Below are 50,509 nucleotides of genomic sequence, written 5' to 3'. Positions count from 1 at the left end.
GATGTGCTGGTCGCCCGGCTTTGGCCGCTGTGCGAAAAAGTATCAAAGCGGCTCAAGGCCTACGGCATGGCGGGAAAAGCCATTACGCTGAAGCTAAAAACAGGAGGTTTCAAGGGCATCACCCGCAGCCATACGCTCGCTCAGCCGACCCAACTGGCGGAGACACTTTACCGCGAGGTCAAGCCGCTCCTCGAAAAGGCGGCCCCCAGCCATAATTTCCGCCTGCTCGGCGTCGGGGTCAGCGGCTTTGGCGTGTTGGAAGATGCTGACAGGCTGGACTTACTGTCGGAAAAGACGGGCCATGACAAGGATGTGGAAACAGCGATCGACCGGTTACGGGCGAAATTCGGCGATGCCGTTATCGGCAAGGGTCGCAGCCTCAACGGCAAGAGATGATCATCCCCGGCCCTTACTTGCAGATGGATTTGAGTGCCGCCCAGCCCTCTGCCGTCATCGCCAGTCCCCCCGAGCTGCCCGCCGCGTCCAGCAGAGCAAGCCGTTCCGCCAGACCCGGATGGCTTTGAAAAAAGGAAAATCCGGAGCCGGAGGATTTGGACTTGCTGGAGTTGGCCTTGGCCGCAAGCTTTTTCATCATCGGAATCATCGGCGAAATATCAAAATTTGCGGCCTGCATGAGCCTCACCCCTGCCCGATCCGCGTCCCGCTCAAAGTCGCGGGTATAGGCTGATCCAACGGTCAACTGCCCCATTGTCGCCAGAAAAGCGCCCCCGGTCACATCGCCGAGCAACAGGCTGAAGACAGTGGCAATCCCTGCATTGGCAACGAACAAACGAGTCGGGTGAAGGAATTCTGCATGACCGATTTCATGGGCGAGGACACCGGCGAGGCTGTTTGGGTCATCGGCAAGATCGATCAGGCCGGAAAAAACCAGCAGATGCCCCCCCGGCAGCGCAAAGGCGTTCGCTGAAGGCGTTCTGATAACCGTGACATCCTTGACCGGCGTATCACCGCCCGCCCCGGCGCCAAGAGTGGCGACAAGTGTCTGTAATGCCTGCTCCCCGGCCTCATTCCGGCAAACCGCCGCCGCCGGCGATACATTTTGCCGTTTAGCGATGGCCTTAATAAACACTCTTTCCGCCTGCAGGCCGACTTCAGCCCGGGATTTTTCAGGAATCAGATAGGCAATTTGCGTTGCCAGCAAGGGCAGGACCACCGTGAAAATGATCACGACGGACAACACCGCCCCGCCGCCCCAATAAAGATACGGCTTCCACCAGCCCGCCTCGGCCGGTCTTTTTTTGCGAAGGTGGGGACAGAGCCGCCGCAATTCCTCAACAAACCCGGCGTCATCAATTTCAATCCGCGCCGGATCATCGGGGGCAACTGAAAGACGAATGCCGTTGCGGTTTGGTGCGGCATTTTCATCGCGGAGATGGTGAAGCGGCCATTCTCCAAGCAGCGCATCCGTCTCACCCGTCAGCTTAAGCACAGAGCCCCCAAGTTTCAGGGTGACATCCTGTGCCCTTGCCGTCTTTCCATCAAAAAGCCGAGCAGGGGTGATCATCCGTTAAAAGGCCCCGACGTCCAGCGCATCGGCAAATCCCTCGCCATATCGGGGCGCTTTTTCGGAGCTCGCCGCCGTCTCCTCGAATATTTCAACATTATATATATGCAACGAGCGGCAAATCGCGCTAACCAGCGGGACGATCAAGTATAACGTCTTGAGAATGTCAAAGCCAAGATAGGCTACAAAAAGGGCCAGGACCAGCACAAAGGCGGTCGCCGATGTCTGAAATTTTATCACCGTAATGACCAGAAGGGCAAAGCCGAGATAGGCAACAAATCCCATAAACAGCAACAGCAGAAAGACTGACAAAACCGAGCGGATGGTCAGCCGGGAGGAGAAAGCGGCACCAAGAAAATGCGTCACCCCGGCAAGGTACCTGAACTCCCAGACCCGGACGGCAAACGACAGGATCGATAACATCAGAAAGAGGAACAGGCCGCCCAGACCAAGGATCAGGATGGCATGATCTCCGCCCGTCAATTTGCTCTTGCTGACGGCGAGCCCGGAGAATGACAGCGAGATCGCATCGGTTTGGTATATGTACATGGCAACCGCCACGATACTGAGCTGCGCGATCAGGATCGCCGGCCAGTAGATGCGAAAGAGACCGCCGACGGTCCCCTGATAGGTAAAGCGGCCATCACCGAAATGGGTATTATTTAACTGATAGTTAAGCCTGAACGCACGCAGCCACGGATAGGCCCAGCCGAGGGTCACGATGGAAAGAACCGTCCAGAGGAGCACTTGTCCCGCGTAGGCCATCGCACTGCCGGAAAGATAAAAGCGGATGCCCCGCCAGGAAGTGCGGGAAAGCCGGTAGCGCCATAACCGATACCGGGCAAACTGCCAGAACATGTAGAGAAAGGCGAAATTGGCCACCTGACTGATCAGGCCCGAGGCCGGACCCGACACTGTCAGTAACTTAACCGCCAGACTCACCACCAACATCAATGGCAACAAAATTATCATCGCCACGAGGAAGCCGAGAAAAAGCTCCTTTGCCGTTCCTGTATATTCCAGACGGTCGTTTTCGATGACGGTTCCCTGCCACAAAAGGCGCCGCACATGGGTTTTTCCCCAGAATCGGTAAATGCCGAAGGTAAGTATCCCAAATATCTTGTTCTTGATCAGCCGGATCAGCAGATGCTTGCGAGAGACGGCAAATGTTATCTGGGAGGCCCCTGCCCCGCCTGTCGTGCTGACGGCAACGGCCTTCTGGTCCACGCCCGCCAAGGATCCGGTGTCTGATGATGTCATCGTCTTCCCCCTTCAGACGTTGAGCATACTTCCTGTCCTATTACGGTTTTCTTAACGTGGAGGAACAGGATATCAGGAACATTTCTCAGTGTTGAAAAACTTCAGTTCCTTCATTTTTCCGCTCAGGGTAAAATCCTGGTATTTTAGAAGTAAATCCGAGGCGACGCCATTTTCAAACATTTTCATGACGATCTCGTAATCGGGCTCGGTTTGCCGCTCGCGGAGATCAAAGAAGGAAATTTGCAACGGCCAGTATTTAAGGCCGTCGAGCTTCTCTGTCACTTTCGCCGGATCGGCAAATGTCTTTTCCTTGCCAATCACCGCCAATGTATCGGATAGCCCGTTGTCACCGTTGCCGTCAAAAATCTTGGTGGACAGCAGGCTTTTGCCCTTGGTAGCAGCGGCTAGCAATTCCCGGGTATGCTCGCCGGGAAAGATAACACTGGCCGGAAGATCCATCTCTTCCTTATCGGGTTCGGAAAAAGTGACCGTTGTCTTGTCTTTCTCATGCTTTGCCACGCCGCGATACTTCTCGACGGTCTTGCCGTTGAGCATATTCGACATATCAAAGCGCATTGTTTTCCCGGAATTATCTTCCCATGTCGACTGCACATAGTCAGAAATGACCGTGCCCCCTTGGACATTGACTAATTCAAGCACCATGCGCTGATTGACGATCAGACCGTCGCAATGCTGCTCTATTTTCAGGACGATCCGGCCGCGTACATCCTCAAGGCCACCTGTTTCGGACAGGCTTTCTAGTTTCAGATCATAGACGGCTTGATGGGAGGCAAGCTGCAACGGGGCCGCAAACGCACCCCCCGGCACCCCTGCCGTGACACAAAAACCTAAAACAAGCGCACGCGTTAATTTCCCAAATATGACCATAAAACCATCTCAATAAAATAAAAAAGCTGAATACCTCTACAGCCGTACCCTCCCTGAATATAGGTCGATGCCCGTCCCTGTGAAGCTATATCTTTGAATTAGAATGCAATAAGTCGCCCGGATATAGAAATTATTTCTACCATACGGGAATAATCTGCCGGGAACAGCGTTCAAACAGTCTGCTCATTTATGAATATTCAGCCTTACCCCATTGTTTTATAACGATTTTTTTATAAATAATTTTTGGCACAAAGTTTGCGTTAATGTTTTTTGTAATCGTATCTGTCTGAATAAAGTTTCTCTGGCATAGCTGCCGAATTGGGCCGACAGGACGATAAGGAGATAGTATTATGTCGTCATCGATGTTCACATTACCAACGGCCGCGGCGGGCATTCCGATCGGGCTTGATCAGGATATAAATTCCCATCTGGAAGACCTTGCCGGAAAGCTGAAGGACAGTCATCGCCCGGAAACGCCCAGCATTCACTGGGAGCTGATAAACCGGGTCTTGGCCTATGCCGCCAGCGCCGAACAGCATATCAGCGAACAACAGGCGCGCATTTGCGAACTTGAGGCGCTGTCCTCGACGGATGAATTGACGGGACTGCACAACCGGCGCGGATTGCATGATTTTATGACGCGGGCCCTTTCTCTTGCCAGGCGGCATGAGGAAAAGGGCGTCCTTGCCTTTCTGGATCTCGATAATTTCAAGCAGATCAACGATACTTATGGCCATAACACCGGCGACCTCGCGTTAAAGACATTTGCCGAAACCATCAAGTCAAACCTGCGCGAGTCCGATTTTGTCGCTCGTGTCGGCGGTGATGAGTTTGTTTTCGTTCTGATCCATACGTCGGAGGAAGATGGCCGCAAGCGCGCCCTCACTATCCAGAAGATCGCCGATTCTACAACACTTACCCTGCGCGATCGTGAGCTTCCGTTAAAGGCCAGCATGGGCATTATTGCCTATAATGGCGACAGCAATTATGGCCAGCTTATGCGGTCCGCTGACCTTGCCATGTATAAAAACAAGCGCGCGAAAAAACGCTGACGGCCTTTCACGCCGGTCCTGAGACCGGCACCGTCTTCCCTGCCCTTACCGCCTGCAGAATAACTCAAGCGGGGCGCTGACGCCCCGCAGTTCATGAAATCCACAGGATTGCAGCCGCGACGCGCAGTGCGGCGCCGCCTTCATCAGGTCGCCGGACGCAATCAGGTCCGTATCCAAAATATCGCAGAGCGCCTCTATGCGGCTGACCTCATTGACGGCGGGGCCTATCACTGTGAAATCGAGACGGGTTTCGGACCCGACATTCCCATACATGACCTCGCCGATATGCAGCGCGATATCGAGGCTCATAGTGGGCTGGCCTGCTTCCTCGCGTTGCCGGTTCAGCGCCTCAACCCCGGCTTTCATTTCATCCGCCGTATCCAGCGCCAATTCGCAAAGTTCACGGGTGTTACCATTGGTGAGTTCGAAAGTCGCGAGCATGCCATCGCCCATAAATTTCAGGATCTCCCCGCCCGCCCGCTCGATCGGGCTTGCCATCTGGTCAAGATACTGATCGAGCATCTCGACGAGATCGCCCTGGTGCAAACTATCGGACAGCCGGGTGAAGCCCCGTAAATCTGCATAAACAAGGACCGCATTTATACTGTCCACCGACCCTCTCAGCACTTGCCCGGACAGCACCTTTCGCGCGGTCTCCTTGCCGATATAGGTTTCAAGGACGGTTCGCGCCGTCCGGAAGGAGGCAATGCTTTTGGCGGCGAGCCCGAACAACGGAATTGCCCGGCTCAAGATCTTGAATTCACGGTCGGTGAAGCCGCCGGGACGGTCGGACGCCCAACTGGTAATCAGTCCGGCACTATGCTCCATCCTCTGGTTTTCAAAACCCCAGCCAAAATCAAATATCTGGCAGAACCAGTCGGTCATGTTCTCGGCACGGAATTCTACGAGAATCGGGAAATCCAATGTCTCCAGCTTTTCGAGCGGGCGGTGAAGAAAACTGATCTTGTTGCTCAGCATGAAGAAGAAAGGACTGGAGAACCACCCCTCGCCCGGCACATCCGAGTGGAGAAAATTCGTGTTGGTAACCAGACCCTCGCCGCGGCGCCAAGTATACATGAAGGCGCTGACCTGCGGGTGGATGGCGCTGAGCGCAATGTTCCCGCGTTTCAATGTCACATCAAGTTCCGCCAGCCGCTCGCAGAAGGCCGTGAATAGGTCGCGGACCGTCGTGCCGGTCATTCCGGCATCAATCAGCCAGGAGAATAATTCCTCCTCCGGATTCTCTGCCAGAAATTGTCCGCAGCGATTATCGGTTGTTGTAATATCCACGCCCATTCGCCCATCTGACAGAAATAATTTGACCGCTCTTCATATAGGCATATTTTATCAGCTATTAAGGTGAAATGGCAAAACTAATCACGGCCCCTTGCGGGCGCTCGTTTCCGGACCGTGATAAAAGCCGCACAAGACCACAAATTGAGGTATCTCCCCGATGACCAAGGTAAAGAAATACTGGCAGAATTATATCAATGGGAACTGGGTTGATGCCCTTGAGGGCGGACGGATCGACATTGAGAACCCTGCCGAAGGCGCGATTATCGCCGAGGTCGCCCGCGCCACATCACAGGATGTCGACAGCGCCGTGACCGCCGCCCGGGCCTGCTTCAACAGTCGGGTTCTCTATGACATGCGGCCAACCAACCGCGGGCAGTTGATGTTCGAGGTTGCCCGGCATCTGACGGAGATGGCCAACGATATCGCCCTCACTGAATGTCTTGATAACGGCAAAACCCTTGCGGGTGGCAAGAACGAGGCGCTGGCAGCGGCCCGGTATTTCACCTATTACGGCGGGCTTGCCGACAAGCTTGAAGGCCGGATGATCCCGCTAGGTGCCGACTATATAGACTATACCATTCCGACCCCGTATGGCGTCTCGGCCCAGATTGTGCCGTGGAACTTTCCCTTGCAGATCGCCGCCCGCTCCGTTGCCTGCGCTCTTGCCACCGCCAATACGCTTGTCCTGAAATCGCCGGAGCTGTCGCCGCTGTCCACCTATTATATTGCCGAGGCCTGCCACCGGGCAGGAGTCCCTGCAGGCGCCGTCAATATTCTCTGTGGCTATGGCCATGACTGTGGCGCAGCGCTCGTCACTCATCCCGACATCGATCATATTGTCTTTACTGGTTCAGTTGCCACGGGGCAATCAATCCTCCGCGCCGCCGCCGACCGGGTGATCCCCTGCGTCATGGAACTCGGCGGCAAATCCGCAGGGGTTTTGTTCGAGGATGCCGATATCGATCAGGCGGTCAATTCTACCGCCAGCGGTATTTTCAGCCATGCGGGCCAGATCTGCTCGGCGCAATCGCGGCTGATCGTGCCCGAACGCCTACATAATGAGGTCATTGACAAGCTGGCGGCGAAAGCGAAATCCCTATCCGTTGGCCCCGGCATCGACGGCCATGACCTGACCCCGGTGATTTCCGCGGCGCAAGCCGACAAGATCGAAGGGATGTGCCTTGCTGCGGTTCAGGCGGGTGCCACCGCAGTCACCGGCGGGCGCAAACGCGAGAACCTCGCCGGCCATTTCATCGACGCAACGATTTTCAACGACGTCACGCCGGACATGTCCATCGCCCGCGAGGAGGTTTTCGGACCCGTTCTTGCGGTGCTCACCTATTCCGACCCGGAAGAGGCCATCGCCCTCGCCAACGGCACAGACTACGGCCTCTGTGCCGGGGTCTACACGAAGGATCTGGCCACCGCCCATTGGGCCGCCGACCGGCTCGTCGCCGGTCAGGTTTTCGTCAACGAATGGTTTGCCGGTGGTATTGAAACCCCCTTCGGTGGTATGAAAAGATCGGGCTATGGCCGTGAAAAAGGTCAGGAGGCCCTTCATAATTATGTCCAGACAAAAAATGTCGGGATCAGGATCACGGGTGGCGGCGGTGGCCGTCCCGGCGGATGACATTTAACCGGAACAGAGGATAGAAAAATCATGGCAGGCAAAATTGAGGCGCGCCTCGCGGAACTCGGAATTGACGTTCCCGCCGCGGCGGCACCGGCGGCGAACTACGTCCCCTACGTCGTTACCGGGAACCTTGTCTTCATTTCCGGGCAGGTCCCGTTCGTTGACGGCAAGATCACCTATCAGGGAAAAGTTGGGACCGACTTCACCACCGAGGAAGGGATCGACTGCGCCCGCGTCTGCGCGCTCAATATCATTGCCCAGGTCAAGGCGGCCTGCGGCGGCGATCTTGACCGCGTCGTCCGCTGCGTGAAACTCGGCGGGTTCGTGAATTGCATTGACGGCTTCGGCGACCAGCCCAAGGTCATCAACGGCGCCTCGGACCTGATGGTCGATGTGTTCGAGGCCAAGGGCCGTCATGCCCGGTTTGCCGTCGGTACCAATGCGCTGCCGCTCAATGTCGCTGTTGAAATCGATGCCGTATTTGAAATCTCCTCCGGGTCACAGATATAAAGGGTAGTCTCCGTGCAGGAGCGACGATCCCAAAGGAATGCTTTCGCGTAATGCCTGATAGCCCGTTGATTAAAACGATCCAGTCGATCTCGGATATTGCCGAGGTCGACTGGAACGCCTGTCTGGAAACAGATCACCCTTTCGTCACCCATCAATTTCTGAAAGCGCTGGAAGTGAGCGGATCCGCCACGGCAGAAAGCGGCTGGATGCCGTACCACCTTCTGCTCGAAATCGACGGAAAGATTGCGGGCGTCGCGCCGATGTATGTGAAAGGCCATAGTCAAGGCGAGTATGTTTTCGATCACAGCTGGGCCCATGCCTATGAGCGGGCCGGCGGCAAATATTATCCGAAATTGCAGCTCTCCGTGCCGTTCTCGCCGGTCACCGGCCCCCGGCTTCTGGTGCCGCACGGACCGCATCAGGCCGCCCGCCAGAAAATGCTGCTCGCCGGGGCGCAGCAGGTCGCCAGCAACCTCGCCCTGTCCTCCGTCCATGCGACGTTCCTCACGGGCGCTGAAAAGACACTGATGGACGACGCCGGATTTCTGGTGCGGACCGGCGAGCAGTTTCACTGGCTGAATAACGGCTACGACAGGTTCGATGATTTCCTCGAGCAGCTCTCCTCGCGCAAGCGTAAGGCCATCCGCAAGGAACGCGAGGGCGCCCAAAATGCGGGACTGGAGTTTGAGACCCTGAGCGGCGGCGATATCACGGAAGCGCATTGGGATGCCTTTTTTAACTTCTACATCGATACCGGCAACCGTAAATGGGGAACCCCCTATCTTACCCGCGCCTTCTTCAGTGAGCTTGGCGAGAGCCTCGGCAAGGCCGTGGTGCTGTTCATGGTCAAGCGCGCGGGCCGTTATATCGCCGGGGCTCTCAATCTGAAAAGCCGGGAATGCCTGTATGGGCGCTATTGGGGCTGCCTTGAAGATCACCGCTTCCTGCATTTCGAGACCTGCTACTATCGGGCGATAGACTACGCCATCGCCCATGGGATCGCCCGCGTCGAGGCGGGCGCGCAAGGTCCGCACAAGCTCGCCCGTGGCTATTTGCCAACCAAAACCTATTCTGCCCATTGGCTCCGGGATCCCGGTTTTCATGATGCGGTGGCGGATTTTCTTGACGCCGAAACCCGCCAGGTGGACGCCGAAATCAACTACCTGTCCCGTCATTCCCCATTTCGCCACGAGACGTCTGACTGACCGTCCTGCCTTCCGTCCGGCTCTTGAAATCACCAGTTGAATATCCCTCGCACTTGCCGTATAATATATTGACGTTTACGTAAAGGTAAACTAAATAGCCGGTCACCAAGAATTGGCCGACGATAAAAGGGACAGGGACGATCATGGCCGAACATATTACGCAGGATCCAATTTACAATACGGTAAACCGCGACGATTTCCCGACAATGCTGGACGTTGACCGCTATGGGACCCGCACGGCCGCCTTCGACGGGATTATCTCAGCGACCCATGATCACTTCTGGGACCCGATGGACGGCGCCTATCTGGATTTTTCAAGCCCCTTCGATCTCAAGAACGAGTATCTGATGCCGCCGGAATCCTGCGCAGAGCTACAAAGCGCCGTCGCCGACAGGCTTGACGAAGGCCAGAAAATCCATCTCGCCAACGAAACCTCGCGCTGGGGTATTTCCAATATCCTCCATGGCGAACAAGGTGCGCTCAGCCTCAGCGCTGGCCTGTGCCATATTCTGGTCGATCCCGGCGCACAGGAATATGCCTCGAACCAGACCCGCGAGGAGGCCCGCCACGTCACCGCGTTCAGCCGGTATAACAGCACCCGCTGGGGACGCCCCTACCCGGTCGGGGAGGCGCTTGGCGGTCTGCTCCAGGAACTGGTGAACGCGGAGGAGGTGTATAAGAAACTTGTCGGCATGCAGATGCTGGTGGAAGGTCTCGCCATGGGCGCCTTCGCCAGTTTTCACGCCAAGTCCAACGACCCACTACTCAAACGCCTGACCCAGTTAGTGATGACGGACGAGGCCTTTCATCATAAGTTCGGCAAGATCTGGGCGGACAAAACCATCCCGACCCTCGGCATCGAAGAGCATAACCGGGTTGAGGACTGGGCCGCACAATGTTTTGAAACTGTGCTATTCAACCTCGTCAATATCCGGCAAAAACAGGTGATCTACGAGCAGTTCGGTCTCGACTGGCAATGGGTACGCGATGCCTGCCGGGAGGTTTTCACCGAGACGGACCGGCGAAATACCCTTAAGGAATCAACCAATATCTTCCGGATACTGGTCAAGACGCTGATGAAATCCGGCATCATCACCGATCGCACCCGTCCGATTTATTCCCATTGGGTCGATATGGCCGAAATGGAGGGTGAGGAAGAGGAGATGATCGGGTACGCCGTTGCCGATGAGGGCATCGAGTTCCTGAAGGACATCAATCGCCGCCGCCGGGTTATCGGCCAGAAATAAGGCGCAGAGACCAGAAATACAGCGCGGACAAAACAAAAAAGGCGGGATCAAAATCCCGCCTTTTCCTGTGACGCATCACATCATTTATCGGCCATCGCCTTGTCCTTGCTGGAGCCTTTTTTCTTCCTGCGCTTATCGACCTGATCCTTGTGGTTCAACTCTTCCGCACTTTCGATCTTGAAGGTAAGTTCGCCGGCCTTCAGCCCGATCGCCACATGACCGCCCTTGGCAAGCTTTCCAAACAGCAGCTCCTCCGACAACGGTTTCTTAATGCTGTCCTGAATGACACGGGACAGCGGCCGCGCCCCGTAATTGGCATCATAGCCCTTCTCGGCAAGCCAAGTTGCGGCGGTATCGGAAAGCGAAATCGTGACATTGCGATCCTCAAGCTGCGTTTCAAGCTGCAGCACGAATTTTTCGACAACGCGGGAAACAACTTCCGGAGACAAGGCGGCAAAGGGGATCACCGAGTCCAGACGGTTACGGAATTCCGGGGTGAACAATCGCTTGATCGCCTCTTCATCCTCGCCTTCACGAACCCCGCTGCCAAAGCCGATAGCCTGCTTGGTCATTTCCTGCGCACCGGCATTCGTGGTCATGATCAACACGTCATTCCGGAAATCCACCTGCTTGCCATTATTATCGGTCAGCTTGCCATGATCCATGACCTGCAGCAGGATATTGAACAAGTCCGGATGAGCCTTCTCGATTTCATCGAGCAGCAATACCGAATGCGGTTGCTGATCAATGGCATCGGTCAGCAGTCCGCCCTGATCAAACCCGACATAGCCGGGAGGGGCGCCGATCAGGCGGCTGACTGTATGACGTTCCATATATTCGGACATGTCAAAACGAACCAGGTTAAGCCCCATGATCGAGGCCAACTGACGAGCCACCTCGGTTTTGCCAACACCGGTCGGTCCCGAGAACAGGTAGGAACCGATCGGCTTTTCGGGCTCGCGCAGTCCGGCGCGGGCGAGTTTGATGGAGCTGGCCAGTGCCTGAATAGCCTCGTTCTGCCCGAAGACCACCCGTTCAAGTTCGACATCGAGCTTACGTAGGCTTTCCGTATCCTCTTTCGAGACGGATTTCGTTGGAATGCGGGCGATCTTGGCAACCACGGCCTCGACATCCTTGACGCCGATGGTTTTCTTGCGCTTGCTTTCCGCTTTCAGCATCTGCGCCGCGCCAACTTCGTCGATGACGTCAATCGCCTTGTCCGGCAGTTTTCGGTCATTGATATAACGGGCCGACAGCTCCACTGCCGAGCGAATGGCCTCGGCGGTGTAGCGGATCTTGTGATATTTCTCAAAGTAGGGTTTCAGGCCCTTCAGGATCTTGATGCTGTCTTCCACGCTTGGTTCGCGCACATCAATTTTCTGGAACCGGCGCAGCAACGCCCGGTCCTTCTCGAAATGACTGCGGAATTCCTTGTAGGTGGTCGAGCCGATGCAACGAATTGCCCCACTTGCAAGCGCTGGCTTAAGCAGGTTAGAGGCATCCATGGCACCGCCACTGGTGGCCCCGGCCCCGACGATGGTGTGAATTTCGTCAATGAACAGGATTGCGTTATCAAGCCCTTCGAGTTCCGAGATAACCCCTTTCAGGCGCTCCTCAAAATCACCGCGATAGCGGGTACCCGCAAGCAGCGATCCCATATCCAGGGAATAGATGACGGCGGGCAGGAGTACGCTGGGAACCTCCCCATGAACAATACGGCGGGCGAGACCCTCGGCAATGGCAGTTTTGCCAACTCCGGGATCGCCAACATAAAGCGGGTTGTTCTTAGACCGGCGGCACAGGATCTGGATTGTCCGGTCAACCTCATCCGCGCGGCCGATCAACGGATCGATTTTACCGGCAGCGGCTTTTTCATTGAGATTGACACAATAGGCGTCCAGCGCCTCCAGGTTCTCTACCTTCTCTTCTTCGTGAGGGCCTGCTTCTTTTTCCGCCTTGTTGAACTCTCCCTCAACGCCGCGAATTGGCCGCGCCGCGTCCTTGCCCGGCGATTTCGCAACGCCGTGGCTGATATAACTGATGGCGTCGAGCCGCGTCATTTCCTGTTTCTGCAGGAAATAGGCCGCATGGCTTTCGCGCTCCGAGAAAATCGCCACGAGAACATTTGCCCCTGTGACTTCCTCACGACCGGAACTCTCGACATTGATCAGCGCCCGCTGGACGACCCGCTGAAAACTCAAAGTCGGGCGGGCCTCTACGAAGCCATCCATGACCAGGTCATCCAGTTCGTCGGCGATGAAAGTATCAAGCTCCCGCCGTAGCTGTTCTATGTCAACATTACAGGCGCGCATCACCGCAGCAGCGTCCTGATCCTCGGTCAGGGAAAAGAGGAGATGCTCCAGCATTGCAAACTCATGACGCCGCGATGTCGCAAGAGCCATGGCGCGATGGGGGGTTTCTTCGAGTGAGTTGGAAAATCCTGGCACTATTCTTTCTCCATTGTACATTGCAGGGGATGTTGGTTCTCCCGTGCATGATCAATAACCTGAGCCACTTTCGTTTCTGCGATCTCATAGGGAAACACGCCGCAGTTCCCAACTCCCTTCTGGTGAACATGTAACATTACCTGAACGGCCGTTTGCTCATCCATACTGAAAAATTTCTGCAACACATACACGACAAATTCCATGGGCGTATAATCATCGTTGAGCAGAAGGACACGCCACATCGATGGTTTCTTGGTTTTTGGCTTGGTCTGGGTGACAACACCTGTCCCCGTTCCGCCCCCACTTTTATCTTTTTTGTCGTCGCCACTCATTTCGCTCAACCATACACTCCTGAAGTTCCTTATTCGGACCATTCCAATGCTTTTGCACCGGACCTGTTATGTAAGTATATATCTTATCAGGAAATTCAAAAAAAATTGTTACCTTCCGCAAAAAATAATAAATAAAGTGATCGGCAACACCGCCAGAAGCAAAAAAGCCCGGAATTAACCGGGCTTTTTCAAGATGCGTCTTATGTTAGCCAAGCTTAGGCATGCTTGGAAAACATGTCGATGCTGTTGGCATATTGTGCGCTAAACGGCTCCATGACGGATTTCGCTGCGTCGGTCATCAGTGAATTGAACTTTCCACATTCGGACATATAATTCTGAACAGCAGACCGTGCATATTCTGTCTGGATTTCAACAGCCTTGGTAACATCATCGGTTTCTGCGATTGACCGTGCGACGTTGAAAGCTTCCTGAAGCTGGCCGGTTCCGAAGTCAATCATCGCCGCGCCGATTTTTTCGCTTTTCTCAACCGCGGTATTGCTCGCCTTCACGAAAGATTCAGCGTTGTTCTTGTCGTAGAACTGCGAACCCTCAAGTGACTTGATCGCTTTTTCAAAACCGGACTTGCCTTCGGAGACAACTTTTTCATAGTTGGTCTTGAAAGTTTCGCTGTTGGACTTGAACGCTTTTTCAGCAGTTTCCGTGCCATTGATAAAAGCATCCTGAAGCGATTTACGGCCAGATGCGACCATGTCTTCGATTTCCTTGGTAACAGCAGCTGTATCCGCTGCATTTATTTTTGATGTTTTCGTAGTCATTGACTTAAACCTTTCTCAGTTGCGCCTAGAATTGGTTTTGCTGCACTGCAACAATATGAATTGTATATAATATGCGCTTGGTTAATGTCAATGGTTTTTTTGTGCACTGCAGCAATAATATGAAATATTCATAACCAATTGTTTTTAAATAAATATTTTAACATAAAAATCTATCATCTCTCGCGTAAGCGGGTTTTGTTGTTTCAAACTCTGAAAAAAATTCAGATATTTCTAATATAAACTATTGGATAAGTCCGTTGTCTCCGACCTGCATCGTGAAATAGGTCTTGCCCCCGCGCCCGTTATAATAGCGCGACCCGCGGCCAGGGAATGTCGGCGCATAAGGATCGACGAGCGCGACCCCCGTCTCGTCCCCCTTGGCCAGTACCTCGCGAAATGGCAATTTCTTAATGTCGGCATTCCTGTCAGTCCAAGCATAATATTTAAATATCCCGTCGCGGCACACCATGGCAATCCAGTAGAAACTGTCCGAATGCAATATCTGCCCCTTGATCGCGGGCTGTTCAAAACCCGATTTGATCAGGGCCTGTTCAATGGCGACCAGATCGCTGATGCTGATAATCTCCCGGCTCTGCTGCGTGGCGTGCGGATCGAAACCGGAAGAGGCCAGGTTCCAGTCCGCATTGATCCCGCCCGAGAACACCCGTGTCACCTGCGTCGCCTCTTTCGAGGTGAGTAGCTGGACAATATCATAGGTGCGGACCTGTTCATCATAGAGAGCATTATAGATTAACCGGTAGCGGGAATTCCGGCCCGGAACACAGACGTTGCGAATATCATCGCCATTGGCATAGGAAAACCACTGGAATGGCCGCATGATCGGATTGTTTGTGCCCCCCGGCTCGGAGGCGCAGGAAGCCAACACGGCGGCGAAAAGAACGATTGCGGATAATCTGCGAAACCCTGTCATGGCTGTTTTCCCTTTAAATTTAACATCAGGATTAGTTACCGGATATTAACTATCACGCCCTATAGTCGATTTTTCAATGATTTCGGACCTACACACGGATATAGCAGTGCTGATACCAGGAAACAAAAAATTAAATCCGGATTTTGATGGACATGATTCGCTTGATTTTCTACACTCCCGCCAAGCCGGGGAAATCCAGCGTAATCGTACCAGTAACATTAAAAAAACAGGTTTCTTTTTGAAACACGAACACAAATATAATTCCCGGCAAATGCCCGCGACCGGGCTGGATACATCGGCCACTTCTGCGCGGTCCGCGAAGACCCGCCTATTGCCCATTCTTCTGGCACTGTTGACGATCACCATTCTGTTTTCGCCAACGACAAGTTTTGCCAAATATGCAGCTCTGGTTATGGACAGCCGCACTGGCGAGGTACTGTATTCCAAAAACCCCGATCACAAGCTTTATCCGGCATCGCTTACAAAAATAATGACGCTCTATATGACTTTTGATGCCCTCAAGCACGGGCGATTGAAGCTCAACCAGAATCTTTCAGTTTCGGCCCGGGCCGCCGGACAGGCGCCCACAAAACTCGGGCTGAAAAAAGGAACCACGATCAGCGTTCAGAATGCCATGTTCGGCCTGATCACCAAATCTGCCAATGATGCCGCCACAGTGCTGGCCGAGGGGCTGGCCCCATCGGAGGCCGCGTTTGCCCGCAACATGACCGCAATGGCACATAAACTCGGTATGCGGCGGACCAGCTTTCGCAATGCCAGCGGTCTTCCCAATCGCTGGCAGATGAGTACGGCGCGTGATATGGCCGTTCTTGGCGCCGCGCTCATTCACGACTTTCCGCAATATTATCATTTCATGTCGCTGGAGAAGTTCGATTACAATGGCCGGGCCTTTAAAAATCATAACAATCTCCTGAATAAATATGAAGGCGCAGACGGCATCAAGACAGGCTACATCCGGGCGTCCGGATTTAATTTGGTGGCCTCGGCGAAACGCGGAGACAAACGCCTGATCGGCGTTATCTTTGGTGGCCGCACAGCAAAAAGCCGGGACGCGCAAATGACGAAATTACTTGACCGGGGTTTCGCCCGCGTTGAAACACTGCCCCCGTTTGTTGTTCCGCGGCCAACCAGCAAACCCGTGCGCATAGCCCTTCACCAGACCCATGACGGGGATGTTGCGGTTAAGGTCGCAAGCGTGGCCGATCCGGCTATATCCGTTCCCGTCCCGCCCGCACCGATCCAGCACATCCGGACAGTGAGCACCGGAAAGGTCGACGTCACCAATGTCGCGATTACCGCCCCGCAATCCGAATGGGCAATCCAGATCGGTGCTTACACGCTGGTTACAACGGCCCGCAATCAGCTCGACATGGCCGTCAAGCAAGCAGACGGCGTTCTAGATGGACACCGGGTCAATATCGAAAAGTCGATCTCCGAGGGCAAGCCTTTTTACCGGGCTCAGTTGGTCGGGTTTAACGAGTCGGATGCCCGGCAGGCGTGCAGCAATCTGTCGGAGCGGCGCTTTTCCTGTTTCGTAGTTGCCCCGAATTTAAACATGCGGCAAACCTTTGTTGCCCAGAAAAGCGATTCCTGACCCGTTATATCAGATCCAGCGGCACTTTCAGGTATGAGACGTCATTGTCTTCGGCTTTTGGAAACTTTCCAGCCTGCATATTCACCTGTATCGAGGGGATTATCAGACCCGGCATTGACAGGGTCGCATCCCGCGCCCGCCGCATTTTGACAAACTCATCTTCACTGACGCCATCCCGAATATGAATATTGCCGGACTTTTGCCTGGCGACAGTGGTCTCCCAGGCGAACGGCCGGCCGTTGGGTCCGTAGTCATGACACATGAACAGCCGGGTCTCGTCCGGCAATGACAGGATTTTGTGAATGGAGCGGTAAAGCTCCCGCGCATCCCCACCAGGGAAATCGCAGCGCGCTGTCCCGTAATCGGGCATGAACAATGTATCCCCCACAAATACGGCATTACCGATTTTATAGGCAACACAGCCCGGTGTATGTCCGGGAACAAAAATGACATTGATGGTCATGCCGCCCACGTCAATTTTTTCATTGTCGGCAAACAAGTGCTGGAACTGGGACCCATCCTTCGGCATCTCATCACCGAAATTATAAATTTCTCCGAACCGGGACTGAACGGCGGTAACACCCGACCCGATTGCCAACAAACCGCCGAGTTTCTTCTGAAGATAAGGCGCTGCCGTCAAATGGTCTGCATGAACATGGGTCTCCAATATCCAGTCGACCTCCAGCTTTTCCGCCACGATAAAGTCAACAATGTCATCGGCGGCCATGGTTCCTGTCCGACCAGCGCTGTAGTCAAAGTCCAGAACGCTATCGATGACAACCGCCTTGCGACTTTGCGGATCGGAGACAACGTAGCTCACCGTATAGGTCGGTTTGTGAAAAAACGCCGTGACAACCGGATTCATCTATCTCTCCCTGATTCAAGGCACATATATAAACTGATTTTAGATAATTTCACCGCTTGTTGACAGGATAACTTTCCCCATCCAATCAAACTTCCGGAAATCCGGTGCCTTTTCCATTGTATCTGCAAAGTATTTTTCGTTACTGTGAAGCCTATACTAACAAGAATAAATGGGACACGTCATGACTTCATCGAACAAGGTTGCCATCGTCACCGGATCCGCCACGGGGGCCGGTGCCGCCATCGCCGTCGCACTCGCGAACAAGGGGTATAATGTCGTTATCAATTACACCAAGAGCCTGAAGGAAGCAGAGGAAACCCTCGCCGCCTGCGCCGCGGCAGGAGTGGAGACACTGCTGTTTCAGGGCGATGTCTCAAAAGATCAGGATTGTCGCGACATGGCCAAGGCAGCCATGGATAAATGGGGGCGCCTGGATGCCCTCGTGAATAATGCCGGGCGGACGAAATTTGTCGCCCATCATGACCTCGATGGGTTGTCGGCAGAGGATTTTCAAGAGATCTATGCCGTCAACACCATTGGACCTTTCCAGATGTCCCGCGCCGTTGCCCCCTACATGCGGGAAACCGGGAACGGCTCAATCGTCATGATTTCCTCCGTCGCCGGGACCCACGGAACGGGCTCCAGCATTGCCTATGTTGCCTCTAAGGGCGGTCTCAATTCGATGACCAAAGCCCTTGCCCGGACATTAGGACCGGAGATAAGGGTCAATGCCATCTGCCCCGGGTTTATTGAAACCCGCTGGCTTCTTGAGGGATACGGCGAAGATAAATACAATGCCTATAAAGAGAGCCTGATCAAGAAGGTTCCCCTGAAGAAAGTCGCCCAGCCCGAAGATATCGCCGAAACCGCCGTCTGGTTCGTAGAGGGGGCAGCCATGATCACCGGCGAGACGATCATTCTCGACGGCGGAATGCATCTCAGCCGCTAAGGCGCCAAATGCCTGCTATCGACGACGTTATAGCCCGCGCCCTTGGCTATCCGTATCCGAGACCGGACCACTCGTTCCTGTTTACGAACGGGGCCGCAGAGGTGCTTCCGTCCGGAACGCGTTTTGATGATCTCGTCCCGGTTCTCGCCTGCGGCTCAAACGGTGCCCCGGAGCAGCTATTCCGAAAATTCGGGGCTGCCGCCGAGAATCCTATTCCCGTCACCGCAGCCGTCCTGCAAGATATTTGCTGCACCTATTCGGCGCATTTTTCAGGCTACGGGTCCGTGGCGGCAGGTTTAAGTCTCGCGCCTGGGGCCCGCTCCTTCGTCCATATAACATGGCTTACCCCTGTGCAGCTCGAAAAGATGCACGAAAGCGAGGCTATCGGGGCCAACTACCGTTATGCCCGGCTTGATGGTGTCTCAATCGATTGCGCGGCACACGGACCGCTTGACAGTATCTACGCCTATATCAGTCGTCACGGCAGCCTTGTCCTGAAAGGAACACCCATTACTCTTGCGGGCATTAAATCTGAGGCCAACCCGTTTCCAGCCTATGACCAGCTTCAGATCCAGTCGGCATTACGCGACGGGATTGCGCCGGGCATGGACTTGCATGAATTTATCCGGGAGACGATTGACGACGCAGCGATCCGGGCCGAGAGAACAAAATATCTCCGCCGGAATACACAAAAATTTGACCATCCCGCCGTGACGACTATTCTTAAATAGCTGCGGCCGGGGATACCCTGTTCCTCTTTCAGGGTCTGTTAAGGTCTACAGGACGGACATGCAGTGACAACGAGGTAACTAGAGAATGACGCGGAATCTTAAAGCGCTGCTTGTCGGCGGCATCGGTGGTGGACTATTTTATGCCGCCGGGCTGCCACTCGCCTGGATGCTGGGATCGATGTGTTTTTCGACCATCGCCGCGCTGCGCGGTATTGATCTTACAGTTAATGACAGCCTGCGCAAATTCATGACGGCAATTCTCGGCGTCATGCTGGGAAGCGGCTTCACCCCAGACACTGTGAATGCCATCGGACGGTGGAGTGGCGGCGTCGTGCTGCTGGTTCTCAGTATCATTTTATCCATGTCCCTGGTCTATATTTTCTACCGTAAGGTCGGAAAATTCGATCCTGTCACCGCCTATTTTTCGGCCGCACCCGGCGGGCTCAACGTCATGTATGAAGTCGGAGAGGCCAAAGGCGGCAGCGGCCCGACTATCGCCCTGATCCATGCCTCACGCATTCTTATTCTGGTGATGACGGTGCCCATGTTTTTCCGCTATGTCGTTGGCGTCCCCGGCACGGCAAAAATGATTCCGATGTTTGGGTCGATCAACGAGCTAACCGGCGATGGCTGGCTGATTGTTGCCCTGATTATCGGCTACGGGGCCGGTTATCTATGCCGCCTCCCCGCCTATCACCTGATGGGTCCGCTGCTGGTAACTGCTCTTTTCCAGATTATCGGCATTACCGACGTCGCCCCGCCGATGGCGCTTGTCTATCTGTCGCAACTTGTAATCGGCACCGCCATAGGCGCGCGCTTCCTCGGCACCAAATTCCGCGACATCCGCCATGTCATTGGCTTAAGCATCATCTCGACCTTCATCATGGTCATGATTGCCACAATCTTTGGCTTGTTGTTTGCCGATGCCATCGGAGTCACAGTGGCCGGTGTCATCTTGGCGCTCAGTCCCGGCGGACTTGCCGAAATGTCTCTGGTCGCCCTTGCACTCGGCATTGATGTTGCCTTCGTGTCCATCATGCATGTTATTCGCATCAGCCTGATTATCGCAATCGTGCCGATTGTTCATTCAAGCTTCCAGCGGATGATAACGAGGCGGAAATGACCCCATCACCGCATCGCGGACCGCTCCACCCGGGGATAGACGAGCGCGAGCGTCACCGCCCTCGTGCCCATAAACAGCATCAAGGCTGCCCATAAGCCGTTGGTGCCCCAGATATCCCCGAAAACCTTCATGGCGATCATGTAAAAAATGAAGGAGATGATCATGCCGTTGCGCATTTCTTTGGATTGCACAGCCCCGATAAAGATGCCGTCCAACTGATAGGACCAGATCGAGATGAGCGGCGCCACGATAAGCCAGGGAAGATAGCCGTAAGCAACAGTTCTCACCTCGGGTATCCCGGTCAGCAGATCGATAATGGCCGTGCCGAAGACAAGATACACCAGTGAATACAGCCCGGCGACAACGAGCGCCCAGAAACTGCTGACATACACAATCTCCCGCAGCTTTTCTGGTTTTCGCGCGCCAATGGCGGTGCCGACGAGGCCCTCCGCCGCAAAGGCAAATCCATCTAGCCCGAAGGCGATGAACTGCATGAAATTCATTAGCACGGCAATCGCCGCAAGCGTGACATCGCCCTGCTTGGCCGCCTCCGCGGTGAAGTAGGAGAAGGCAAATATCAGCAAAATCGTGCGGATGAAAATGTCAAGATTGACCGCCAGCAACCGGCTAAGCTTGGCGAGGGCGAGAATGGCTGATTTCTGCCAGACACCGCCGAGCCGGGCCAGATGGCGCCGCGCGAGCAGGAGGCCAAGACCGACCGCCAGTGTCTCGGATATCGCCGTTGCGGCCGCGACCCCGCCGACGTCCCAGTCCAGCCCCATCACGAAAACAAGGTCAAGAATGACATTGAGGCCGTTCATGAAAATCTGGACCGTGAGGGCCGCCCGGGTTTCCCGAATGCCGATGAAAAATCCCATCAGCGCATAGTTAGCGAGAACAGCGGGCGCCCCCCAGACGCGAATGGAGAAATAGCGGCTTGCCCCGGCCTCAACAAGATCAGATCCATCGATCAGGAACATTGCGAGCCAAAGGACAACCCCCTGCGCAAGCAATATGAGAACCGATATCCCGAGTGACAGCAGCATCGCCCGGGCGAGTATCGCCCTGACCTCGTTCGCATCGCCCTCCCCGGCGGCTTGGGCGATGAACCCGGTCGTACCCATGCGTAAGAATCCGAACCCCCAGTAGAGGAAGCTGAAGATCAATGCGCCGATGGCAACGGAACCAATATAGTGCGGGTCCGGCAGATGCCCGACAACGGCTGTATCGACCGCGCCCAGCAGTGGTACGGATGAGTTGGACAGGATAATCGGCCAGGCCAGTCGCCAGGTCTCTCCGTGGCTCGGCCGCGAGAAAAAGCGGGACAGGGTCATCGATATCGACGCCATCAGATGCCTAAATAGTCCCTGATCCGGTATCCGATCATGGCGACCGGCACGAACCAGGGTGTCCCCCTGTAATAGAAACGACCGTCGAACGGCAGGCCATCGAAGGCGGTGTCCCCCTCCGCGTCGCCCAAGATCTTGAGCGCCGCCTTATGGCCGAGGTAACCGGACATTGCGACGCCCGAGCCGCAATATCCCATGGCATAGTGAATGCCGTCATGCTCCCCGATGGCCGGCAGGGCCGCGAAATCATAGGCAACCTTTCCGGACCAGACATGCGATACAGCCGTAGCGGCAAGCTGCGGAAATATCGACACCAGCGCCTTTTTGAGGGCTATCGCCTGTTGTTCCGGTGTTGCCTGAAAAATACTGGGCCGGGCGCCAAGCAGGACCCGCTTGCCATCCGGGGACGGACGGTAATAGCTCAGCATCTTGCGTGTATCGGTAATCATCCGTTTTGTGGGAAACAGGCTAGAAACCAGGTTTTCTGACAACTCCTCCGTTGCAATCATCGTACTACCAATCGGAATAATGCGCTTCTGTACGAAGGGAGAAAGCGCGCCGCTATATCCGTTTGTAGCCAGCAACAAATGCCGCCCAGCTATCTCCCCGCGCGCTGTCCCGACCATGAATCCGCCTTGGGACTTGGTAATTGTCTCGGCCCGAACCGGCGCGACAACGTTTGCCCCGGCACGGATCGCGGCGGTCGCCAGCCCCTTCGCATATTTCCCCGGATGCAGGCCGCCCGTATGATGCTGTCTCAATCCGCCGGTGTAGCAAGCGCTGTCGACATCTTCACCATACTCCCCGTTGGCAACCATCTCTTCGGGGATATTGAGGTATTTCTGCCGGACTTCAAAATCCCGTGTCATCCCCGCCAGGTCCTTGGCAAGAACGGCCGGATAGAATCGGCCGGTCAGTGCCAGATCACAGTCGATTTCCTCCTCTGTAATCCGGTCACGGATGAAGGCGACAGAGGCAAGCGCTTCCTTGTAAATGGCGCACCCCTTATCCGGGCCATACATATCAATCAGCCCGGAAAGACCAGGTTTCAGCATATTGCCGATCATCCCGCCGTTGCGGCTGCTCGCGCCATAGCCCGGCATTTCCGCCTCCAGCACTGTCACTGAGAGACCGCGCTTGGCCAGCGTCAGCGCCGCAGAAAGGCCGGTATAACCGCCGCCGACGATAACAACGTCAGAGGGGCTTTCCGGCATGTCGCCGATCTGCCCTTCTGGTCTCGCCGCCTCCCACCAGTAGGGCTCTTTGATCAAGTCGGTCGCGTGTTGGTTAACCATTTATTGTCCAATGATGCTATAACATTTAGAATATACAGAGCAGACCGGCCGCATTTCAGCAAGCGCAATTGATGCGGAATTGAAATTTTACCCCGGCGGACTTATCTGGAAAAGGTACAATGGATCGGAATTTGTTTTTGTGGCAAAAGATATTGAAAAACCGATACAGAAATCGACCAAGGATGACGTGGCCGAATTTCTGGAAAAAGTGGCATCTACTCCCGCACGCTCAACGTCGGGGAAAAATGGTCGCCTGATTTTTGCCATTGACGCCACCGCAAGCCGTCAGCCGACCTGGGATCGTGCCGCGCATCTCCAGCGGGAAATGTTTGAGGAAGCCGCCGCCATCGGCGGTCTCGAACTGCAGATCGCCTTTTTCCGCGGGTTCGGCGAATTCAGGGCAACCGCCTGGACGACGGACAGCCGGACATTGGCCCGCCCGATGTCAAAGGTCTATTGCCTCGGTGGCCAAACTCAAATCGGCAAGGTCCTTAAGCACGCGCTCAAGCAAACCAATAAAGACCCGATCAATGCCCTTGTCTATGTCGGCGACTGCATGGAGGAGGATGCGGATAAACTCTGTCATCTAGCCGGTCAGCTCGGGCTTCTGGGTGTGCCGGTCTTTGTGTTTCAGGAAGGACATGACACCCGCGCCGAACAATGCTTTCGACAAATTGCCAAACTGAGCGGCGGCGCCTACTGCCGGTTTGACAGCGCTAGCGCCGCAATGCTCCGGAATTTGCTACGGGCTGTCGCCGCCTATGCCGCGGGCGGACGGAAGGCGCTCCGCGACTTCAGTGAAAAGACCGGCGGAGAAACCCTTTTGCTCCTAAAGCAAGTCAGGTAGCACCCGGATGCTGGCTTATTTCATCATTGGCGCCGCCCTGCTTCTGGCTTTGGTCATTGGCGGACAGAGTCTTGCGGGTGCCGACCCCAAGAAACTGGTCAAGGCCCTTCGCATTACCGCCGTCGTTTTACTTGGTGCTGCGGCCGCTTTTTTCGCCCTGACGGGACGGTTCGTCTTTGCCCCGCCGCTTGCCCTCGCCGCCCTGTTTTTCTTCCGCGACAAACCTTTTTTTGGCGGCAGCAGGCCCTCACAGGGGCAAAAATCGGATGTGAAAACAAACTGGTTGCGGGCGACATTGAACCACGACACTGGGGACATGGATGGCGAAATTTTACAGGGGCGGTTTGCAGGGGAGAAATTATCCGCCCTGTCGCTGCAGCAGCTTCTCGATTTTCGCCGCGAGGCCGCTGCGGACGAGCAAACGGTCGCCATCCTCAATACCTTTCTTGAGCGGAACTTTTCGGAAGACCCAGCGTTCGAAGAGGGTGCCGGGACAGGCTCGAAGGAGCAGGAAACCAGAGCCCGCGCGACCGACGGTCCGATGTCGCGTCAGGAGGCTTTTAACATTCTGGAGCTTGAGAGCGACGCAACTACCGAAGAAATCAAGAAAGCCCATCGCCGATTGATGAAAAAATTCCATCCCGATCACAACGGGTCAGACTATATGGCCGCTAAACTCAACGAGGCAAAGGACTTCCTCCTCAAAACATAACAAATCAATGCTTGCCTTGGCGGCGGGCAAAATGTCATAAATTTCGCAACAAAATTCAGGAAAGCAATATTAGGCATGTCCCAAAAAGTTCGCAAAGCCGTGTTCCCTGTTGGTGGCCTAGGCACAAGATTTCTACCGGCGACCAAAGCCATGCCAAAGGAAATGCTGCCGGTTGTCGACAAGCCGCTCATCCAGTATGCGGTTGAAGAGGCCCGCGAGGCTGGAATTGAAGAATTCATTTTTGTGACCGGCCGCGGCAAGACAATCATCGAAGATCATTTCGACCGGTCCTATGAGCTGGAAAGCGTTTTGAATGAACGCTCTAAAGAAGGTTTGCTCGCCGAACTTCATGCCAGCGTCGCAGATGCCGGAACCGTCGCCTATATCCGCCAGCAGGAAGCGCTGGGCCTCGGCCATGCGGTCTGGTGCGCGAAACGCCTTGTCGGCAATGAGCCATTCGCCGTCATTCTCGCCGACGACCTGATCCTGGCGGACACGCCGTGCCTAGCCCAGATGACGGCGGCGCGGGAAAAGGCCGGCGGCGGAAACATGCTGGCGGTCATGGAAGTGCCGAATGCTCATACCTCCCGCTACGGCATCCTCAGCCCCGGCAAGGAAGACGGCAATCTTGTCGAAATACTTGGATTGGTAGAAAAGCCGGAACCGGCAAAAGCGCCGTCAAATCTCGCAGTTATCGGCCGCTATATTCTTGAGCCGAAGGTTTTTGACATTCTGGAGAACCAGAGCCGGGGCGCGGGAAATGAAATCCAGTTGACCGACGCGCTCTCCTCGCTTCTCGGCCATGATCCGTTTTTCGGCATGAAATTTGACGGTACCCGGTTCGATTGCGGTGACAAGATCGGCTTTCTCGAAGCAAATATCGCGTTCGCACTCAACCGCGAGGATATGCGGGACGATGTGAAAAATTTCATTTCAAAATTTGCCCGCGACTTTTAGGCAACGAGTTTCATTAAAGTAGGACGGAGTTTTTCGGAATGCATATTGCTGTCATTGGAACCGGGTATGTGGGGCTTGTCTCCGGAACCTGTTTCTCGGAGTTCGGTCACGAAGTCATCTGTATCGATACGGATAAAGAGAAAATCAAGAGCCTTAACAACGGTAAAGTTCCGATTTTCGAACCCGGCTTGCAGGCGATGATCGAAAAAAACGCGAAAGCCGGGCATCTTAAATTCGGCACTGATCTGAAAGAAGCCGTTGCCAATGCGGACGCCGTCTTCATCGCCGTCGGCACGCCGAGCCGACGCGGGGACGGCCGCGCCGACCTCACCTATGTCTATGCAGCCGCCAAGGAAATTGCGGCGGCGCTAAATGGCTATACGGTAATTGTCACAAAATCCACTGTGCCCGTGGGAACCGGCCGTGAGGTTGGCCGAATTGTGCAGGAGGCTAATCCATCTGCCGAATTTGATGTGGTCTCCAACCCCGAGTTCCTGCGCGAAGGCGCGGCGATAGAGGATTTCATGCGCCCGGACCGCGTGGTTGTCGGCACCACGGAAAAGCGCGCGCAGGATGTGATGTCGGCCATATACCGGCCGTTATCCCTGTCCCGGACGCCGCTTGTCTTTACCAGCATTGAAAGCTCGGAACTCACGAAATACGCAGGCAATGCGTTCCTGGCGACCAAGATCACCTTTATCAATGAAATTGCCGACCTTTGCGAAAAGGTGGGCGCCAATGTCCATGACGTGGCTCGCGGGATCGGGCTCGATGGCCGGATCGGCAGCAAGTTTCTGCATGCCGGACCGGGCTTTGGCGGCTCCTGCTTTCCAAAGGACACCCGCGCTTTGTTTGAGACTTCCTCCGATGTCGGCGCACCGCTCAAGATTGTCGAGGCTGTCATTAATATTAACGAAACGCGCAAACGGCAAATGGCGGCCCGGATTACGGAGGCCTGTGGTGGGTCAGTCGCGGGCAAGATAATTGCCGTTCTCGGGCTGACTTTCAAGCCCAATACGGACGATATGCGTGAAAGCCCCAGCCTTGATATCCTGCCTGCGCTTATTACGGCCGGGGCAACGGTCCGCGCCTATGATCCGGAAGGCATGGATGAGGCCCGTCCCCTCCTCGACGGTGTCGAATTTTGCCAGAATTCCTATGGGACGCTGGAAAATGCAGATGCTTTGGTCATCATCACTGAATGGAATGAGTTCCGCGCCCTCGACCTTACACGTGTTAAATCGCTTATGAAAACACCGGTGATGGTCGATTTACGCAATATTTACGATCCGGCTGATATGACGGACAAGGGCTTCGCCTATACCAGTATCGGCCGCCCGATATAATATCCGCCAACACGGACAGGAAAGTGACGCCACCATGAACGGTCATCAGTTTAATCCGACAATTCTGCGAGAATATGATATCCGGGGAATCATTGATGAAACCTTGTTTGAGGCCGACGCCGAGGCGATAGGCCGGGCATTCGGGACGCTGCTTTCGCAACAGGGCCACAGCAATGTCGCCGTTGGCTATGATGGCCGCGAGACTTCCCCCGTCCTCAAGTCGGCGTTGGTTCGTGGGCTCACGGCCACCGGTATTGATGTATTCGATATTGGCATGGGGCCAACGCCAATGCTCTACTATTCGACTTACGCGCTGGAAGCAGGCGGTGGTATCATGATCACCGGGTCGCATAATCCGCCGAACCATAACGGTTTCAAAATGATGCTGGGCGGCAAGTCCTTTTACGGTGATCAAATCCAGGAGCTGGGAAAACTCAGTGCCAAGGGCCCCTTCGCCGAAGGAGAGGGCAAGGTTATCGACAAGCCGACGAGAACCGACTATGTCACCCGTATTCTGAAGGATTTCAATGCGGGACGGGATCTATCCGTTGTCTGGGACTGTGGGAACGGCGTCACCGGCGAGACCTTGCGGCAAGTCGTCGCCAAACTGCCCGGTCGGCATCTACTGCTTTTTGACGAGATCGACGGCACCTTTCCCAACCACCATCCGGACCCGACGGTCGCCGAAAACCTGAGCGATTTAATCCACACCGTTACCGGGACCGGGGCCGATCTCGGGATCGCCTTCGATGGGGATGGCGACCGGATCGGCGTTGTCGACGGGATCGGCCGCATCCTCTGGGGCGACCAGTTGCTCGCCATATTGTCCCGGGAAGTGCTGAAAAACCACCCCGGCGCACCCATCATTGCCGACGTGAAAGCAAGCCAGATTCTATTCGATGAAGTGGCAAAGCTCGGCGGAAAGCCTATCATGTGGCGGACCGGTCATTCGCTGATAAAATCGAAAATGCAGGAAGTGAATGCTCCGTTGGCAGGCGAGATGAGCGGACATATTTTTTATAACGATCATTATTACGGCTTTGATGACGCCCTCTATGTCGCCCTGCGGCTTCTCAACATTCTTGGTGCAAGTGGACAGACGCTTGAGAACATGCGCGACGAGCTTCCAGAGATGATCAATACACCTGAACTCAGGTTTGCCTGCCCGGACGAGGAGAAATTCGATGCGGTCACCCGTATACAGAATACTCTGGCCGATGAGGGGGCCGATTTTTCCGATATCGATGGCGTACGCGTGAATACCGAGGATGGCTGGTGGCTGCTACGCGCGTCCAACACCCAGGCGGTGCTGGTGGCAAGATGCGAAGCGAAAGACGATGCCGGGCTCGCGCGGCTTAAATCCCAACTCCAGAGCGCTTTGAAAAAAGCCGGGGTCGACGCCCCGATATTCTAGGGCAGCGAGAATCAAAAGAGCCGGACCCGTTAAGGTCCGGCTTTTTCGCCATATACATCACGAAGCCTACTCTACGCCACGCGCTTCATTGACGCATGTATATGGGACTAACTCATTTTTCCCTTTTTCGGTTTCTTCATCCCCATCCAGGCCTCACCGGAGGCCATAACACAGGTGGCGCCGTCGGGCTGGGTTATGACAATCGTCCAGGTCACACCATCCGGACTGGAGAAAACTTCCAGTACACTTCCATTGGCGGCGAGCCCCGCAGCAACCGGCGCTTCCTCGAATTTTCCGCTGAGATGCTTGATGAGCGCGGTGCGGTCAAAACAGACATTCTTTCCGGCATCCACCGTCCCCGATGACAATAGCGTCACCGCGAAAAGCAAAGCTGCAACCGCAAATGATAAGACTGAGCGCATGCCGAAATATCGACGGGGCAAATACCTGCTATGGTTAACCAATTTCAACATACGCTCCTCCTTTTCGCATCTGCGTTTCCCGTACAGCCTAATTGGCCGGAAACCGAAACGATCACGATGAAAAAAAATATAAGGAGTAATAGTTAATTTTCGATATACAACATCCAAAAATGGCCCACCATGCAAGTTCCGGTACCCGACTCACCCGGCATTCACCAGTAATTGCCAGCCCAGACCGGTTACGAGCGATCCCGAGATGCCGAGAAACAGGTAGGTCGCAAAAATCTGTTTCTTTACCAAGCCAAAAACAGCAATCGCGGCCGGGATTGACGAGACGGCACCCGCGGTCATAAAGGCCATGGCGGCCCCTTGTGACATCCCGAGGTCAAGTAAACCACTGATCAGGGGAATGGCGGCGTAACTGTTGAGATAGCTCGGAATTCCAATCAGAACGGCCAGCGGTATGGCGAACAGATTGTCCTGCCCGACCAGAGTCTCGACGAAATCCGTCGGGATATAAGTTACCATCAGGGCCTCCAGCAAGAAGGCAAGCACCAACCAGCGACCGATCAGCCAGCCGTTGGCAAGGCCTGCGGTTACAAATTGCTGGCGGCGGTCCGCCGATTTCCAGAATTGCCAATGCACCGTGACCGGTGCCGACAAATCTAGTGTGGCGCGGCACCCTTTCAACGTGGATTTAAGGGGATCACGGGCCCATCCGCGCTGCTGTAACATCAATATGGAGAAGCCGGCGAATAAACCGAGGATGACCGCGATTGCCGCCTTTCCAACCGCAAAATCTGTACCAATACCGACCGACGTCAAAATAAAAACTTCGGGGTCCATGATCGGGGAGGCTATCCAGAATGCCATAACCGGCGCCAGAGGGACCCCTGCCGTCAGGAGGGAGGCGACCAGCGGGATCACCCCGCAAGAACAAAAGGGAGAGAGAGCACCGACCAGTGAAGCCGCGACAACCGCTGAAACCGGGGATCCAGAAAATGCCTTGGCAATGAGACCATCCGCGCCCGAGGCGGTGACATAGGCCGCAAGACCGACGGCGATCACGAAAAACGGCGCCATGCCCAGCAGGGCATCACCAAAAAAGTCGAGAACGGGAAGAACGTTGGCAGGATCAATCAGGAGCAGCGCCAGAAGGATCAGCAAGGCGGCCAGTACGACCCGGTCTGTGAGCAGGTGCCAGAGACCGGAGCGGGTGCGCGTTAAGGTATGCAGGGCTTCTTCTAAGGACATATCGTTATTTCCAGAAATATAGAATTATAAAAGGAATATACATCTATGGAAAAAAAGTTCAAGCATATATTTCGATAATTATCGAATTAATGCGCACCCGCCCTGTTTAGCGGCGGTCGGGTGCGATCTTTTTTGCCTGCGGATCGATCCCGAGGCAGCATTTGTCGGTGAGCAGCGCGACCAGATCGGACAGCTTGTCATAATTGGCAAAACAGCGCAGGACACGGGATTGCCGTTCCTGCTGAATGAGACCGCCACCGACGAGATGGGAGATATGATGTGACAGGGTTGAGGCCGGTATGTCCAGAAGCGTTTGAATATCGCCAACCGATAGGCCCTCACTGCCCGCCTGAACAAGATATTGCACTATTCTGAGGCGGACCGGATGCCCAAGCTTTGCAAGGGCGGTAGCGGCTTCGTCAGTCTCCATCATTTTTATGCGAACCTCGACCACCGGGGCGGCATCAGAGCTTTTCGACTTTGTCATCCAGTCCCGGCAGATTAAGCGCCTTGATCAGGTGGCGCAACTCATGGCGGGCGGCGACATGACTCATCGACATCTTGACCCCGACGTCCTTCTTGTTCAGGTCCAGCATCGTCAGGCCTTTGAGAAACAGCTCACGAAAAATAACCCGTTCGCCGAATCCGGCCGCCGCGCGAAAAGATATCCGCGACGCCAGCTTGGCTAGTATTTTCTCGATATGCCGTTTGTTATGGGCATCCGTATGCGACAGGCGGTTGCGCATGACAACCCAGTCGATCTTGTGTTTGTCGATCAGGGCGCGCCGCTTGCGCTGCTCCCAGACCATTTCGCTGTACCAGCTTGGACGCTCGATTTCCATGCTGGTTGCGTTCACCGTTGCCAGCAGGTCAAGGTCGATGAAACTATCATTCATGGGCGTCAGCAGCGTATCGGCAAAGGAATGACCGAGTTTGGAGATAAAGCTGTCTGCACCCGGGCAATCGACGACGACAAAATTATTGGCATAGACAAGTTCCTGAAGCGCCGCGACGAAACGGGCGCGCTCATCACTCTGTGCCTCATCCATGTTCTTTTTCGGGCTCGGTTCAATTACCTTCAGCGACGGCATTGGCAATTTGAGCTTTTTCCTGGCGATGAAATTCTCGCGATTCTCGATATAGCGCCCCAACGTCTTCTGCTGGCCGTCAAGGTCAATCGCCCCGACTTTAAAGCCGAGGGTCAGCAGCGAAACGATGACATGCATGGCCGTGGTAGATTTGCCCGATCCGCCCTTGGCATTGCCGACAACGATGATATGCGCCCGCGTCGGCTGCTCCGCCGCATCGGGTTTTGTTTTTTCTACGGTTACTGTCACGTTTGACACGTTCTTTCGCTCCACGTAATTCTCATCGTCGCAATTGATATATCACGATATCAGGCCCAGCTGTAGCTAAACCAGCCCCTATGTGATGACAAGCATCATAATCTGAGCAAATTTAAGAATCGTTTACAAGGATGGATAAACTTCCGATCCATACGAGGTTACCATATTCCCGCCCATTCGAAAGGGACAAATCCACAGAACAAACACCCTTTGTTGTTTTAAAAAAACCTGCTAGCAACAGTCTATGTCCGTTGATGTGGAAAATGTTGTTATCGGTGCTGGGGTTATTGGCCTTGCCATCGCGCGCGCCTTGGCGGCGGCGGGACGTGACGTGCTTGTTCTGGAACAGGCCGGACATTTCGGCAGCGAAACCTCGTCGCGCAACAGCGAGGTGATTCATGCCGGTATTTACTATCCCAAAGACAGCCTGAAAGCCCGATACTGCGTTGAAGGTCGGCGCATGTTGTATGACTATTGCAGAAGTCATAATATCCCCCACCGCGCCTGCGGAAAGTTGATTGTGGCAACGTCGGAGGCAGAAATCCCGACATTGGAGGAGCTCTGGGAAAAGGCCACGCGAAACAATGTCAATGACCTCACCTTCCTGAACCAGAAAGAAGCTCTCGTCCTCGAACCGTCTCTCATGTGCCAGGCCGCGCTCCTTTCTCCCTCCACCGGTATAATTGATAGCCACCAGTTAATGCTCGCCTACATCGGCGAAATTGAGGATGGCAGCGGGACGATTGCTTTTAACGCTCCCTTTCAATCAGCGCGGCCGGACAAGTACGGGTTTATTGTCACCGCACAGGGAATGACGCTAACCTGCCGGAACCTTATAAATTCAGGCGGCCTCCATGCCCAAACCATTGCCGCGCAAATCCAAGGGCTCGCCCCGGGTCATATTCCGCGGAGGTACCTGACCAAGGGCAGTTATTTCACCATGACCGCGGCGGCGCCCTTTTCGCGACTGATCTACCCGGTTCCGAACACGGCAAGCCTCGGCATTCATGTCGGGCTGGATATGGCGGGACAGATTCGATTCGGGCCCGATCAGGAATGGATCGAGACGATTGACTACAATGTTGACCCGTCCCGGTCTGACGATTTTTATGACGCCATCCGGCGGTACTTTCCGGCACTCCCGGATGAGTGCCTGATCCCGGCCTATGCCGGAATACGGCCGAAACTGCAATCACCGACCGGCGCCGCTGCTGATTTTGTCATTGATGATGAGGGCGTCCATAGCCTGCCGGGCCTAATCAACCTGTTTGGCATCGAGAGCCCCGGTCTGACGTCAAGCCTGAAGATCGGTAGCGTCGTAACTGACCGTTTGAAACGAACTGATCGCCTCTGAATCAGGGCTATGCACCCTCAATCCGCGTTTATCCTCAGTTCGGGTTCGATATTTTATTACACATACTGCCACCGAGCCGACATTTTTTACTCATCCCCGCCCACTTAACGCAAGGAAGCTGCGAACTTCATTTTCCTCCCAGAATTGTGTTGATTTCCGCCCGACGCAGCGAAATATAAGGAATATAGAATGAATAAATTGAAGGTATTTTATGTCGGTATTCACAGCCAAGGAATTTGATAATCACGAAGCGGTCCTGTTTTTTCGGGATGAAGTGTCTGGCCTGAAAGCGATTATCGCGGTTCATGATACGACCCTTGGCCCGGCTCTCGGCGGAACCCGTATGTGGGACTATAAAAGTGAGGAAGACGCAATTACCGATGTTCTTCGGCTGTCCCGTGGCATGACCTACAAATCATCACTCGCAGGCGTTAATCTTGGCGGCGGTAAATCCGTTATCATCGGCGATGCGCAAAAAGACAAATCAGAAAAGCTGTTCAAGGCCTTTGGATGTGCGGTTGAGCGGCTGAACGGCACCTATATTGCCGCCGAAGATGTCGGCACGAGCGTTGCCGACCTTGAAATGGCGCGAAAGATGACATCCCATATTGCCGGTATCAGCGAAGGGAAATGTGGCGACCCCTCTCCCGCGACAGCTTGGGGCGTGTTTAATGGCCTGAAGGCCGCCGTCCATTTCCGCCTGAAAAAAGATGACCTGTCCGGACTGAAAGTGGCGGTGCAGGGTCTCGGCCATGTTGGCTTCGAGCTTTGCCGCTACCTGAAAGAAGCCGGCGCCCGTCTTGTCGTCGCCGATATCGATCCAAACGCCGTCACCCGCGCCATTCGGGAATTTGGCGCAGGAGCAGTGGCGGTTGACGAGATTTATGATGCTGGCGCGGACGTATTTGCGCCTTGTGCCCTTGGTGCCATACTCAACGATGAGACAATTTCCCGCCTGACGGCAAGAATAATTGCGGGCTCTGCCAATAACCAGTTGGCGGAAGATCGTCATGCAGATGTCTTAAAGTCGCGCGGCATTCTGTATGCTCCGGATTACTGTATCAACGCGGGGGGCATTATCGTGATCAGCCATGAAGGCCCGGATTTCGACCGGAAAATCGCAATGGATCAGGTTGCCGGGATCTACAAAACCGCCACCAACATTTTTGAACGCGCCGCCCGGGAAGATACCTCTACCGCTCAAATTGCCGACAAAATTGCTCTTGAGCGGTTGCAGAAGGTCAAGGCGGAACGGAAGTACCTGGCACTCGCCAGCTAGAAAACTCGACCTTACGGCCAGCGGTTGTGCACCCAGAACCAGTGATCCGGGCGCTCGGTGATCCAGCGCTCATAGGTTTCATTGATGGCCTTTAGCAGCGCATAGACATCGGCGGGGCGGTCCCCGGTTTTGGGGGTTTCAATCGCGGGGTAAATCGTCAGCCTCAACTTTCCCGTCTCCAGCCGTTCCGTTCGCATGGGATAGATCGGAATGTCCATTTTACAGGCAATTTCGGCAACCGCTGGCGCCGTCATTGCCTCCCGGCCAAAGAACGGAACCGGCACGCCGGCGTTCAGCTTCTGGTCATTCAGCAGCACAATGGCACCGCCTTGACGGACGCCTTTTAGGATGGCCCGCGCACCTTCCTTGCCCTTCGGATGAAACCGATAATCCGGATCGGCACGCAACTCTTGGAAAAAGGTCTCGACCAGCGGGTTATTTGCCGCGCGATAGATACCGGTCGCTTTCGGTTTCGCATATCGCCCGACGATGGCCACCAATTCCCAAGGACCATAATGCGCGGTTACAAAAAATGCAGCCTTGCCGCTGGCAAGATAGGCATCCAGATGTTCGCTGCCGACAAGCTCCACCCGCGCTGGGTCATCCATCATGCTTTTATTGTACGGAAGTTCACCAACATTACGGCCAAGATTGTCCCACATGTGCAGCAGGGTTTTCTCGATCTTATCGGCACCGAGCGCCGGAAGAGCCCGCGTCATATTCTCCCGGGCAAGCTTATGTACGCTCAGGCGAGGGCCGATTTTCCGGGAGAGCCAGCCACCGAAGCGGGACGCCCGTTCCAATCCGAGACTCCGAAAAACCCCGAAAACGATCCGCACGGCGATCCATTCCAGGCGATATTTCAAGGACGGCTTATTCACGGCGTTGATCCTTCGTCGCCACTGCGCTCCGCAGAAGCCGCTGCAACTCCCGAGGGGCTTCAAAATTCAGCTCAACGTCAAACACAGTCACCATCATTTTTGCCTCAACAGGAAGCCTGACATAGTCCTTTCGGGTGGTAACAAGGGTCGCGCCCCGGCCCGCCGCCAATTCGACCATCTCCATAATTTCCTGTTGAGTATAAACATGATGGTCAGCATAGCTAAAGCATTTTATCAGGTTACATCCGACGTCGAGAAGGCTGTCGAAAAACTTCTCCGGACGGCCGATGCCGGCGAAGGCTACCACCTCTTCATCCGTGATGGCATCATCGATCGCCGTCGGAACCAATTTTGCCTTAAAAACCGGTTTATAAAAATTATCAGGAATTACCGCTGCATTGTTTCCGCGATCGCCCACCATGACGACAGCGTCAGCCCGGGCGAGACCATCCGCTAAACTTTCCCGAAGCGGTCCGGCAGGCAGAAGACGGCCATTGCCGACCCCGTAACGGGCATCAAGGACCAGCAGGGACAAATCCTTATGCAGGCTTGGGTTCTGGAACCCGTCATCCATGATGATCACGTCGGCTCCGGCGTTGGCGGCCGCGGCGGCGCCTTTTACCCGGTCGCTCGAGACCCATGTCGGCGTGACAGCGGCAAGGATCAGCGCTTCATCCCCAACATCGGAAAAGCTGTGGACATCTAGCACCACCCGGACCGGGCCCTTCATCTTGCCCCCATATCCACGCGATAGAAAATGCGGGATCTTCCCTTCCGCCTTGAAAAACTCAGCAAGGGCGACGGCGACGGGGGTTTTCCCGGCCCCGCCCGCGACAACATTGCCAACGCAGATGATCGGCACCGCAACGGACGATGTCGAAGTGAACGACCGTAACTGTCCCAGACCCCGATACAGCCAGCTAAACGGCGTGAGCCACAGCGGCATCAGGCTCTTGGTTCCGGCGCGCCAAAAATCAGGCGTTTTCACGTCCACCCCCGTTCAGAAAGCCTTCTATCCGGGCCACAGTTTTATCCAGCGTTTCCTGACCTCGCGTCACGACGGCGGCGGCATTGTTGACCATAAGCTCCGCCCTCGGATCATCGGCAAAATATGTCGAGACGGCTCTGGCGAGTTCCACCGCATCCGCCACCTCCTCGGTTGCCGCGTTTTCCTCAAAGGCGGTAATCACGTCAGCGAAATTTTCCATATGCGGGCCATGCAGAATGACACAACCAAGGCGTGCGGCCTCAATCGGGTTCTGCCCACCCTTGTCGGCGAACGACCCTCCGACACAGACAATTCTTGCCAGGCGATAAAAAAGCCCAAGTTCCCCGATGGTATCCGCCAGATATATCTCGGTCTTGGCCGTGATCACGTCGCCCCGCGACCGTGTTGCCACGTCAAGCCCCCGCACCGCCAGCATAGCGGCCACCTCATTGCCCCTGTCGGGGTGGCGCGGGACGATAATCGTCAGCAAGTCCGGGAAGGTCTGCTGCAACCGCGCATGCGCGTCAGCAACAACCGCCTCTTCTCCATCGTGGGTGCTGGCCGCGAGCCAGAGAGGCCGCCCCGCCATCTGTTGTTCCATTCCGGCCAGCACTTGCGCATCCACAGGAAGCGGATCAGCGGAAAATTTCAGGTTCCCCAGATACTCGACCGGATCCGCGCCAAGCGCGCGCAATCGCTGTGCCGAGGCTTCCGACTGCGCTGTGCAATAGTCAAACCGGCCCAGAAGCTGCCGGGAAAAGCCGAGGGATTTTCGCCAGAGATTATAGGATTTCTCGGCAATGCGGGCATTCACCATCATCATCGGAATGCGCCGGGCAGATGTCTCAGTAATCAGGTTCGGCCAGATTTCCGATTCCATCCAGATTGCTATATCCGGTCGCCAGTGATCTAGAAACCGGACCACCGCCAGTTTCCTGTCGATGGGGATAAACTGGTGGCAGGCCGCTGCTGGCAGGCGGGCCTGCATAATATTCGCCGACGTGCGGGTGCCAGTGGTCACAAGAATATGCCGGGCGGGCGATCCAGCAATCAACCTGTCAACGAGAGTAAGCGCCGACACCGCCTCCCCGACCGACGCCGCATGGATCCAGACAAGCTCGCCCTCGGGCCGGGACAATGACGCCGTTCCGTATCGTTCACCGATACGTGCTGCATCTTCCTTGCCCCGAGCGAGACGTCCGTCCATATGACAGCGAATAAGCGGCGATGCGGCAAAGAGCAGGCCGTTATAAAGCGCCATGAACATCAGGCGCCCGCGGCTTTCTTGTGCGGCTTGACCACCTTGTCCCGGCTTTCCGGCTCGACAGTCTCGCGGCCGCAGGTATCATCGGCGGTGCGCGTGATCGTTGTCAGGCTATCCTCTATTTGCAGGCGAGCCCGCTCGAATGCGCCGTCCTCGTCGCGCCTTGGGACATGAATCGCATCACCCCATGTCACCACGCCACGGCTGAACGGCGCCGCGACGAAAAACCTGTCCCAACTCCCGAGCAACTTTCCGCGTGTCGTCGAATAGCTGACCGGGAACACCGGCAGCGCCGACATCGCGGCCAATCGCACAACCCCTTCTTGCGCCCGCATGCGGGGGCCCCGGGGACCGTCCGGTGTAATCACCGCCACCTCCCCGCGTTTGAGGGCTTTCAGCATTTGCTTGATTGCCGCCTGGGCGCCTTTGGTGGCCGAGCCGCGAATACTTTCCTGACCCCAGTGTTTTATGGTGCGGGCAATGATCTCACCATCACCATGGTGAGAGATCATGACATTGACGGGGGTTTTACGTTTCACGGAAATCGGCATCATCAGAAGGCGCCCATGCCAAAACGCTAGGATGAATGGTTTTCCCTCCGCCATCAAGCTATGAGGGGCCGTGCCATTGATGACCTGCCAGCGGCTGCTGCGATAGACAAGCCAGATATAGCCAGCCGCCAAATAGCTGATCACAGCTTTCGCGCCGTCACTTTTCAATATTTTCTTTATAGCCTGCAAGTATCTGTGTTTCCCCGGCAATTTCCCCGCCCGATATATCCTGCCCCACCCGCAAATTCCAGCGCAATTGGCAAAAACCCTGTGATGCCTGTATCACATTGGCAGGATTTGGTCTTTATTTACATTCTGCAATTGCGGGACAGTCTATAAATCACTACCCTTTGCTAATGTGAATACGCCTGTCCGGCAACCCGTTATTTAGAAAGGTCGGATAATCATGTCCTCAACTCTCGTTCCCGAAATTCTGGCCTCCGCTTGCCCGCATGACTGCCCGTCAACCTGTGCGCTGGAGATTGAACGGCTGGATGGAAACCGCATTGGCCGGGTCCGGGGCGCCAAGGACAACAGCTACACCGCCGGGGTCATCTGCGCCAAGGTCGCGCGCTATGCGGAACGCACCCACCATCCTGACCGCCTAATGCATCCCCTCCGCCGCGTCGGCCCAAAGGGCGCGGGACAATGGGAGCAGATTTCGTGGGATGAAGCCCTCGATGAAGTTGCGACGGAATTCCTGAAGCGCGAAACCGAATATGGCGCCGAGACTATCTGGCCCTATTATTACGCAGGAACTATGGGACTGGTGCAGCGGGACGGCATCAACCGGCTCCGGCACGTCAAGAAATATTCCGGACAGCATTCCACCATCTGCACAACATTAGCGTGGGGAGGCTGGATGGTCGGCACAGGTGCCCTGCGCGGCACCGATCCACGGGAGATGGCGAAATCCGATCTTGTCATCATCTGGGGCACCAACGCGGTCCATACGCAGGTCAATGTCATGACCCATGCAACCCGCGCCCGCAAGGAAAGAGGTGCGAAAATCGTCGTTGTCGATCCCTATCGCAATGCCACCGCCCTTGCCGCCGATATTCATCTGATGGTCCGACCCGGCACCGACGGGGCGCTTGCCTGCGCGGTTATGCATATTCTGTTTGCGGAAAATATGGCGGATCGCGCCTATATGGAGAAATATACCAAGGGCGCCGCCGAACTTGAAGCCCATCTCAAGACCCGCACCCCCGAATGGGCATCGGCCATCACCGGTCTGACCGTCGAGGAGATATATGCCTTCGCCCGTCTTTACGGCCAGACGAAAAAGTCCTTTCTCCGGCTTGGGTATGGCTTTTCGCGCAGCCGTAACGGGTCGGTCAATATGCATGCGGCAAGTTGCCTCGCGGCGGTCACAGGCTCCTGGCAATATGAGGGCGGCGGCGCCTTTCACAATAATGGCGGCATTTTTCATTGGAACAAGACGCTGATTGAAGGGCTGGATGCGAGAGACCGCTCCGTCCGGCAGCTTGACATGTCCCGGATCGGACCGGTCCTGACGGGCGATAAAAGGGACATCGGCGATGGCCCGCCAGTAACAGCACTTTTTATCCAGAATATGAATCCGATGGATGTCGCACCAGAACTCGGCAAGGTTCATGCGGGGTTTGCGCGCGAGGACCTGTTCACCTGCGTGCATGAACAGTTTATGACTGAAACTGCGCGGATGGCCGACATCGTCCTGCCCGCCACGACCTTTGTCGAGCATGACGACTTCTATCAGGGCGGCGGCCAGAACCACATCATGATGGGCGCAAAAATCATTGAACCTCTTGGGGAATGCCGCTCCAATCACGATGTTATTTCTGCGCTGGCCAAACGGCTGGGGGCAGAGCATCGCGGGTTTGAGATGACGGCGATGGAAATGATTGATGAAACGCTTAAGGTATCCGGCTGGCCCGATGCCAAGAACCTGACGGCGAGCAAGTGGCATGACTGCCAGATTCCGTACGAGAAAGCGCATTATCTGAACGGTTTTGCCCATTCCGACGGAAAATTTCATTTCACCCCGGACTGGTCACGGATCGGGCCGGATTTTGCTGGCATGCCAACCCTTCCTGATCACTGGGAAATCATCGACACGGCCGACGCGGAACATCCCTACCGAATGGTGACTGCGCCGGCACGAAACTTCCTCAATTCCAGCTTTACGGAAACCCCCTCCTCGCGCAAGCAGGAGAAACGGCCAACAGTCAAAATCTGCAAGAGCGACGCCGACGCCATCGGGACTGAAGAAGGGGCGATTGTCCGGCTCGGTAACCGACTGGGCTCACTCGCCATCCATGTGGAGATATTCAACGGCGTACAGCCGGGAACTGTCATTGTCGAAGGTGTTTGGCCCGGAAAATTCTTTATCGAAAAGATCGGCATCAACTTGCTGATCAGCGCCGATGCTGGCAAACCCAATGGCGGTGCCGTTTTTCATGACACCGCAGTCTGGATTAAAACCGAGGCCGGTTAGCAGCCTCGCCCGCAATCATAGTAATCCGAGAGAGCGAAGCTCCGCCGCCATCTCCTCGGAAAGATCGCCCTCGCTTTCGTCATCGTCATTTGCTTCCGTGACCAGGTCGCGCAGATCACGCGGGGCATCATCGTCCTCCAGATAGCGCCAGCCCTGATGCGGCCCCCGGGAGAAGAGTTCCGTTTCGACCAGTTCAGAGTCAAGCATAATGCCGCATTTCTCGCCCTCATGATCGAACAGCCGTTCCAGCGAGGTCACTTTCTGACGCACAGCGATATGGCCTTTAATGATCCAGTAAACGGACCCACCCTCAAGAAGTTCGGCTTCCCGTTTTGGACGCTGCTTCGTCACATGACACAACGGACCGGCAATCAGCCGACGTGATTGGCTGGAGCGCAATTGCTCGACAGATGAACTGCCGACGCTAACAATAAGAAGATGTACTGACATACCCCGCAAAATACTCCTAATCCACCGCACTTGTCCAGTGAAGCTGGATTAATTGAGTTTTTCCTTAAGCGCCCTTGCGACACTTGAGACCGGGGCACGGCCGAGATAGTCAGAAATAAACCAAGCGGTCTTGACGAGTCTCGTAAGATTGATCCCGCTCTCTATCCCCATGCCATCCAGCATATAGACGACATCTTCCGTCGCGACATTGCCGGTCGCACCGGGCGCGTAGGGACAACCACCAAGCCCGGCGACAGAGCTGTCGAGCTTAGAAATTCCCATCTCCAGCGCCGCATGGTAATTGGCAAGCGCCTGTCCGTAGGTGTCATGAAAATGCACACCGATTACCTCAAGCGGAATTACCTTCGCCACCGCCTCGATCACGCGCTGGGTGCGGATCGGCGTGCCAACGCCAATGGTATCGGCGAGGGAGATTTCATATGCGCCCATGTCATAGAGCTTTTTGGCGACATCGGCGACAGCTGCGGGCGCTATCTCCTCCTCAAACGGACTCCCGAGCGCGCAGGATACACTTGCCCGATAGGGAATGCCATCACGTTTCGCCGCCTCCGTTACCGGAATGAACCGTTCAAGACTCTCGGCGATGGAGCAGTTGATATTCTTCTGGTTAAAGATTTCCGAGGCGGCACTGAAAATCTCGATCTCATCCGCGCCGGAGGCGACTGCCCCCTCATACCCTCTGGCGTTCGGCGTCAGCACCGCATAGGTGACCCCGTCATAGCGGGTCACTCTCGCCATGACATCGGCAGTATCCGCCATCTGCGGCACCCATTTCGGCGAGACGAAGCTGCCGGTTTCAATCGCCGTAACGCCCGCCTCCACCAGCCGCTCAATCAGTTCCACCTTGATGTCGGCCGGGACCATCTGCTTTTCATTCTGCAGACCGTCGCGCGCGCCGACTTCAAAAATACGTACTTTCCTTGGATAAGCCATTATTCCTCTTCACTCTCCATCCGCACAAGAAGAGTCCCTTCATCCACCTGATCCCCGACTTCATGGAATATATCGGCGACGATGCCATCTGACGAGGCCGTCAATGTATGTTCCATTTTCATCGCTTCCAGCACGATAAGCGCGTCGCCCTTGGACACAGTCGCCCCCGTTTGCGTGAAAATCTGGATGATTTTTCCTGGCATGGGGGCCGTGATCGCTCCGCCGCCGCTATCCTCTCCCGTGCCATCGAAATCATCAATGACCCAGAAGAGCTCAGTCTGTCGCCCAGCCGTCATGACCGTCACCTTCGATCCGCTGACAGTGACGCCCGCAGAGAGCTTATGCCCCGACAGCGTTGCGCGCAGACCACCGTCCTCGCTGCGTTCAGCTGTCGCGACACCAGGGCCGGAGGGGAGCATCAAGCGGACGCCCCTATCCTCGAATATCGCATGAATGGTAACGTCTTCGTCATTGATTTTGAACGTAAAGTCATCATGGCCGATGTCGTTGAGCCGCCACGCCGTCATGCTGTCCCAAGGCGAATAAGGATCGCTGGTATTTTTGCGCGAGTCATGATGGGCTTGATCCCGCTCCAGCAGGATATAAAGAACGGCAAGGGCAATATCCTGATCGGTCGGCGCGGGCGCGCCCGGAATCAGATCGTCCTTAAATCGCTCGATAAAGCCGGTATCCAACTCCTTGGCCGCGAAGGCCGGATGGGCAGCAATCTTTCCCAAGAAATCCAGATTACTGGCGACACCGGCGAGTTGATAGTCGCTGAGGGCGGTGCGCAACTTCTGAAGCGCCGCCGGACGGGTTTCGTCCCATACAATCAATTTGGCAATCATCGGATCATAAAAAGGCGTGACCACATCGCCCTCTCGCACACCAGTATCTATACGGACACTGTCGCTCGATTTTGGCGGCCTCAACCGCAGCAGCTGACCTGTCGCGGGCAGAAAGTCGTTCGCCGGATCCTCCGCATAAATACGGACCTCAAAAGCATGGCCGGAGATTGACAGTTCTTCCTGAGTGAGCGGCAGTTTCCCGCCGGCAGCAACAGTCAGCTGCCAGTCCACGAGATCCTGTCCCGTGATCATTTCCGTCACCGGATGTTCGACTTGAAGCCTGGTGTTCATCTCCATGAAATAAAAGGCATCTTCCTTCAGGCCTTCTGACACGTCGGCAATAAATTCGATGGTGCCGGCGCCGACGTAGCCAATGGCTTTCGTTGCCGCAACCGCCGCGGCGCCCATGGCCTCGCGCATGGTCTGAGGCATATCCGGGGCCGGCGCCTCCTCGATCACCTTCTGGTGGCGACGCTGCAGGGAGCAATCGCGCTCAAACAGGTAAACCGCATTACCGTGGGTATCGGCAAATACCTGAATTTCAATATGGCGGGGCTTGGTCAGATATTTCTCTATCAGGACACGCGCATCCCCGAAGGCCGATAGTCCCTCGCGCATGGCGGAGGCAAGCGCAGCCGCAAATTCCTTGGCACTATCGACCCGGCGCATGCCCTTGCCGCCGCCGCCCGCAACTGCCTTGATCAAAACCGGATAGCCAATTTTTTCGGCCTCTTTCGCCAGCATGTCAGGATCTTGGCCCTCACCGTGATAGCCGGGAACCACGGGAACTCCCGCCTTGACCATCAATGCCTTCGCCGCGTCCTTCAATCCCATGGCCCGAATTGCTGCGGCGGGCGGGCCTATAAAGGCGATCCCCGCCGCTTCGCATTTCTCGGCAAATCCGGCATTTTCGGACAGGAACCCATAGCCCGGATGGATTGCCTCCGCCCCGGTCTCGCGCGCCACTTCCAGAATTAGGTCGGCTTTCAGGTAACTTTCGGACACCTCCGCCGGGCCGATCAGAACGGCCTCGTCCGCCATTTCGACATGGCGCGCCGCAGCATCCGCCTCGGAATAAACCGCCACGGTTTTAATGCCGAGCTTCGCCGCCGTTTCCATGACCCGACAGGCGATTTCGCCGCGGTTCGCTATAAGTATTTTTTTAAACACGGATGAGGTCTCACTTTCAATCAGTTGAGGGTCCAGGAGGGGCGGCGCTTATCGAGAAAAGCCTGAATGCCCTCGATTGCCTCGTCAGTTGTACGGCGGGCGGCTATGCGGGCAGCCGTTTCGTCAATAACATCCTGATTTATCGGCCGGTCGGCCACCGTGTAAATCAGGTCCTTTGAATCTGCCATGGCCCCCGGCGCATTCCTGGATATCTGATCAAGCAGGACATCCCGCGCCTCAGCCAGATGATGCACATCCTCAACCAGCATATGCAACAGGCCGAGCCGATGGGCTTCCTCGGCGTCGAACACCTCGGCTGTCAGGAAATAGCGGCGGCAGGCCCGAATGCCGATTGCCTCGACGACATACGGCGAAATGACTGCCGGTAACAGTCCCAGCTTGACTTCCGAGAGACAGAACTTTGCGGACTTAACCCCGATGGCAATGTCACAGGCCGCAACCAATCCAAGGCCGCCGCCATAAGCCGCCCCCTGCACCAGTGCTATAGTCGGCTTCGGGATGGCATGCAGGTTTTTCAACATCCGGCCAAGGACGCGGCTGTCTTCACGGTTATCCTCTTCGGTGAAATGCGCCGCCCGCTTCATCCAGTTGAGGTCGGCACCGGCGCAATAGCTCTTACCCGCCGCGGCAACGACGACGGCACGGACCCCGTCCTGACGGCCGACATCCTCGAACATATCACCAAGCCGCTCAATCAGTTCCTCATCGAAGGCGTTATGCACCTCGGGCCGGTTGAGGGTGATGGTTGCAATGCCATCGGTCGAAAAATGCAATACAGCTGATTCTTCACTCATAAACTCTCTCCTACATCCTGAACAGGCCAAATTTTGTTGGTTCTATGGGGGCATTCAGCGATGCCGACACCCCAAGCGCGATGACGCGGCGGGTTTCCGCCGGATCAATAATGCCATCATCCCAGACACGGGCACTCGCGAAATACGGATGCCCTTCGACTTCATATTGTGCTTCAATCGGCGCCTTGAACGCCGCTTCCTCTTCCGCGCTCCAGGTTTCCCCGCGGCCTTCCATGCTGTCGCGTTTCACCGTCGCCAGAACCGCGGCGGCCTGCGGACCGCCCATCACCGAAATCCGCGCATTCGGCCACATCCAAAGCAGGCGCGGACTATAGGCGCGTCCCGCCATACCGTAATTGCCGGCCCCGAACGACCCACCGAAGATCATCGTGAATTTCGGCACTTTCGCGGTGGCAACTGCCGTTACCAGCTTGGCGCCATCTTTCGCGATGCCGCCGGCTTCATATTTTTGCCCGACCATGAAGCCGGTGATATTTTGCAAGAAGATGAGCGGGATATTGCGCTGACAGCACAGCTCGATGAAATGCGCGCCTTTGAGCGAGGATTCCGAGAAAAGAATACCGTTGTTGGCAATAATACCGACCGGATAGCCATGTAGATGAGCAAAGCCGGTGATCAGCGTCGTACCGTAATTCTTCTTGAACTCGTCGAACTCGGAACCGTCGACGACACGGGCAATGATCTCACGCACATCGAACGGTATGCGGTTATCCTTCGGGATCAGACCATAGATTTCCTTTGGATCATACAGCGGCTCTTTCGGTGCCCGGACCTCAAGTTGCATTGGTTTCGGACGGTTGAATGAGGCCACGCACGCACGCGCAATCTGCAGGGCATGGGTGTCGTTTTCGGCCATATGGTCGGTGACGCCCGAGGTGCGCGAATGCACCTCCGCCCCGCCGAGATCCTCGGCCGAAACGATTTCGCCGGTGGCCGCCTTCACAAGCGGCGGTCCGGCAAGGAAGATCGTCCCCTGATTGCGGACGATGATGCTTTCATCGCACATCGCCGGAACGTAGGCACCGCCCGCCGTGCAGGAGCCCATGACGACGGCAATCTGCGGAATGCCGAGCGCCGACATGTTCGCTTGATTATAGAAGCTGCGGCCAAAATGGTCGCGGTCCGGGAAAACGTCCTGCTGATTCGGTAGGTTGGCCCCGCCGGAATCAACAAGATAAATGCAGGGCAGGTTATTCTGTTGCGCCACTTCCTGCGCGCGCAGATGTTTTTTTACGGTCAGCGGATAATAGGTGCCGCCCTTCACCGTCGCGTCATTGCAGATAACAACGCATTCCCGCCCCTCGATCCGGCCGATCCCGGTAATGATCCCGGCGGAATTGATCTCCCCGCCATACATATCCCAGGCAGCCATCTGGCTGAACTCAAGGAACGGCGAGCCGGGATCGAGTAATTTCCGCACCCGCTCCCGCGGCAAGAGCTTGCCGCGCGACAGATGCTTGTCCCGCGCCCGTTCGCCGCCGCCCTGCTTGATATGGGCAACTTTCTCCTTCAGGTCCTCCACCAGCGAGGTCATATGCGTCGCATTGGTCTTAAAGTCGTCGCTGCGGGTATTCAGATTTGATTTAAGTACAGACATTTTATGCTGGCTTCCTTTTCTCAGCCGGGAAATACAGCAGGATAGCCCCTGCTGATATTAACTTTTGCGCAATCGTTTGCTTGGCGAATGTCGGGCAGTGTGTTACGGATTTGGCTCCAGACAAGAAACAAAAAAGGAGCCAGGAATGGCCTATAAAGCTTTTGACCTTACCGGCAAGGTCGCTCTCATTACAGGTGGAAACGGTGGAATTGGGCTTGGCATGGCGGACGCGATCGCCCAGGCGGGCGCGGATGTCTGCATCTGGGGCACCAACGAGACCAAGAACGCCGCCGCCGTCGAGCAGCTCAAGACCCATGGTACCCGCGTCTCGTCGCTGATCTGCAATGTTTCCGACGAAAGCGAGGTTAAGGATTGCTTTGCCGAGACGCTCTCGCAGTTCGGCCGCGTGGATGGCTGCTTTGCGAACGCAGGCGTCAGCTCGGGCAAGAAATCCTTCCTCGATATTGACGATGCGGAATGGCACCGGGTTCTGGGTGTCAATCTGGACGGCGTCTTTTATACAATGCAGGCAGCGACCAGGCATATGGTGGAACGCGCCAAAAACGGTGATCCCGGCGGACGGCTTGTCGGTACCGCCAGCCTTGCGGCGATTTCCGGCGCGGCCCGGAACGAGCATTACGCGGCGACAAAAGGCGGCGTTATCTCGATGATCCGCGCTCTCGCCGTCGAATTCGCTAAATACGATATCACGGCGAACGCCATTTTGCCCGGTTGGATCGAGACGGCGATGACGGAAAATGCCATGAACTGGCAGAAATTTTCCGACGCAGTCAAGCCGCGCATTCCAGCAGGGCGCTGGGGCAAGCCGGAGGATTTCGGTGGTCAGGCCGTCTATATCATGTCGAACGCCAGCAGCTACCACACCGGCGATACTTTCCTGATCGACGGGGGCTACTTCCTGTTCTAGAGGCAGGGTTATGTCGGACATCATCAGGACTCTTTACGCCGCCGCCAGATGGCGGGCGATGACCAGCTTCTGAATGTCCGACGTGCCTTCGTAAATCTGGCAAACCCGGACATCCCGGTAGATCTTCTCGACCGGGTAGTCGGCGATATACCCGTTCCCGCCAAGGGTCTGGATCGCACCGGAGCAGACTTCCTCAGCCATTTCGGAGGCAAAGAGCTTGGCCATGCTCGCTTCCGTCAGGCATGGCAGCCCCGCATCCTTCAATGTTGCGGCATGCAGCACCATCTGGCGGGCAACCTCCAGCTTCGTTGCCAAATCGGCAAGACGAAAGCCTACGGCCTGATGCTCGATAATGGCTTTCCCAAACGAATGGCGTTCCTTCGCGTACTCAATGGCGTGCGCAAGCGCCGCGCCTGCCATGCCAACGCTCTGCGCGGCAATGCCGATACGCCCGGTTTCGAGGTTAGCAAGGGCGATGCGATATCCTGCACCTTCTGCGCCGAGCATGGCCGAAGCTGAAACACGCATTTCCTCGAACGCGACCTGACAGGTATCAGACGCTTTCTGACCGAGCTTTTTCTCGACCGAAACAACGCGATACCCCTCCGCGTCGGTCGGCACGATAAAGCAGCTGATCCCCTTTTTGCCGGCGTCTGGATCAGTGACGGCAAAGACCAGCGCGACGCCGCCGATCTGACCGGAAGTGATAAATTGCTTGAGACCATTAATGATAAAATGATCGCCATCCCGCCGCGCCCGGGTTTTAAGCGCGGAGGCATCGGAGCCAGCCTGCGGTTCTGTCAAGCAGAACGCGCCGATCTTCTCACCTTTGGCGAGAGGGACGAGATATTCCTGCTTTTGCGCCTCGCTGCCTTGCTTCAGCAGCCCAGCGCAGCAAGGCGAGTTATTGACACTCATGACAGTGGAAACCGCGCCGTCCCCGCCCGCAATTTCCATCAGGGCAAGGGCGTAAGAAACAAAGTCCGTTTCCGCGCCGCTGTAGGTTTCGGGCACCGTCATGCCCATCAAGCCAAGCTGCCCCATTTCAGCGAAAATCTCAGGCGGAATCGCCGCGGCCTCTTCCCAGGCGGCGGAATTGGGGGCCAGACGCTTCGCAGCAAAGTCCCGCGCCATATCGCGGATCATTGTCTGCTCTTCAGATAAAATCATAATTTTCTCCCCGTCCGGCCCGTTATTCCCGTCTCGTCAGTTCATAAGTTCCAACGCCATTGCCGTCGCTTCACCGCCGCCGATGCAAAGGGCCGCAACACCGCGTTTTTTGCCGTATTTCTGCAAGGCAGACAGCAACGTTACAACGATCCGCGCCCCGGAGGCGCCGACGGGGTGCCCCAGTGCACAGGCACCGCCATGAACATTGACTTTCGCGTGATCGAGACCGAGATCCTTCATCGCCGCCATGGCAACAACAGCAAAGGCCTCGTTAATCTCAAACAGGTCAACGTCATCGTTAGTCCAATGAACCTTGTCCATGACTTTCCGGATGGCATCGATCGGCGCCATGGTAAATTCGGAAGGTTTCCGGGCATGGGTCGCATGGGCGAGGAATTTGGCAATCGGCTTCAGGCCGCGCCGCTTGGCTTCGCTTTCCTTCATCAGCACCAGCGCCGCGCCGCCATCGGAGATCGATGAGGAGTTTGCCGCCGTGACGGTTCCGTCTTTCGCGAAGGCGGGCTTCAGGGTTGGGATCTTGTCCGGATTGCCCTTCATCGGCTGCTCGTCCTTGTCGATGGTGACCTCGCCTTTCCGGCTCGTGTAGGTCACCGGCGTGATTTCGGCGGCAAAGCTGCCGTCTTCCGTCGCCTTCTTGGCCCGCGCCAGCGATTCAATCGCGTAGGCGTCCTGCGCCTGACGGGTGAACTGGTAAAGGCCCGCCGTCTCCTCGGCAAAGCTGCCCATCAGACGGCCTTCCTCATAAGCGTCTTCAAGGCCATCGAGGAACATATGATCCTTCACCTCGCCATGGCCGAGCCGTAACCCGGCACGCATCTTCGGCAGGATATAGGGCGCATTGGTCATGCTCTCGAAGCCACCGGCGACCATCACATTGCTGCTTTCCGCCTTGATGGCATCAAAGGCATACATGGCCGCACGCATGCCGGAGCCGCACATCTTGTTGACCGTCGTGCAGCCGACGGAATCGGGAATGCCGGCCCCGAAGGAAGCCTGCCGCGCCGGGGCCTGACCGAGGCCCGCGGGCAGCACGCAGCCCATGATGACTTCATCAATATCCTCGCCAGTGACGCCCGCGCGGGCCATGGCCGCCTGGATGGCAATGGCACCGAGTTTCGGGGCCTTCACATCGGATAGGTCGCCCTGGAATCCGCCCATGGGAGTTCTCGCCATACCGACGATGACTACTGGATCTTCATTCATTTTTTTCTCCATTTTCAATTGGTTATTTATTTTTCTTATGCTGTTTCATTAAAAAGCTCACGGCCGATCAGCATGCGGCGGACCTCGCTGGTGCCCGCGCCGATCTCATAAAGCTTTGCATCCCTGAGCAAGCGGCCCGTGGGATATTCGTTGATATAGCCGTTACCGCCAAGCGCCTGAATAGCCTCCAAGGCCATCCAAGTCGCCTTTTCGGCGGCATAGAGAATGACCCCGGCGGAATCCTTGCGGGTCGTCTCGCCTCGGTCGCACGCCCGCGCCACCGTATAGACATAAGCCTTGCAGGCATTCATGGTCGAATACATATCGGCGACCTTGCCCTGCATCAACTGAAAAGTACCGATGGGCTGGCCGAACTGTTCGCGGTCATGAATATAGGGAATGACGCTGTCCATGCAGGCTTGCATGATGCCAAGCGGGCCCGCGGACAGGACCACCCGTTCATAGTCAAGGCCACTCATCAGCACCCGGACACCCTCATTGAGCGGCCCGAGAATATTCTCCTCCGGGACCTCGCAGTCCTCAAACACCAACTCGCAGGTGTTGGAGCCGCGCATTCCGAGCTTGTCGAGTTTTTGCGCCGTCGAAAATCCCTTAAACCCCTTCTCGATGAGAAAGGCCGTAATGCCGCGCGGACCGGCGCCCGGCACCGTTTTAGCATAAACTACAAGTACATTTGCATCGGGACCGTTGGTAATCCAGAACTTGTTGCCGTTCAGGATATAGCGATCGCCCTTTTTCTCCGCCTTGAGACGCATGGATACAACGTCAGAGCCAGCGCCCGGCTCACTCATGGCCAGCGCGCCAACATGTTCGCCGGTAATCAGTTTGGGAAGATATTTCTGCTTCTGTTCTTCCGTGCCATTACGATGTATCTGATTGACGCAGAGATTGGAATGGGCGCCGTAGGATAGGCCAACCGACGCCGAAGCGCGGCTGATTTCCTCAACTGCCACGCAATGCTCGAGATAGCCGAGACCAGCGCCGCCATAGGCTTCGTCCACCGTGATGCCGAGCAGGCCAAGGGCCCCCATCTTCTGCCACATATCCGCGGGGAACTCGTTGGTTTCATCAATCTCCGCCGCGCGCGGGGCGAGTTCATCGGCGACAAAGCTGGCGACCGTGTCTCGCAGCATATCGGCGGTTTCACCAAGACCGAAATTCAAGCTGGGAAAATGAATGGCTGACATT

Annotated in this window: 45 protein-coding genes and 1 pseudogene; 19 read left to right on the top strand and 27 right to left on the bottom strand. The window is 55.7% G+C overall.

The window, feature by feature from the left end; translation table 11 throughout:
* A pseudogene (locus ACESNI_RS01930) lies at positions 1-396 on the top strand (DNA polymerase IV); the annotation flags it as partial.
* Between the two features lie 13 nt (positions 397-409).
* On the opposite strand, the gene ACESNI_RS01925 reads toward ACESNI_RS01930, so the two are convergent.
* The 3 genes from ACESNI_RS01925 to ACESNI_RS01915 form a co-directional block, all read right to left on the bottom strand.
* Positions 410-1,525 (bottom strand): M48 family metallopeptidase, encoded by a 1,116-nt coding sequence (locus tag ACESNI_RS01925; protein ID WP_373084465.1) that lies wholly within the window; start codon positions 1,523-1,525, stop codon positions 410-412.
* Positions 1,526-1,528: 3 nt separating this feature from the next.
* Positions 1,529-2,785, bottom strand: a complete 1,257-nt coding sequence (locus ACESNI_RS01920) for a DUF898 family protein (RefSeq protein ID WP_373084463.1) — start codon at positions 2,783-2,785, stop codon at positions 1,529-1,531.
* Between the two features lie 72 nt (positions 2,786-2,857).
* The gene (locus ACESNI_RS01915) at positions 2,858-3,673 is read right to left on the bottom strand and encodes an EipB family protein (RefSeq protein ID WP_373084461.1); all 816 of its coding nucleotides are present in this window, start codon (positions 3,671-3,673) and stop codon (positions 2,858-2,860) included.
* Positions 3,674-4,023: 350 nt separating this feature from the next.
* Here ACESNI_RS01915 and ACESNI_RS01910 point away from each other — a divergent pair, with 350 nt between their 5' ends.
* Positions 4,024-4,725, top strand: coding sequence for a GGDEF domain-containing protein (locus tag ACESNI_RS01910; RefSeq protein WP_373084459.1), 702 nt, complete (start codon positions 4,024-4,026; stop codon positions 4,723-4,725).
* A 45-nt stretch (positions 4,726-4,770) separates the two neighbouring features.
* Here ACESNI_RS01910 and ACESNI_RS01905 read toward each other — a convergent pair whose 3' ends face one another.
* Positions 4,771-6,015 carry an adenylate/guanylate cyclase domain-containing protein gene (locus tag ACESNI_RS01905; RefSeq protein WP_373084457.1) on the bottom strand — a complete coding sequence of 415 codons (1,245 nt, stop codon included), beginning with the start codon at positions 6,013-6,015 and terminating at the stop codon, positions 4,771-4,773.
* Positions 6,016-6,178: 163 nt separating this feature from the next.
* Here ACESNI_RS01905 and ACESNI_RS01900 point away from each other — a divergent pair, with 163 nt between their 5' ends.
* The 4 genes from ACESNI_RS01900 to ACESNI_RS01885 all read left to right on the top strand — a co-directional run bounded on the left by ACESNI_RS01900 (position 6,179) and on the right by ACESNI_RS01885 (position 10,616).
* Positions 6,179-7,651 (top strand): aldehyde dehydrogenase family protein, encoded by a 1,473-nt coding sequence (locus ACESNI_RS01900; RefSeq protein WP_373084455.1) that lies wholly within the window; start codon positions 6,179-6,181, stop codon positions 7,649-7,651.
* A gap of 30 nt (positions 7,652-7,681) precedes the next feature.
* Positions 7,682-8,164 carry a RidA family protein gene (locus tag ACESNI_RS01895; RefSeq protein WP_373084453.1) on the top strand — a complete coding sequence of 161 codons (483 nt, stop codon included), beginning with the start codon at positions 7,682-7,684 and terminating at the stop codon, positions 8,162-8,164.
* Between the two features lie 50 nt (positions 8,165-8,214).
* Complete coding sequence (locus ACESNI_RS01890) at positions 8,215-9,369, top strand: GNAT family N-acetyltransferase (protein ID WP_373084451.1); 1,155 nt, start codon at positions 8,215-8,217, stop codon at positions 9,367-9,369.
* Between the two features lie 140 nt (positions 9,370-9,509).
* Positions 9,510-10,616: a ferritin-like domain-containing protein gene (locus tag ACESNI_RS01885; protein ID WP_373084471.1), complete on the top strand. Its 1,107-nt coding sequence runs from the start codon at positions 9,510-9,512 to the stop codon at positions 10,614-10,616.
* Between the two features lie 80 nt (positions 10,617-10,696).
* Here ACESNI_RS01885 and clpA read toward each other — a convergent pair whose 3' ends face one another.
* From clpA to ACESNI_RS01865, 4 genes are all read right to left on the bottom strand, one after another.
* Positions 10,697-13,063 (bottom strand): ATP-dependent Clp protease ATP-binding subunit ClpA, encoded by a 2,367-nt coding sequence (clpA, locus tag ACESNI_RS01880; RefSeq protein WP_373084449.1) that lies wholly within the window; start codon positions 13,061-13,063, stop codon positions 10,697-10,699.
* Positions 13,063-13,395: an ATP-dependent Clp protease adapter ClpS gene (gene clpS / locus ACESNI_RS01875; RefSeq protein ID WP_373084469.1), complete on the bottom strand. Its 333-nt coding sequence runs from the start codon at positions 13,393-13,395 to the stop codon at positions 13,063-13,065. Before clpS ends, clpA begins: the two co-directional genes overlap by 1 nt.
* A 215-nt stretch (positions 13,396-13,610) precedes the next feature.
* Positions 13,611-14,171: a phasin family protein gene (locus ACESNI_RS01870; protein ID WP_373084446.1), complete on the bottom strand. Its 561-nt coding sequence runs from the start codon at positions 14,169-14,171 to the stop codon at positions 13,611-13,613.
* A 241-nt stretch (positions 14,172-14,412) separates the two neighbouring features.
* On the bottom strand, positions 14,413-15,102 hold the full coding sequence (locus ACESNI_RS01865; RefSeq protein WP_373084444.1) for a hypothetical protein: 690 nt from the start codon (positions 15,100-15,102) through the stop codon (positions 14,413-14,415).
* A 238-nt stretch (positions 15,103-15,340) separates the two neighbouring features.
* On the opposite strand from ACESNI_RS01865, the gene ACESNI_RS01860 reads away from it, so the two are divergent.
* A complete protein-coding gene (locus ACESNI_RS01860; RefSeq protein ID WP_373084442.1) occupies positions 15,341-16,717 on the top strand; it encodes a serine hydrolase in 1,377 nt (458 codons plus the stop codon).
* A gap of 4 nt (positions 16,718-16,721) precedes the next feature.
* On the opposite strand, the gene ACESNI_RS01855 is transcribed toward ACESNI_RS01860, so the two are convergent.
* Positions 16,722-17,582, bottom strand: a complete 861-nt coding sequence (locus ACESNI_RS01855) for an MBL fold metallo-hydrolase (protein WP_373084440.1) — start codon at positions 17,580-17,582, stop codon at positions 16,722-16,724.
* Between the two features lie 181 nt (positions 17,583-17,763).
* Here ACESNI_RS01855 and ACESNI_RS01850 point away from each other — a divergent pair, with 181 nt between their 5' ends.
* The 3 genes from ACESNI_RS01850 to ACESNI_RS01840 all read left to right on the top strand — a co-directional run bounded on the left by ACESNI_RS01850 (position 17,764) and on the right by ACESNI_RS01840 (position 20,385).
* A complete protein-coding gene (locus ACESNI_RS01850) occupies positions 17,764-18,531 on the top strand; it encodes an SDR family NAD(P)-dependent oxidoreductase (RefSeq protein ID WP_373084437.1) in 768 nt (255 codons plus the stop codon).
* Positions 18,532-18,539: 8 nt separating this feature from the next.
* Positions 18,540-19,262 carry a hypothetical protein gene (locus ACESNI_RS01845; protein ID WP_373084435.1) on the top strand — a complete coding sequence of 241 codons (723 nt, stop codon included), beginning with the start codon at positions 18,540-18,542 and terminating at the stop codon, positions 19,260-19,262.
* A gap of 85 nt (positions 19,263-19,347) precedes the next feature.
* The gene (locus tag ACESNI_RS01840) at positions 19,348-20,385 is read left to right on the top strand and encodes an AbrB family transcriptional regulator (RefSeq protein ID WP_373084432.1); all 1,038 of its coding nucleotides are present in this window, start codon (positions 19,348-19,350) and stop codon (positions 20,383-20,385) included.
* 5 nt (positions 20,386-20,390) lie between these two features.
* Here the strand turns inward: ACESNI_RS01840 and ACESNI_RS01835 are convergent, their stop codons facing one another.
* Complete coding sequence (locus ACESNI_RS01835) at positions 20,391-21,734, bottom strand: MATE family efflux transporter (RefSeq protein ID WP_373084430.1); 1,344 nt, start codon at positions 21,732-21,734, stop codon at positions 20,391-20,393.
* On the bottom strand, positions 21,734-23,029 hold the full coding sequence (locus ACESNI_RS01830) for an NAD(P)/FAD-dependent oxidoreductase (RefSeq protein ID WP_373084428.1): 1,296 nt from the start codon (positions 23,027-23,029) through the stop codon (positions 21,734-21,736). Before ACESNI_RS01830 ends, ACESNI_RS01835 begins: the two co-directional genes overlap by 1 nt.
* Positions 23,030-23,168: 139 nt before the next feature.
* On the opposite strand from ACESNI_RS01830, the gene ACESNI_RS01825 reads away from it, so the two are divergent.
* From ACESNI_RS01825 to pgmG, 5 genes are all read left to right on the top strand, one after another.
* Positions 23,169-23,876 carry a VWA domain-containing protein gene (locus tag ACESNI_RS01825; protein WP_373084426.1) on the top strand — a complete coding sequence of 236 codons (708 nt, stop codon included), beginning with the start codon at positions 23,169-23,171 and terminating at the stop codon, positions 23,874-23,876.
* Between the two features lie 7 nt (positions 23,877-23,883).
* A complete protein-coding gene (locus ACESNI_RS01820) occupies positions 23,884-24,588 on the top strand; it encodes a DnaJ domain-containing protein (protein ID WP_373084424.1) in 705 nt (234 codons plus the stop codon).
* A gap of 75 nt (positions 24,589-24,663) precedes the next feature.
* Complete coding sequence (gene galU, locus ACESNI_RS01815) at positions 24,664-25,545, top strand: UTP--glucose-1-phosphate uridylyltransferase GalU (RefSeq protein ID WP_373084422.1); 882 nt, start codon at positions 24,664-24,666, stop codon at positions 25,543-25,545.
* A gap of 38 nt (positions 25,546-25,583) precedes the next feature.
* Entirely contained in the window at positions 25,584-26,891 is a 1,308-nt protein-coding gene (locus ACESNI_RS01810; RefSeq protein ID WP_373084421.1) for a UDP-glucose/GDP-mannose dehydrogenase family protein, read from the top strand.
* Between the two features lie 34 nt (positions 26,892-26,925).
* Positions 26,926-28,305 (top strand): phosphoglucomutase/phosphomannomutase PgmG, encoded by a 1,380-nt coding sequence (pgmG, locus tag ACESNI_RS01805; RefSeq protein WP_373084419.1) that lies wholly within the window; start codon positions 26,926-26,928, stop codon positions 28,303-28,305.
* A 107-nt stretch (positions 28,306-28,412) separates the two neighbouring features.
* On the opposite strand, the gene ACESNI_RS01800 is transcribed toward pgmG, so the two are convergent.
* The 4 genes from ACESNI_RS01800 to ACESNI_RS01785 all read right to left on the bottom strand — a co-directional run bounded on the left by ACESNI_RS01800 (position 28,413) and on the right by ACESNI_RS01785 (position 31,327).
* A complete protein-coding gene (locus ACESNI_RS01800) occupies positions 28,413-28,778 on the bottom strand; it encodes a hypothetical protein (RefSeq protein ID WP_373084416.1) in 366 nt (121 codons plus the stop codon).
* 150 nt (positions 28,779-28,928) lie between these two features.
* Positions 28,929-29,981 carry a permease gene (locus tag ACESNI_RS01795; protein ID WP_373084414.1) on the bottom strand — a complete coding sequence of 351 codons (1,053 nt, stop codon included), beginning with the start codon at positions 29,979-29,981 and terminating at the stop codon, positions 28,929-28,931.
* Positions 29,982-30,087: 106 nt separating this feature from the next.
* Complete coding sequence (locus ACESNI_RS01790; protein ID WP_373084467.1) at positions 30,088-30,411, bottom strand: ArsR/SmtB family transcription factor; 324 nt, start codon at positions 30,409-30,411, stop codon at positions 30,088-30,090.
* A 34-nt stretch (positions 30,412-30,445) separates the two neighbouring features.
* Entirely contained in the window at positions 30,446-31,327 is an 882-nt protein-coding gene (locus ACESNI_RS01785; RefSeq protein WP_373084412.1) for a division plane positioning ATPase MipZ, read from the bottom strand.
* A gap of 244 nt (positions 31,328-31,571) precedes the next feature.
* Here ACESNI_RS01785 and ACESNI_RS01780 point away from each other — a divergent pair, with 244 nt between their 5' ends.
* Both ACESNI_RS01780 and ACESNI_RS01775 read left to right on the top strand, forming a co-directional pair.
* The gene (locus tag ACESNI_RS01780; RefSeq protein ID WP_373084410.1) at positions 31,572-32,681 is read left to right on the top strand and encodes an NAD(P)/FAD-dependent oxidoreductase; all 1,110 of its coding nucleotides are present in this window, start codon (positions 31,572-31,574) and stop codon (positions 32,679-32,681) included.
* Positions 32,682-32,892: 211 nt separating this feature from the next.
* On the top strand, positions 32,893-33,960 hold the full coding sequence (locus ACESNI_RS01775) for a Leu/Phe/Val dehydrogenase (protein ID WP_373084408.1): 1,068 nt from the start codon (positions 32,893-32,895) through the stop codon (positions 33,958-33,960).
* 11 nt (positions 33,961-33,971) lie between these two features.
* Here the strand turns inward: ACESNI_RS01775 and ACESNI_RS01770 are convergent, their stop codons facing one another.
* The 4 genes from ACESNI_RS01770 to ACESNI_RS01755 are packed head-to-tail and all read right to left on the bottom strand — an operon-like array spanning position 33,972 to position 37,833.
* Positions 33,972-34,841, bottom strand: a complete 870-nt coding sequence (locus tag ACESNI_RS01770) for a lysophospholipid acyltransferase family protein (RefSeq protein ID WP_373084406.1) — start codon at positions 34,839-34,841, stop codon at positions 33,972-33,974.
* Positions 34,834-35,829, bottom strand: a complete 996-nt coding sequence (gene lpxK, locus ACESNI_RS01765; protein ID WP_373084404.1) for a tetraacyldisaccharide 4'-kinase — start codon at positions 35,827-35,829, stop codon at positions 34,834-34,836. Before lpxK ends, ACESNI_RS01770 begins: the two co-directional genes overlap by 8 nt.
* Positions 35,816-37,090, bottom strand: a complete 1,275-nt coding sequence (locus tag ACESNI_RS01760) for a 3-deoxy-D-manno-octulosonic acid transferase (protein WP_373084403.1) — start codon at positions 37,088-37,090, stop codon at positions 35,816-35,818. Before ACESNI_RS01760 ends, lpxK begins: the two co-directional genes overlap by 14 nt.
* 5 nt (positions 37,091-37,095) lie before the next feature.
* Entirely contained in the window at positions 37,096-37,833 is a 738-nt protein-coding gene (locus ACESNI_RS01755) for a lysophospholipid acyltransferase family protein (RefSeq protein WP_373084401.1), read from the bottom strand.
* 217 nt (positions 37,834-38,050) lie between these two features.
* Between ACESNI_RS01755 and ACESNI_RS01750 the strand changes: the two genes are divergently transcribed.
* A complete protein-coding gene (locus ACESNI_RS01750; protein ID WP_373084399.1) occupies positions 38,051-40,123 on the top strand; it encodes a molybdopterin-dependent oxidoreductase in 2,073 nt (690 codons plus the stop codon).
* A 15-nt stretch (positions 40,124-40,138) separates the two neighbouring features.
* On the opposite strand, the gene ACESNI_RS01745 is transcribed toward ACESNI_RS01750, so the two are convergent.
* From ACESNI_RS01745 to ACESNI_RS01725, 5 genes are read right to left on the bottom strand one after another with little or no spacing between them, the layout of a single operon-like run.
* Positions 40,139-40,573 carry a DUF1489 family protein gene (locus tag ACESNI_RS01745; protein WP_373084397.1) on the bottom strand — a complete coding sequence of 145 codons (435 nt, stop codon included), beginning with the start codon at positions 40,571-40,573 and terminating at the stop codon, positions 40,139-40,141.
* 48 nt (positions 40,574-40,621) lie between these two features.
* Entirely contained in the window at positions 40,622-41,527 is a 906-nt protein-coding gene (locus ACESNI_RS01740; RefSeq protein WP_373084395.1) for a hydroxymethylglutaryl-CoA lyase, read from the bottom strand.
* Complete coding sequence (locus tag ACESNI_RS01735; RefSeq protein WP_373084393.1) at positions 41,527-43,545, bottom strand: acetyl-CoA carboxylase biotin carboxylase subunit; 2,019 nt, start codon at positions 43,543-43,545, stop codon at positions 41,527-41,529. Before ACESNI_RS01735 ends, ACESNI_RS01740 begins: the two co-directional genes overlap by 1 nt.
* Before the next feature lie 20 nt (positions 43,546-43,565).
* Entirely contained in the window at positions 43,566-44,360 is a 795-nt protein-coding gene (locus ACESNI_RS01730; protein WP_373084391.1) for an enoyl-CoA hydratase-related protein, read from the bottom strand.
* A gap of 10 nt (positions 44,361-44,370) precedes the next feature.
* Complete coding sequence (locus ACESNI_RS01725) at positions 44,371-45,978, bottom strand: carboxyl transferase domain-containing protein (protein ID WP_373084389.1); 1,608 nt, start codon at positions 45,976-45,978, stop codon at positions 44,371-44,373.
* Between the two features lie 145 nt (positions 45,979-46,123).
* Here ACESNI_RS01725 and ACESNI_RS01720 point away from each other — a divergent pair, with 145 nt between their 5' ends.
* The gene (locus ACESNI_RS01720; RefSeq protein ID WP_373084387.1) at positions 46,124-46,906 is read left to right on the top strand and encodes an SDR family NAD(P)-dependent oxidoreductase; all 783 of its coding nucleotides are present in this window, start codon (positions 46,124-46,126) and stop codon (positions 46,904-46,906) included.
* 33 nt (positions 46,907-46,939) lie between these two features.
* Here the strand turns inward: ACESNI_RS01720 and ACESNI_RS01715 are convergent, their stop codons facing one another.
* Genes ACESNI_RS01715 through ACESNI_RS01705 form a run of 3 tightly spaced genes read right to left on the bottom strand, consistent with a single transcriptional unit; the run spans position 46,940 to position 50,508 of the window.
* Positions 46,940-48,076 carry an acyl-CoA dehydrogenase family protein gene (locus ACESNI_RS01715; RefSeq protein ID WP_373084385.1) on the bottom strand — a complete coding sequence of 379 codons (1,137 nt, stop codon included), beginning with the start codon at positions 48,074-48,076 and terminating at the stop codon, positions 46,940-46,942.
* Between the two features lie 36 nt (positions 48,077-48,112).
* Positions 48,113-49,300 (bottom strand): acetyl-CoA C-acyltransferase, encoded by a 1,188-nt coding sequence (locus ACESNI_RS01710; RefSeq protein WP_373084382.1) that lies wholly within the window; start codon positions 49,298-49,300, stop codon positions 48,113-48,115.
* Between the two features lie 35 nt (positions 49,301-49,335).
* Complete coding sequence (locus tag ACESNI_RS01705; RefSeq protein WP_373084379.1) at positions 49,336-50,508, bottom strand: isovaleryl-CoA dehydrogenase; 1,173 nt, start codon at positions 50,506-50,508, stop codon at positions 49,336-49,338.
* Between the last annotated feature and the right edge of the window lies 1 nt (position 50,509).

It is taken from the genome of Sneathiella sp. (assembly GCF_041689005.1).
Taxonomy (GTDB): domain Bacteria; phylum Pseudomonadota; class Alphaproteobacteria; order Sneathiellales; family Sneathiellaceae; genus Sneathiella.
This window is presented reverse-complemented; position numbering and strand designations above follow the sequence as displayed.

Bases quoted from the DNA above. Each gene is read 5' to 3' on its own strand.
- ACESNI_RS01925 (WP_373084465.1), bottom strand. From the start codon at position 1,525: ATGATCACCCCTGCTCGGCTTTTTGATGGAAAGACGGCAAGGGCACAG.
- ACESNI_RS01920 (WP_373084463.1), bottom strand. From the start codon at position 2,785: ATGACATCATCAGACACCGGATCCTTGGCGGGCGTGGACCAGAAGGCC.
- ACESNI_RS01915 (WP_373084461.1), bottom strand. From the start codon at position 3,673: ATGGTCATATTTGGGAAATTAACGCGTGCGCTTGTTTTAGGTTTTTGT.
- ACESNI_RS01910 (WP_373084459.1), top strand. From the start codon at position 4,024: ATGTCGTCATCGATGTTCACATTACCAACGGCCGCGGCGGGCATTCCG.
- ACESNI_RS01900 (WP_373084455.1), top strand. From the start codon at position 6,179: ATGACCAAGGTAAAGAAATACTGGCAGAATTATATCAATGGGAACTGG.
- ACESNI_RS01895 (WP_373084453.1), top strand. From the start codon at position 7,682: ATGGCAGGCAAAATTGAGGCGCGCCTCGCGGAACTCGGAATTGACGTT.
- ACESNI_RS01890 (WP_373084451.1), top strand. From the start codon at position 8,215: ATGCCTGATAGCCCGTTGATTAAAACGATCCAGTCGATCTCGGATATT.
- clpS (WP_373084469.1), bottom strand. From the start codon at position 13,395: ATGAGTGGCGACGACAAAAAAGATAAAAGTGGGGGCGGAACGGGGACA.
- ACESNI_RS01870 (WP_373084446.1), bottom strand. From the start codon at position 14,171: ATGACTACGAAAACATCAAAAATAAATGCAGCGGATACAGCTGCTGTT.
- ACESNI_RS01865 (WP_373084444.1), bottom strand. From the start codon at position 15,102: ATGACAGGGTTTCGCAGATTATCCGCAATCGTTCTTTTCGCCGCCGTG.
- ACESNI_RS01855 (WP_373084440.1), bottom strand. From the start codon at position 17,582: ATGAATCCGGTTGTCACGGCGTTTTTTCACAAACCGACCTATACGGTG.
- ACESNI_RS01850 (WP_373084437.1), top strand. From the start codon at position 17,764: ATGACTTCATCGAACAAGGTTGCCATCGTCACCGGATCCGCCACGGGG.
- ACESNI_RS01845 (WP_373084435.1), top strand. From the start codon at position 18,540: ATGCCTGCTATCGACGACGTTATAGCCCGCGCCCTTGGCTATCCGTAT.
- ACESNI_RS01840 (WP_373084432.1), top strand. From the start codon at position 19,348: ATGACGCGGAATCTTAAAGCGCTGCTTGTCGGCGGCATCGGTGGTGGA.
- ACESNI_RS01835 (WP_373084430.1), bottom strand. From the start codon at position 21,734: ATGGCGTCGATATCGATGACCCTGTCCCGCTTTTTCTCGCGGCCGAGC.
- ACESNI_RS01830 (WP_373084428.1), bottom strand. From the start codon at position 23,029: ATGGTTAACCAACACGCGACCGACTTGATCAAAGAGCCCTACTGGTGG.
- ACESNI_RS01820 (WP_373084424.1), top strand. From the start codon at position 23,884: ATGCTGGCTTATTTCATCATTGGCGCCGCCCTGCTTCTGGCTTTGGTC.
- galU (WP_373084422.1), top strand. From the start codon at position 24,664: ATGTCCCAAAAAGTTCGCAAAGCCGTGTTCCCTGTTGGTGGCCTAGGC.
- ACESNI_RS01810 (WP_373084421.1), top strand. From the start codon at position 25,584: ATGCATATTGCTGTCATTGGAACCGGGTATGTGGGGCTTGTCTCCGGA.
- pgmG (WP_373084419.1), top strand. From the start codon at position 26,926: ATGAACGGTCATCAGTTTAATCCGACAATTCTGCGAGAATATGATATC.
- ACESNI_RS01800 (WP_373084416.1), bottom strand. From the start codon at position 28,778: ATGTTGAAATTGGTTAACCATAGCAGGTATTTGCCCCGTCGATATTTC.
- ACESNI_RS01795 (WP_373084414.1), bottom strand. From the start codon at position 29,981: ATGTCCTTAGAAGAAGCCCTGCATACCTTAACGCGCACCCGCTCCGGT.
- ACESNI_RS01790 (WP_373084467.1), bottom strand. From the start codon at position 30,411: ATGGAGACTGACGAAGCCGCTACCGCCCTTGCAAAGCTTGGGCATCCG.
- ACESNI_RS01780 (WP_373084410.1), top strand. From the start codon at position 31,572: ATGTCCGTTGATGTGGAAAATGTTGTTATCGGTGCTGGGGTTATTGGC.
- ACESNI_RS01775 (WP_373084408.1), top strand. From the start codon at position 32,893: ATGTCGGTATTCACAGCCAAGGAATTTGATAATCACGAAGCGGTCCTG.
- ACESNI_RS01760 (WP_373084403.1), bottom strand. From the start codon at position 37,090: ATGGCGCTTTATAACGGCCTGCTCTTTGCCGCATCGCCGCTTATTCGC.
- ACESNI_RS01750 (WP_373084399.1), top strand. From the start codon at position 38,051: ATGTCCTCAACTCTCGTTCCCGAAATTCTGGCCTCCGCTTGCCCGCAT.
- ACESNI_RS01745 (WP_373084397.1), bottom strand. From the start codon at position 40,573: ATGTCAGTACATCTTCTTATTGTTAGCGTCGGCAGTTCATCTGTCGAG.
- ACESNI_RS01740 (WP_373084395.1), bottom strand. From the start codon at position 41,527: ATGGCTTATCCAAGGAAAGTACGTATTTTTGAAGTCGGCGCGCGCGAC.
- ACESNI_RS01730 (WP_373084391.1), bottom strand. From the start codon at position 44,360: ATGAGTGAAGAATCAGCTGTATTGCATTTTTCGACCGATGGCATTGCA.
- ACESNI_RS01725 (WP_373084389.1), bottom strand. From the start codon at position 45,978: ATGTCTGTACTTAAATCAAATCTGAATACCCGCAGCGACGACTTTAAG.
- ACESNI_RS01720 (WP_373084387.1), top strand. From the start codon at position 46,124: ATGGCCTATAAAGCTTTTGACCTTACCGGCAAGGTCGCTCTCATTACA.
- ACESNI_RS01715 (WP_373084385.1), bottom strand. From the start codon at position 48,076: ATGATTTTATCTGAAGAGCAGACAATGATCCGCGATATGGCGCGGGAC.
- ACESNI_RS01710 (WP_373084382.1), bottom strand. From the start codon at position 49,300: ATGAATGAAGATCCAGTAGTCATCGTCGGTATGGCGAGAACTCCCATG.
- ACESNI_RS01705 (WP_373084379.1), bottom strand. From the start codon at position 50,508: ATGTCAGCCATTCATTTTCCCAGCTTGAATTTCGGTCTTGGTGAAACC.